Below are 57671 nucleotides of genomic sequence, written 5' to 3'. Positions count from 1 at the left end.
TGAAGCGTCGAGATATTGTGGGTTAAGTAACGCAGTATAACCCGTGATATAACCCTGACGTTCTAAACGACGTACACGTTCTAGACAAGGAGTAGGAGAAAGACCTACTCGCTTGGATAATTCAACGTTCGAAATGCGACCATCTTTCTGCAACTCATTTAAGATATTGCGATCAATACGGTCAAGATCCTTGGACGGCCTTTTATAATTGTCTGCCATTTTTTATTCCACCTTATTACTTCCTTGCAAAAAAATATACTACAACTTCTTTATATTCAGCATCAAACTTTATATATGCACAACTAAACTAGTTATAAATTCGATACAAAGTTACTACATTCATTAAACAACCCAACACATAAGGAGTCAGGATGATAATTGGCATCCCTAAAGAAATCAAAAACCACGAATACCGTGTGGGAATGATTCCGGCTAATGTGAGAGAACTTCTCTCCTACGGCCACCAAGTGATTGTCGAAACCCATGCAGGTACGGGTATCGGTTTCTCAGACGATGATTACATCGCTGCAGGCGCATCCATTCTTCCCTCTGCTGCTGACATATTTGCGCAAGCAGACATGATTGTAAAAGTTAAAGAACCTCAGGTTATAGAACGAGCCATGCTAAAAGAAGGGCAAATTTTATTTACCTATTTACATCTTGCCCCAGATTTTCCACAAACTGAAGCACTTATCAAGAGTAAAGCGGTCTGCATCGCCTATGAGACTGTAACAGATAATATGGGCCGCTTACCACTATTAGCACCTATGTCTGAAGTTGCAGGGAGAATGTCCGTGCAAGCTGGAGCGCTCACGCTTGAAAAATCACACGCTGGAATGGGGTTACTTCTGGGAGGAGTGCCGGGAGTTGCTCCTGCTAAAGTGGTCATTCTTGGAGGGGGCGTGGTCGGAGCCAATGCGGCACGGATGGCTATGGGTTTAAAAGCTGACGTCACCATTTTAGATAAAAACATTGATGTACTACGTCGCTTAGATGAAGAATTTCAAGGACGAGCTAAGCTGATTTACTCCACCTCAGATGCTATTGAACAGCAAGCTCTTGAGGCTGATCTCGTGATTGGTGCGGTCTTAATTCCTGGCGCTGCAGCGCCAAAATTAGTCACTAAAGAGCATATCCAACGAATGAAACCAGGATCCGCTATTGTCGATGTGGCCATTGATCAAGGCGGTTGTATCGAGACGTCTCGTCCAACCACGCATGACAACCCAACCTATGTTGTTAATGATGTTGTGCATTATTGCGTTGCTAATATGCCCGGAGCCGTAGCCCGCACGTCAACCTTTGCTTTAAATAATGCGACACTTCCCTACATTGTTAAATTAGCAAATCAAGGTTATCAACAAGCCTTACTGAATGATCCCGGCTTTTTGAAGGGCCTTAATGTGATTCATGGGCAAGTGACGTGCCGGGAAGTTGCCGATAACTTCAAACTACCCTATGTCTCTCCGCTGGATGCCATTAACCACTTAAATTAAGAAGACACGTTTATAGCCGGGTTATGCCCGGTTATCTTTTTGCGCATGAATAACAATGTTTCTCGGCGTCACTTCACGCGCACAAAACTCGCCCACTTCTACTCGATACCCTTGCTCTTGTAGAAACACCGCTCTATCTAATACTAACCACAGTTCGAGTAAGCGCTGAAACCCCTGCTGAACTAAGCTCAGTCGTTCCATACGCCAAAAGCGCTGTATACCTTTTTGCTGATAGTATTCAAAATCGACCTGGGGTAACGCCATCCCTTTTTGTGTCGCCGCCCACCGACAAAAAGCGTAGAAGCCATCACTCAATTGAGATTTTTTAATACTTGGCGTCGGAAGGTATTCTTGGTAACCCAATTCAGCTCTTAGCAGTTCATCCCACCCAAGTCGATAACTCATCTCCAATTGGCGATGACGCTTAACACGCTCTCCTCCGGTCACGGTTTCCTGTAATGGAATACGCAGCTCATGACGAGTTAGATGTAAAGACGAGCCCTTCCCAACCTCAGAAAGCGGACAATAATATTCACCGTTAATCAGATGGTAGCAACAAGGCGAAAACGTTATTGCCGCTAACTGACCTTGGATGGCATATTGCATCAATCGAACGTGCAAATCACCACAAGCATGTAAGGCAACCGCATGTTGATGAGGTTGAAACACGCTCTGACTGCTCATATCAAATGCATCCCCTTGAACAAAAGTCATTGCCAACCCTAAGCGATTCGCTTCACATTGGCCTTGTTCGCATAATGCCTTTTGATATTCAAAACTGACAACAGGATGTGAGGACAAGGCAGCAAGCCAACGGCCAAGATACCCCTTACCAGAACACCACTCTAACCAAGCCTCACCTTGATGCCAATTCACCAGTAAAGGCCCTAGGTTTTCAATCTGAGCGACTTTACGACCGGGAATGCCCGTATAAAGCTCGTTCCCCACGCTTCTATCCCCCTCTAGCCTCAGATGTGATAGCAAAGAACTTTGAACTCGAACAATGCTCTCTAGACCAGGAATATAAGGTGATAAACAGGAAATGAGGGGTTCAGGTTGTTGCTTTAACTCAGCAACGTCTTCGATAGAAAGTGCATTTAGCCAATGATCTAACTCAGGAGCCATTAAGGCCCAAGGCGTAGCAGCCAGACCACTCTCATGAAAAGGCTCAAAACGCCAGAAAGGCTGAGTTTGACTAAGAAACGTATCAAATTGTTGAAAAATATCGCGCATGTGCCCTCCTCAGCAGAGGGCTTATTCTAGAGTGAGGCCAACAAGGAGAAAAGCATTAGCGTACTGGTAGCTCAATATCCTTAAACATTTCTTCAATTTCTGCATTCGATTTTAAAGAGATGGCACGTTCAACCAATGGCCTTGTTAAATGAGGCGCAAAACGTTCCATAAAGTCATACATATACGAACGTAAGAATGTTCCACGACGAAAGCCAATACTTGTCGTGCTGGCACCAAAGATATGACTAGCATCAATCGCGACTAAGTCGGTATCTTGGTTTTTATCAATCGCCATGCTAGCAATCACCCCAATCCCGATTCCCATTCGTACATAAGTTTTAATAACATCAGCATCTGTTGCAGTAAATACCACTCTTGGGTGCAAACCAACGCGATTAAAGGCAGTATCAAGCTCTGAACGCCCTGTAAAACCAAAGACATAAGTAACTAAAGGGTAAGCAGCAATATCTTCGATGGTTACCGATGCTTTTTGTGCCAATGGGTGATCTTTAGGCACCACAATTGAACGGTTCCAATGATAGCAAGGCAACATAATCGCATCTTGATACAAATGGAGCGCTTCGGTTGCAATCGCAAAGTTTGCAACGCCCTTAGCAATGGCTTCTGACATTTGGCTCGGGGTTCCTTGATGCATGTGTAAAGAAACTTTGGGATAGCGAGCCGTAAACCCTTTAATCACATCAGGTAAGGCATAACGTGCTTGAGTATGAGTCGTTGAAATGTTTAAGGTTCCCATTTCTGGATGAGTATGCTCTGCAGCAACCGATTTTATGCTTTCGGTACGCGCTAAAATTTCTGTCGCAATGCGGACAATCTCTTGCCCTGCGGTGGTCACTTGCGTAAGATGCTTGCCGCTGCGTTCAAAAATCTGTATACCGAGCTCATCTTCCAGCAAACGAACTTGTTTACTGATGCCTGGTTGTGACGTATATAGACTTTCAGCTGTCGCCGACACATTTAAGTTATGGTTGACCACTTCTACAATATACTTAAGCTGCTGCAACTTCATAATTAACCCTATATTCCTGTGCGAAGTGCGACATCGCGATTCCATAGTTTATAATTATTAGTTATAACGCTTCACGAACATAATGCAAAGGGCTTACAAGAAATTGTTCTATAAAAGATTCATCTTTCGAGCATTTTGAGGGAAAATCAGTGTTTCCCCCTAAAAACGATCGTTCTGTTGCATTTTTTTATGCGGAAAACAGAAATAATGGACATTGCCTATTTGTAGGTGGTGTAGAGAAAAGCTAGGATAGTGTATCCTTTGGCATTGGGCCTTTTAAAAAAGATACGGATTTTATGAATATAGGTTTAATTATCGCTCTGGTGGCCATTCTACTGGTTTTAACCTTGGGTTATAACATCATGCTTCAATACAAACTCAAGGTCGAAACGACAAAAAAGCAAGAGTCGGCAAGATATCTGACCATTATTGATGCAACCGAAGACTTAATCGGAAATGCACACCATCTGCCGTTTAGTAAAGATTTATTAGTTTGCTTGAATAATCGTATCCTTGACGCCCTGCAGAACATGTTGGATCTCGATCCAAAAAACAAACAACTGGCTCAACGTGTTGAAAACATGCAGACACAAATCCAGCATCTAAAAGAAAACCACCAAGGTGGAGAAAGTACCACATTTAAAGTTCCCAGCAGCGATAAACAAGCTATCGTAATGCTCAAATTGGTCAAACGTTTACGTGATACTATTCGAAGCGAACACAACAAAGGCCGTTTTGATACCCAAGCTTATGTAACAGAAAATGCTCGATTAGAAACCATACAAATCCGGATTAATATCGAAAATGTGATAAAACGCGCCAATGATGCCATCGTACGAGGCCAACCTGGTACAGCTCTCCAGTTATTACGTAAAGGGATTGATGTACTCAGTACGAAAAATGATAACTACTCGAATCAAGCGAGAGAAAAACTACAAGCCATGTACGATGAAGTCGAAGCTCGTCGTCAATCAAAAAATGCCTCTGAAGTTAAACAGCTTGAAGAAAAAGAGCGCAATAGTGATATGGAAGCACTCTTTGGCGAAAAGAAAAAGTGGTAATCTTTTACTGCGCGATTCATTTTTATCAAGGTCGCATTGGCGACCTTTTTTAATTACTCATGATGATGATAAATACACCTGCCATTCAACAACTACTTAACCCTATTGAGCAGTTTCTCGGCTGCACGACTCCAAATGCTTGGATTGATAAAGCGAAAAAGCCGGAAAGCCTCCCTATTATTCTGCGAGATCACTTACTGTGTGAGTTGAAAGCAGCGCAGAGTGCCATCTTCTTACTAAAGCGCTATGTGGTGACGGAAGAAGGCTCCCACACGCTGAGCCGCCTAGCAGAGCCTTATGAACGGTTTGCTTACAAATGCCTTGGCAACCTTGAAACTCTAAAAGGAAAAAGTCAGCTATCAAAATCAATTCAAGCAAAACCAAACTGCCCTTATGGGCAAGAAATGATTGATAAAATGGTGCTATTGATTAAAGAAGAACTGCATCATTTTTATCAAGTTCTCGAACTTATCGAACAAAAAGGGTTTAAGTATCACCCCATTAATGCCAGCCGTTATGCTAGAGGAATGATTAAACACGTCAAAACGTATGAGCCAGACGCGCTCGTCGATAAGCTGATTATCGGTGCCTTTATTGAAGCCCGCTCATGTGAACGATTTGCAAAACTTGCCCCTTATCTAGAAATCTCCATCAGAAAGTTTTACTTATCACTTTTACGCTCAGAAGCCCGTCACTATCAAGATTATTTAACCTTAGCCGAACAGATAGCAGGAAAAGATATTCAGCAGCGCATCGAGTATTTTCGCCTTGTAGAAGCGAAGCTGATTTCTTCACCCGATAGTGACTTTAAGTTTCATAATGGCATTCCAGCTACTACAGCTCTGTACTAAAGGATTAAAAAAAGAGGTGAATAACTTCACCTCTTTTTTATCCTAAATGGCTTAACGCAATGATGCATTAATATCTGCTAATACTTGAGCAGGGTTAACCGCTTGTGTGATTGGCCGACCAATCACTAAATAATCGGACCCAGACTGAATGGCTTGCTCGGGGGTCATAATTCGACGTTGATCGCCTACCTCAGCCCCAACAGGGCGAATCCCCGGTGTCACCAATTTAAATGCTTGCCCAAGCTCACTTTTCAGCATAGAGGCTTCCTGAGCAGAACAAACCACCCCATCTAAACCAGAATTTTTAGTCAGTGTTGCTAAGCGCATCACTTGTTGCTCTGGTTCTCCCTCAATACCAATCCCTTGTAAATCACATTTTTCCATACTGGTTAACACAGTAACACCAATGAGTAACGGACGATCGTGACCATACGGTTCAAGAATTTCTCGTGAAGCGGTCATCATTCGTTCTCCACCACTGGCATGAACGTTGACCATCCAAACACCAAGCTCTGCAGCCGCACGAACTGCCTTAGAACAAGTATTAGGAATATCGTGGAACTTGAGATCGAGAAAAACTGAAAACCCTCTAGTATGTAGTTCAGTAATGAAATGGGGACCAAACAGTGTAAACATCTCTTTGCCAACTTTTAACCGACAACTTGCCGGATCAATTCTATCGACAAATGCCAGTGCATCAGCTTTATGTTCATAATCCAGTGCAACGATCACTTTTGGGTCGTTCATTTCTACTCCTAAGATATACATTGGGCCTAAAAAAATGCAGCCAATAAAGCTGCAAATCTTAACAAATCATTCGCCATCCAAGCCACGAATAGGCTTAATCGACCCCCACCCTTTACAAGATGGGCAGTGCCAATAAAGAGAATGCGTTGAAAAACCGCAACGACGGCATCGGTAATGCGGTTTTGTTTTTAATTGCTCACCGACCAACCGTTGTAACGTTGATAGGCTAGCTTTTGCTCGACCTTCTTCCGCCTCAGCAATATGGTAATCAATCAGCCGATAAAAACCTTTCATGGTAGGGTTTTTTACCAACTGTCGAGTCAACAACTCTTGCGCACTAGCCGTTCCATCATGCTGTGCCACCAATTGTGCTAGCATCAACTCAGCAGAAACTCCGGCATTGTTATCAATACATTGACGTAAGAACTCGACAAGCTGAGGCTCTTGTCCAAGGTGATGATAACACTCAGCTAAACTTGGTAAGACTTCTCCAATAAAGTCAATATCCTGCTCTAATACCTTCTCAAGATAGATCAACGTTTGCTTATAATCTTGGTTGGCCAAATACAATTTACCTAAAGAAATGCTGGCTCGAACACATTTAGGGTCTTCGTGTAAAGCACGCTTAAATAATTGAATAGCCTTGTGGTCTTTCCCTTCCGCTTTCTCTTGCATTGCCAATTCACACCAAAAATGGGCAATGGTCTGCTTCATCCGTTTACGCCCCAATTTTACCAAGGCTTGTGCACATGCAATGGCCTTATGCCATTCCCGGGTCTGCTGATAAATAGCGGTTAACTGTTGAAGTGCGGATTCACGATGTTCGGGCTCATCGACCAATTGCTCAAAGATTTTTTCTGCGCGATCCAAAAAACCAGAAACCATATAATCTTTTGCTAATTGCTGTAAAGCGAGGTTTTTTTGATCAATCGTTAAGCCAGAGCGAGAAATGAGATTTTGGTGAATACGAATGGCTCGATCCACTTCACCACGAGAGCGAAATAGGTTACCCAATGCGAGATGAGTATCAATCGTTTCATTATCCACCTGTAACAGTTCGATAAAGTGGTCAACCGCTTTATCAGACTGATCAGAGAGCAATAAATTCAACCCCGTCACATATTGTCGAGATATTTGGTGGGAATGCTTCTGCTTGTCTTGCTGGGCACTACGATTCCCCATGTACCACCCATAGGCAGCAGCAATTGGCAAGAGCAAGAAAAGAAGTTCTAACATCTAAATGACAGCCTTACTCAAGGTTCGTTTTAGGTTTCGTCAGCACTTTTGATTCTATCTGCTTTTTTAGCTTTCGATTCAATTTACGAACTTCCAACTGAGACTTCAGGTAAAAACTCCCCAGAATGAGCCAAGCGATCAAAAAACCAGCCACGAAGACAGAACCAAGTAAGGTTGATAGATGAAACTCACCTTGAGCCAATAAGTAGTTAAATGTGACCAACTCTTGATTCTGTGAACCTAGCGCTAAAGCAAACAAGAAAAGAGCGAGTAGCACAAGGATTTTTATAATTTTCATAATTGATTACCCATCCACAAATCTATTTACTGATTATGCAGGAAATTGCTCAGACAAACCATGCTCGATTCTATAATCAAATCCACGAGACGTTAATCTAAATCTACAGCAAATCTAGGACTTTTACTTTTTACTATTACCCTTACTGAAATAGCTCATCATCACGCATAAACACCCTAAAGAAAGGATTGGCTATCCCATACTCATAAAAAAACGGCACACTGTTACAGTATGCCGCTTATGAGGCGATTCTACCATTAAAGATCTTGGTTAACTCTCTCACGTAATTCTTTACCTGGTTTAAAGTGAGGGACATATTTGCCATCCAATTCGACTTTTTCACCAGTTTTAGGATTGCGTCCAACACGGGGATCACGATAGTGCAAAGAGAAACTACCAAATCCTCGAATTTCGATGCGCTCTCCTGCTTCTAATGTTTTCGACATGTGTTCAAGAATATCTTTTACCGCATCTTCAATCTCTTTCGCTGACAGATGGGGTTGCTCGGCACACAGCCTTTCTATTAATTCAGACTTAGTCATAGTTTCCCTCTTTGAGTTTTTACCCTGATTATAGTCAGTAATATCAATTCCAACAAACACTTGCTTAATATTGTATAAAAAGAGTATGGCTAAGTAGCATCAAGGGTTCGATGACAAAGCACCTTAGGAGATACTTAGCTAGGTTTTATACCTCAAAGGAATAAACCGGGTTCTCTGAGGTCCGGCCATACTAGCATAAGTAAATGTAATAAATCATCATGTTATATAATGAGACAATAAAAAAGGGGGCCATTATGGCCCCCTTTAATCAGCAAGTTAAATTACTCGCCTTTAGCAGCTTTGAAAGCATCTGCCATTGCATTACCGAAAGCAGCGTCATCTTGTTTGTTGATTGATGCCATTGCTTCTTGCTCTTCAGCTTCATCTTTTGCTTTGATAGATAGGTTGATTACGCGGTTTTTACGGTCTACACCAGTAAACTTCGCTTCAACTTTATCACCAACGCTTAGAAGTAGAGATGCATCTTCTACGCGGTCACGAGCAATTTCAGAGGCACGAAGGTAACCTTCCACACCGTCTTCTAGCTCAATGGTTGCGCCTTTAGCGTCAACAGCGGTTACAGTACCGTTAACTAGAGTGCCTTTCTTGTTATCAGCAACATAAGCATTGAATGGGTCATTTTCCATTTGCTTAACGCCTAGAGAAATACGCTCACGCTCTGCATCTACAGCTAGAACAACTGCAGAGATCTCGTCACCTTTTTTGTACTCACGTACCGCTTCTTCTCCAGGAACATTCCAAGAGATATCAGAAAGGTGAACTAGACCATCGATACCACCGTCAAGACCGATAAAGATACCGAAGTCAGTAATAGACTTGATCTTACCAGTTACTTTATCGCCTTTAGCTTGTGCTTCAGCGAATGACTGCCATGGGTTAGCTTTACACTGTTTCAGACCTAGAGAGATACGACGACGTTCTTCGTCGATATCAAGAACCATAACCTCAACTTCGTCGCCAACATTAACAACTTTAGATGGGTGGATGTTCTTGTTAGTCCAATCCATTTCTGAAACGTGAACAAGGCCTTCTACGCCTTCTTCGATTTCTACGAAGCAGCCGTAATCAGTTAGGTTTGTTACGCGACCAGTCAGTTTGTGACCTTCTGGATAACGTTTAGCAATCGCTACCCATGGATCTTCGCCTAGCTGTTTCAGACCTAGAGAAACACGAGTACGATCACGGTCAAACTTAAGAACTTTAACTAGGATTTCGTCACCAACGTTAACGATTTCTGATGGGTGTTTAACACGTTTCCACGCCATATCAGTGATATGTAGTAGGCCATCAACACCGCCAAGATCAACGAATGCACCGTAGTCAGTAAGGTTTTTAACGATACCTTTAACTTCAGTACCTTCTTGTAGAGTTTCAAGAAGTTCGTCACGCTCAACGCTGCTTTCTGATTCGATAACAGCACGACGAGAAACAACAACGTTGTTACGTTTCTGATCTAGCTTGATGACTTTGAACTCTAGCTCTTTGTTTTCTAGGTGAGCGGTGTCACGGATAGGACGTACATCAACTAGAGAGCCAGGAAGGAACGCACGGATGCCGTTCAATTCAACAGTGAAGCCACCTTTAACTTTACCATTGATGATACCAACAACCGTTTCAGCTTCTTCGTAAGCTTTCTCAAGAACGATCCACGCTTCGTGACGTTTCGCTTTCTCACGAGAAAGTTGAGTTTCACCGAAACCGTCTTCAACAGCGTCAAGCGCTACATCTACTTCAGAACCTACTTCAACTTCAAGTTCGCCAGCAGCATTCTTGAATTGTTCCGCAGGAATTGCAGACTCAGACTTAAGGCCAGCGTCAACAAGAACATAGCCATTTTCAATCGCAACAACAGTACCTTTAACAATAGTACCTTGTTGGAATTGGGTTTCGTTTAGAAACTCTTCAAAGAGTTGAGCAAAAGATTCAGTCATGTATTTAATCTTCAATAATTAAACGTCCATGGGTATCCTACCGCATGGGGTTATTAAAATCGCCGGTCATCATCCATGCGACCAACGCTCTTAACCAGCGTGGTTTATTCCGCCAGTTTCGATTCTATATATTGTAGCGCTTGTTCCACCACTTCATCGATAGATAAAGTCGTTGAATCAAGCAATAGCGCATCCTCAGCGGGGCGTAATGGCGCCACAGAGCGATTACGATCTCGCGTATCTCGCTCTTGGATTTCGCTTAAAAGGGCGTCAAATTTAACATCAAGCCCCTTCAGTTGCAACTGCTTATAACGACGCTGAGCCCGTTCTTGCGCACTCGCATCTAAGAAAATTTTTACCGCAGCCTTAGGGAAAACAACGGTTCCCATATCTCGTCCATCAGCAACCAAACCATGTCCCTGATCAAACGCTCTTTGTCTGCGTAGCAAGGCTTCTCTAACTCGTGGCAAGGCGGCAACTTTCGAGGCGGCCATGCCCGTTTCTTCTTTTCGCAGCTCTCTTGAAACATCTTCCCCTTCAAGAATCACTTTGACCAGCTCACCTTCAGCAATAAACTGTACATCAAGATGTGTCGCCAATGGGACTAAAGCATCTTCCGATTCAAGATCAACGCCATGGTGAATGGCCGCAAGGGCTAATACTCGATAGATAGCTCCAGAATCTAACAGTTGAAAACCGAGTTTTTTCGCTAACAACATACAAAGTGTGCCTTTACCCGCACCACTTGGTCCATCCACGGTAATGACCGCTGTTTGCAAGGACATGCTTTACTCCATTTATTGTGTATTTGGCGTATTACTTATTTCGCGACTGACGGCGCATTTTATTCGCGCAGAATTATATACCCAAGTACGACTAAGATGCGAGTTTCCCAAGCAATCACAACGAAATGAAACCTTTGCTAAATATCAGTAAAGTTGCAAATACAACATAATCAAGTAAAGGAATGGCAAATTCTCAAAAAGAAACTCTTTACACGATAATTAAAAACTCAGGACTAATCCTGAGTTTTTACACAGGCTCTAACACAGCTTCTCAGTGTTAAAGCAAAATTCGCTTGTCATTTTTGTTTACCGTCGCGTGGCCAATACCTTTTACTTTCATTAAGTCTTCCTTACTTAAAAAGGCTCCATGTTCTTCCCTATATTCAACAATGGCTTGCGCTTTTTGCAATCCGACCCCCTTCAATAAGGTCGCTAGCTCTTCGGCTGAAGCCGTATTGATATTGACCGTAATATCAAACCCTTGACTGGCGTCTGCTGACTCAGCACTGAGCGCATAACTCACCGGCCAGCAAAGCCCCAATAACAGAACGAGTAAGTATTTTTTTAGCATCATGACTCTCCTTGTGATTATGTATGTGACAAGGTTGATATTAAGGGAAATAGGAAGCTAACGAATCCAGTAGAAGCACAAAATAAAATGGGCTGCAAAAGCAGCCCATTTTAACAAACATATCAATTACATGATGTGTATTACTGATTCACAGAGAAATACTCAATCTTCGTATTTTTACGTAGTACACCCAGTACACTATCTAGATCTTGTTGAGTACCGAGGCGTGCTAACTGGGCAGCTATTTGCTCACGATATTGGGCATCGACCTGAGTTTCAACCTTATCTAAGGCAATGACAACCACATTTCCGTTCTGATCTTTCCCTTGTGTGTACACGGGTTTACCCTGCATAGGTTTCGGCATAGAAAAAACGACATTGGCTAATGGAGCGCCTCGGTCAATATTTTCAGCGCCACTAAAAGCCAATCTATGCTCGGCAAGCAAGCTGTCATCCCCAGTTTGTAAACCACTAACCAGTTGAGTCGCTAGTTCTAGCGCTTTTTGCTCACCTTTTAGTTGCACAAGTTTCGCTTCGATCGACGCGCTCACTTCTGCCAGTGGTAAAATAATTTCTGGACGTGACTCTTCAACTCGAACAACGACAATATGCTCTGGTGCAATCTCAATCACTTCAGAATTCAGTCCATCTTCTTTTACTTCTGGCGATTGCAATGCTTGCATTACAGCAGGGTTACGTAACAGTTCTGGAGCATCATTAACTGACACGAAATCAGTCCGCTGAATTTGTGCATTAACTACCTTGGCAGCTTCATCCAAGGAATCTGGAGATTCAAAAGCCACTTTTTCGAGCTCAGTTTGCAGTTGGTAGAACTTATCCACCGCTTGTTGATCTTGCAATTCAGCTTTAATTTGTGCGGCCACTTGCTCAAAAGGTTGAACAACCGGCGCTTTAAGAGCATCAAGCTTGATGATGTGATAACCAAATTCAGATTTCACTAAGCCTGTCATATCTCCAACTTGCTGTAGAGCAAACGCAGCACTTTCAAATGCCGAATCCATGGTACCACGTTCAATCCAACCGAGATCCCCCCCCTCTTCTGAGCTTCCCACATCTTGTGACTTTTGCTTGGCTAAGGTAGAAAAATCTGCTCCTGCATTTAGTTCATCAAGGATGGCTTGAGCTGCGGCAATATCATCACCTTGAACGAGAATATGGCGAACTTTACGCTGTTCATCTGAAGCGTATTTATCTTGATGGGCTTGATAGTATGCTTTCACTTGCTCATCACTCACAGGCAGTGCAGCTTTTAGCTGTTGTGCTGCAAGCTCGATATAAGAGATTTTCATCTGCTCTGGGCGAGTATAGCGCTCATCATTTTGCTGATAATACTGCTCAATTTCCTCGTCTGTTAGCTCAACAGATCGAGCAAAAGAAGCAGTTGGCAAAGTAATAGTACGAATTTCACGTTGTTGAGTGATTAAAGCACTCTGAGCATCAACTTCACCATCTAAAGTAAACTCGCTGCTTTGCAGTGCTGTCATCAATTGATTACGCACTAAATTACGACGTAAGTATTGTGCAAATCCTTCAGGAGTAAATCCGGCACGACGTAATGCCGATTGATAAAGATCTTGATCGAAGCGTCCTTCTGACTGAAACTCCGGCATAGTTAGGATCATTTGGCGAACTTGTTCATCGCTCACTCTTAGTCCTAGGGATTGTGCATGCTGCTCAATCAAAAGATCGTTAATTAAATTATCAAGTACAGATTTTCGGAATAAGGTAACGTAATTAGGATCGGCTAATAAGTTAGAGAAATAATCACCAAGCTGAGCTTGCATGCGACTCCGTTCATTTTGATAAGCTTGCTCAAACTCTCCTCGGCCAATATCAATGCCACCGACTTTCGCCGCCGCATTGTTACTGCCACTAATTAGGTAGTTGCCTACCCCAGCAAAGATAAAAGAAAGGATAATTAATCCTAGGATAATTTTTACCGCGATGCTGTTCACGCCCTCGCGTAATCGATCCATCATAGTTTTACTGCTCTCCGGGTTTGAAGTAACACACTTCAGCCAAAATTGAATAGCGCGATAATATCAGAAAAAGAAATGCGCATCAGTATGATGCGCATAATTTCAAAAGGTTCGAATTAAATTTGCTAAGAAACAGCAAAAAAGTAACTCAATTAGTTACAAGCATCTTTTAATGCTTTACCCGCTTTAAAAGCGGGTACTTTTGCTTCAGCGATTTGAATCTCTTCACCCGTTTTTGGGTTACGGCCAGTACGCGCTGCACGAGTTCGAACTGAAAATGTACCAAAGCCGACTAATGCTACCTGATCGCCAGACTGAAGAGTATCGCTAACCGCTTCAATAAATGCATCAAGAGCACGACCTGCTGATGCTTTTGAGATATCAGCGTCAGCTGCGATTTTTTCTACTAATTGTGTCTTATTCACTGTGATTCCCCTTTGGTCACCAAGTTATTATTTTGTTCGGTGCCGATTTCGTTCCATTAATATTAAAAACAGGCTTAAAGCCTTGTGACAACTGGGCTTAAGCCATAGTCAGTAACGTTAGCTCTCAAAAAAAACGCTGACAAGCCTTTTTCTACCTATCAGCGTAATCTTTTACTTATTTTTGCTGCATATCACTATTTTACCGCTGCGAAACTGACGCCACTTGGGTCTTTTTCTAATGCAACATGCAAGACTTCATCAATCCACTGCACGGGAATGACTTGAAGATCTGCGATAACATTATCTGGAATTTCTTCTAAATCTCGCTCATTATCTTTAGGAATCAGAACGGTTTTGATGCCACCACGATGCGCGGCTAGCAGTTTTTCTTTCAATCCACCAATCGGTAACACTTCACCACGCAGTGTGATTTCTCCAGTCATGGCCACTTCCGCTTTGACCGGATTTCCCGTTAGGCTAGAAACTAACGCTGTACACATAGCGATACCCGCGCTAGGGCCATCCTTCGGTGTCGCACCTTCAGGAACATGGACATGGATATCTTTCTTCTCATAGAAGTCACCATTAATGCCCAGTTTATCAGCACGAGAACGTACAACAGTCATGGCTGCCTGAATGGACTCTTGCATCACATCGCCTAGAGAACCCGTTTGTGTCAGCTTACCTTTGCCTGGCATTGACTGCGTTTCAATAGTAAGGAGATCACCTCCCACTTCAGTCCACGCTAGCCCAGTGACTTGACCGATACGATTACTGTCATCCGCTTTACCGTAATCAAAACGTTGCACGCCTAAAAATTCTTTCAGGTTTTCTTGGTTAACGGTGACGGTTTTCACATCCGTATTAAGCAAAATCTTTTTCACCGCTTTGCGGCAGATTTTTGAAATTTCTCGTTCAAGGCCACGAACCCCAGCTTCCCGAGTATAGTAACGAATGATGCCAATGATGGCTGAATCTTCGATGATGATCTCACTCGGTTTCAAGCCATTTCGTTCAATTTGCTTATTCACCAAGTGACGCTTAGCAATATTGAGTTTTTCATCTTCGGTATAGCCAGATAAACGGATGACTTCCATCCGGTCTAACAGAGGCCCTGGAATATTCATCGAGTTCGATGTAGCAACAAACATTACATCGGATAAATCGTAATCCACTTCCAAATAATGATCATTGAACGAGTTATTTTGCTCTGGATCTAATACTTCTAATAAAGCAGAAGCCGGGTCTCCGCGCATATCTGAAGACATTTTATCGATTTCATCTAATAAAAATAGCGGGTTTTTAACACCAACTTTTGCCATTTTTTGAATCAATTTACCCGGTAATGAGCCAATATAAGTTCGACGATGACCGCGAATTTCTGCTTCATCACGAACCCCACCCAATGCCATGCGAACATATTTACGGCCTGTAGCCGCAGCGATAGAGCGACCTAATGAAGTTTTACCAACCCCTGGAGGCCCAACCAAGCATAGAATAGGCCCTTTCAGTTTGTTGATCCGGCTTTGAACCGCGAGGTATTCCAGAATACGTTCTTTCACCCGCTCTAAACCATAGTGATCCGCATTAAGGATTTCTTCCGCTTTTGATAGATCTTTTTTAACCTTAGAACGTTTCGTCCAAGGAACACTCACCATCCAATCAATATAGCTGCGTACCACCGTCGCTTCCGCAGACATGGGGGACATCATTTTTAATTTTTGCAGTTCTTGCTCTGTTTTCTCACGTGCCTCTTTTGGCATTTTCGAGTCTTCAATTTTCTGCTGCAAAGCTTCAAATTCATCAGGAGCATCATCCATCTCACCGAGTTCTTTCTGAATCGCTTTCATTTGCTCATTCAAATAGTACTCTCGCTGAGATTTTTCCATCTGCTTTTTAACGCGGGTACGGATACGCTTTTCAACTTGCAGCAGATCGATTTCTGACTCCATCTGCCCCATCAAAAATTCTAGACGTTCGGCCACATCTAAAATTTCTAACACCTGTTGCTTATCCACCAATTTTAGTGGCATATGGGCAGCAATCGTATCAGCAAGGCGAGCGGCTTCATCAATGCCATTCAGTGATGTCAGGACTTCTGGGGGAATTTTTTTATTCAGTTTGATAAAACCTTCAAACTGATTGATTGCGCTACGCACAACCACTTCTTGTTCTTTATCATCCAGCTCAGGTGTCAATAAATACTCAGCTTCGGCTGAGAAAAAATCACCCTCATGAAATTGATTGATTTTTGCGCGCTGCTGACCTTCAACTAAGACTTTGACCGTACCATCTGGTAGTTTCAACAATTGAAGGATGGTCGCCACGGTTCCCACTTCAAATAGATCAGAAACTTTCGGCTCATCGGTTTCTGCTTGCTTTTGAGCAACCAGAAGCACTTGCTTGTTGTTGTCCATTGCCGCTTCTAAGCACTGAATGGATTTTTCACGGCCAACAAACAGAGGAATGACCATATGTGGGTACACCACCACATCACGTAGAGGTAGTACTGGGATCTCAATACGCTCGGAACGTTCCAAGTTCATATTATTCTCTCTTCCGCTTTTATGTATATCGCAGTATATGGGGGCTAACAGACTGGATTCAATGACAGAATTAAAAAAAGGAGGCTTGACAGCCTCCTTTTAAAATAGTTGAACAATTTTTATTCAGCGCCTGCGGCTTGATTCTCATTTCCTGCGTAAATGAGCAAAGGTTCTGACTCACCATTTATCACTGACTCATCAATGACAACTTTCTCAACGTCTGTCATCGACGGCAATTCATACATGGTTTCTAACAATACGTTTTCAAGAATAGAACGTAGACCACGTGCACCAGTTTTACGTTTCATCGCTTTAGCCGCGATTGCACGTAGAGCATCTTCACGAAATTCTAGTTCAGTTTCTTCTAGCTCAAAAAGAGCAGCATACTGTTTGGTCAGTGCGTTTTTCGGCTCACATAAAATTTGAATTAAGGCTTCTTCATCCAGTTCAGTCAACGTTGCAGTTACAGGCAAACGACCAATAAATTCTGGAATCAATCCATATTTCACCAAATCTTCTGGCTCAACTTGGGTAAAGAGTTCACTTAAAGATTTACTGCTATCTTTTGAACGAACTTCTGCGCCAAAGCCAATTCCGGTGCCTTTCGCTACACGCTGCTCAATCACTTTATCTAGGCCAGCAAATGCACCGCCACAGATAAAGAGGATTTTCGACGTATCCACTTGCAAAAACTCTTGCTGAGGATGCTTACGCCCACCTTGCGGAGGAACGGAAGCCACCGTCCCTTCCACTAATTTTAGTAACGCCTGCTGAACCCCTTCCCCAGAGACATCCCGAGTGATCGATGGGTTTTCAGCTTTACGTGAAATTTTGTCAATCTCATCGATATAAACAATACCGCGTTCTGCTTTAGCGACATCATAGTCACATTTTTGCAGCAGTTTCTGGATGATATTTTCAACATCCTCGCCCACATAACCGGCTTCAGTTAGTGTAGTGGCATCTGCCATCGTAAACGGAACGTCTAAAAAGCGAGCCAAAGTTTCAGCAAGTAGTGTTTTACCACTTCCTGTTGGGCCAATAAGCAAAATATTACTCTTGCCTAGCTCCACACCATCACTCGTTGTGTCACCGTTACGTAAACGCTTGTAGTGGTTATATACCGCAACCGCAAGCACTTTTTTCGCGTGTTCTTGGCCAATCACATAGTCATCAAGATGTTCTCGAATATCACGTGGCGTAGGTAACGCCGACGACTCTTTCTTCGGTAAAACATCTTTGATCTCTTCACGAATAATATCGTTACAAAGATCGACACATTCATCACAAATGTATACTGAAGGACCGGCGATTAGCTTGCGAACTTCGTGCTGGCTTTTGCCACAGAAAGAGCAGTACAGTAGTTTACTACTACCACCCTCTTTGCTTTTATCTGTCATTCGCTAACCTCTTAGCCTTTACTCTTTATGGTTTCAGTGTATAACAATTTACACTAAATTGCGTTAACCAATTATCACAATGGTTATTCACCACGATGAGTTAACACTGCATCCACCAAGCCGTATTCTACTGCTTGATCTGCTGACATGAAGTTATCACGATCCGTATCGCGCTCAATCACTTCAAGTGGTTGGCCTGTATGTTCAGCCAATAAGGTATTGAGTTTATTCTTAATGCTAAGAATTTCTTGAGCATGAATTTGAATATCAGATGCTTGCCCTTGGAAGCCACCTAATGGTTGGTGAATCATTACGCGAGAATTTGGTAAAACATAACGTTTACCTGGCGCGCCACCAGCGAGCAAAAAAGCCCCCATCGAACAAGCTTGCCCAATACATAAAGTACTCACATTCGGCTTGATAAACTGCATGGTGTCATAAATAGACATACCTGCAGTGACACTGCCACCCGGAGAGTTTATATATAGGAAAATATCTTTATCAGGATTTTCAGATTCTAAGAAAAGCAGTTGAGCCACGACAAGGTTTGCCATGTGATCTTCTACTTGACCGGTCAAAAAAATCACTCTGTCTTTTAATAGACGAGAATAGATGTCATATGAACGCTCACCACGAGATGTTTGTTCTACCACCATGGGTACGAGCGCATCAATTATTGGCGACATTGCATTTTTTTCTTGGTAGCTCATATAGTCTTGTGTCCCTAAAATAAATGGCCCGAATGATGGGCATCACACGGACCATTGTTAGCAGAAGTGTTGATGTTTCGTCAACCTTTCTACGTGACAACTTGCTTAAATCAAGCCGCTTCTGGATTCATTAGCTCATTGAAGCTAACCGTTTTTTCCGTCACTTTTGCTTTAGCAATGATCGCGTCAATCGCTTGCTCTTCAAGAGCCACGTTACGCATATTATTCATCATTTGCTCATTTTGTTGATAGTAAGCAATTACTTCTGATGGATCTTCATAAGCAGTCGCCATTTCATCAATGAGTGCTTTTACTTTATCTTCATCCGCTTTCAGTTCTTGCGTACGTATCACTTCACCCAATAGAAGGCCCACAACGACACGACGTTTGGCTTGCTCTTCAAATAGCTCACGAGGTAGCTGATTTGCAGCATCCATGTTTCCGCCAAAACGTTGAGCTGCTTGTTGACGCAATACATTGATTTCTTGATCAACCAGTGCAGAAGGGACAAGAATTTCATTCTCTTTCACTAAACCTTCAATCGCTTGCTCTTTTACTCGAGTTTTGATTGCTTGTTTAAGTTCACGCTCCATGTTTTTACGAACTTCTGCTTTCAAACCTTCAAGCCCGCCTTCAGCCACACCAAACTTAGCCACAAACTCATCGTTCATTTCTGGTAGTTCACGTGCTTCAACTTTGTTAATTTTGATTGCAAACTTCGCTGCTTTACCTTTTAGGTTTTCTGCGTGGTAATCTTCAGGGAAGTTAACGTCGATTTCAAATTCCATTCCTTTCGTTTTGCCAACGATACCGTCTTCAAAACCAGGAATCATACGACCAGCACCCATTTCTAGTGGGAAATTATCAGCTTTACCGCCTTCAAATTCTTCACCGTCGATAGAACCAACGAAATCGATAGAAACACGCGTACCTTCTGCCGCAGCTTCGTCAACTTCAACCCATGTTGCTTGTTGCTTGCGAAGCGTCTCTAGCATTTCAGCCACATCTGCATCCGTCACTTCTGCGGCTGGTTTTTCTACTGTGATATTTTCTAGACCTTTTAGCTCAACTTCTGGGTAAACTTCAAAAGTTGCGGTAAATACAAGGTCTTTATCCGCTTCATTTTCAACAGGAGCAAAGGTTGGCGCGCCAGCTGGGTTGATTTTCTCTTTCACGATCGCTTCGATAAAGTGACGCTGCATCACTTCACCCAATACATCTTGACGTACTGCTTTGCCGTACATCTTAGCAACCATCTTCATTGGCACTTTGCCTTTACGGAAACCATCGAAACGACGGTTCTTTGCGATGTTGCGTAGTTCCGCTGTCACCGCATCTTCGATGTTTGCAGCTGGAACAGTAATATTGAGACGGCGCTCTAGGCCTTCTAGCGTTTCAACAGTAACTTGCATTGTTTATAAACCTCAAAACTGGCTCAGTATTCCTGAGCATCATGAGCCAATACAGTGATTGGCTGCATCCTTGTGTTGTGCTCGATTGAACACTTAAATGATAAATATTGAGCATCGATATCTCAGCTGAATAAGCCTTAATATCGGACTAATAAGTGATATCTTTGCCGATTTGCGCCGAATAAAGGTATCTCTGATTAGTCTCAGGGCAAAAATTTAGACGTGACATTCTACCGATCTGGGCATTTCCTGTCGAGTTAAACCCAAAATCATAGCCAGTGAATCTGTCAAAACTTGCCTAAGTGCTAAAAAATTCATCAAACACTTAAAACCATGGGAGTTGAAATGGGGACAATAAAGGCTTTTTCAAGAGAATCGAGGCTTTTTTTTATCCAAATTCTTAAAAAGAGATCTTGCTCTTATTTTGTGGAACAGAGGCGCGGCCATTGAAACCTCCGCCCATCTACGAAGAACAGCTAATAGTGAGTGTTTTACCCCACTCTGGTGGTAATCTCGCATACTGTTCATATTCGGGTTGTTCATCAAAAGGGCGCTTCAATACCTGTGTAAGCGTTTCAATTTCACGATAGTTTCCCTGCTTGGCCTGCTCAATTGCATGATGTGCTAGATAATTACGCAAAATATATTTGGGGTTGACTTGCCTCATCGCCAAACAACGCTCATGACAAGTTATCGCCAGCCCTTGATCATTTTTTTCTTCTTGGCAACGAGCAAGATAACGGTCTAACCAAGTTCGTCCAGCTTGCCTATCCACAATTAAATCTAAAACCTCCTGTTCACTGGTCCAATCTAAGTGAGACAGTTGTCGAAAAAAACGCGTGTAGTCGACCCGATTCGAGGCTAATAACTGGAAAAGCTGTTCAAAGCATTCACTGTCTTGCGGGAGCTTCGTCTGCAAACCTAATTTCTGTCGCATCAAGGTACTAAAATAATCACGATATCGAACTTCATACTGATGAAGTGTATCTTCAATATCTTGGCGTTCAATCAACGGCGAGAGTGCATAGCCCAGCGCAGAGAGGTTCCATAATCCTATTCGTGGCTGTTGATCGAAGGCATAACGCCCTTGATAGTCAGAGTGATTGCAGATAAAACCCGGTTCATAGTCATCAAGAAAACCAAAAGGACCGTAGTCAAACGTTTGTCCAAGAATAGACATGTTGTCAGTATTCATTACGCCGTGTGCAAAGCCCACCGCTTGCCATTGAGCGATCATTTTAGCGGTTCTCTCAACAACCAGTTTAAACCATGCCAGATAAGGCTGTTCCTCTTGTTGGCAATCAGAAAAATGCCACTCAATCACCTTATCAGCCAATAAACGAAGTTTATCTATCTGTTGGGTATAAAAAAAGTGTTCAAAGTGACCGAAACGAATATGGCTTTGTGTTACTCGGACAAGTAATGCTCCTTGTTCAGGTTGTTCACGATAAACAGGAGTGTCGCTATTGATCATGGCAAGTGCTCGAGTTGTTGCAATACCAAGGCCAGCCATTGCTTCACTGCATAAATATTCTCGAATGGTGGAGCGTAATACAGCCCTTCCATCCCCCATTCGAGAAAAAGGCGTCAGCCCAGCCCCTTTCAGATGAAGATCGAATACCTCACCTGAAAGGCTTTCAATTTCAGCCAAAAGCACGCCGCGGCCATCACCTAAGTCTGGATTATAAATACCAAACTGATGACCGGCATATTTCATAGCAATTGGCTGAAATAGATCCGGTATTGACTGTCCAGAAAAGTTGGCCAATAACTCATCATGAGGAATGCTGGGGAGACACAATTGTTCGGCAAGCTCACGGTTCCACATGACCCAATGCGGATTTGCAACTGGCTGAGGATTGACACGACGATAAAAAACTTCAGGAAGGGAGCAGTAACGATGACTTAAATTCGTTGTTTGCCAAACAGACATGATCATTTCTCTTAATATCTGGAATTAATGGCAAACTATCAAATACCCGACCAAAACACTAGGTTTTACCTATGCTTTTTTAATGGCGAAACTCCATCACTTAGCTCCGCCACGTAAATAAAAAACGGAAGGGGTAACCCCCTTCCGTTATACTGGCTCACAAAGCCCATAAAATTAGAGCTAACACCTGCGGCGACAATATTCGTAAGCACATCACCAAAGGGTAAACCGTTGCATACGCTAATGCAGAGGCACCACTGGTTTCATGCAACCCATTAGCAAACGCCAAAGCCGGTGGATCCGTCATTGAACCGGCCAGCATCCCACATACGGTTAAGTAATTCAGGTGACCAAATAACCGAGCGAGAACCCCCACCGTAATCAATGGAATCGCGGTAATTAACGCACCATATCCCATCCAACTCACGCCATCACCTTGAATCAAGGTATCCACAAAGTGCCCCCCAGATTTAAGCCCTACAACCGAAAGGAAAAGCACAATACCAATTTCACGTAATGCTAAGTTAGCGCTTGGCGGCATGAACCAATACATCTTACCGATACTGCCAATACGGGCTAAAATCAGAGCAACAATGAGAGGACCACCCGCGAGCCCAAGCTTGATCGCAGCGGGAAAACCAGGCAAGTAAAAAGGTATCGACCCCAATAGTACGCCCAGACCAATACCAACAAAGACGGGCAACATTTGTACATGTTGTAATTTTTGGTGCGCATTCCCAACAATACCACTCACAGCTTCAATGGCTTCTTTGCGGCCCACCAAATTTAAAATATCCCCAAATTGCAAGGTTGATTGGCTAGAAGGGATAAGCTCTACCCCAGCCCTATTGAGCCGAGAGACCACTACGTCATACTTTTCTTTCAGATCCAAATCCCGCAGTTTTTTACCTAGCACAATTTCATTGGTCACGACTAAACGCTGGACGCGTAACTCGGTTCCGCGCGTAGACAGTGAAGCATCAACCTCTTCACCGATCACTAAGCGAGCTTTTTCTAATGCTTTCTTATCCCCCACGAGATGAAGGAAGTCATTTAGCTCAACCCGAGAGTCTGGCTTAGGAACATAAAGTTGCTCCCCTCGCTTTAAACGAGAACAGATGATATTTCCATCACTTAACGCGGGAATATCTTGTAAAAGCAACCCATTTAAATTGGGGTTTTTCACCGCAACATTTATTGTATTGAGGCTCTCTTTTTTATGCCCATTATGGATTTCAAACTCCTCGGCTTCTTGCTGAATATTAACTCGAAATAGCATGCGCAATAGCCACATCGTCAGTAAAATACCGCAAATTCCAAATGGATAAGCAATCGCATACCCCATCCCGGTTAAATCGAGCAGGTTCTCTTGCCCTCCCAGCTCTCCCAGTATTTGCTGCCCTGCACCTAATGAAGGCGTATTGGTTACAGCCCCGGAGAAAACGCCAAGAATGACAGGTAATGGCACATCAAATAAGTAGTAAAGTGCAATGGTAACTAAGCAACCCAATAGAACAATTAAAGCTGCAAAGCCGTTAAGTTTAAGACCGGATGACCTCAGTGAAGAGAAAAAACCTGGCCCCACTTGTATACCAATCGTATAAACAAACAGGATAAGACCAAATTCTTGAATAAAATGCAGGGTATTATAGTCGAGCTCGATTCCCCAAGCCGTCGTAAAGTGGCCAACTAAAATACCACCAAACAACACGCCGCCAATACCTAACCCAACACCATATATTCGCCAATTTCCAAGCCACAACCCCAGCACTGCTACCAGCGAAAGAATGCTGATAGATAGCGCAATGTCACTCATGATTCCTCTCCTAAATAGTAAAAATAAGACTTTGCAGGACAAGCGAGCTGAACAACAAGCAGGGGTAGGCGTAAGAACTGATAAGAGTGGTTAGTCTACAGCTGAAGGGTTCCAATCGAACGAGAATGCTATCTAAGCCGATTTGTCGTTGCCCTAAACTAAACACAGTAATACTGTAATTGTAAGGAAGTGTTAACTCTGGATAATCAGAAGTGTGCGTTTAAGCGAGTCTCAAGCTAAATCAATTCTTCAATCTACGATCTCACTGACACCATCGCGGAGTTTCATTGATATTTTTATCAACTTAAAATCCCCCCTCAAACTCCCAAGAGACCAGAGCGGCCATGACACAGGATAACTATCACTTATTGACCAAAGGAGCTGATGATGGCGTGTCCAAAAAACGTTCTATTTTATTGCGCTGAGTAATCCACTGATAACTTAGTGACAAAATACATACTTGATATAACCAAGAAAAATACATAGCGACATTAAAAAGCCAATCACCTTGTTCTGTTACATCCCACTGTGCCAGAAACGTGAATAATCCGGTAACGCTATACGGCAAAAGGCCAAGTAAAATAAACAACGGAATTTGGTAGGGTTTCGACAAATGCCACGCCACTTTCAGACCACGGGGTTCATGGTCAATCGCGACAGCTGGAATGACTAAACTCCAACGAGCGAATAACCAGCAACAGGGTAACGAAAAAAATAGATAGAGAATAACAATGGGGAATGAGGCAAGCCACGTCTCAAAAAAATAAACAAACACAAACACAGTGATCATAAGCAGGGAAAGCACCCCGGAACCCATCAGTACCCAGTAGCCAATCATTCTTAGCTCTCGTATTCCTGAAAAGGATGAATTCTCCGGTAAATCTAAGAGAATCTGTCTATGCAAGCGAACCGTAACCCAAGCCGTAATAGCCATGAGAAGCGTACTCCATAGAATGGTTTGTGGAACACTATATTCTTCTTTCGGCATAAAATAGTGAGCACTCAACGTCACCAACCAATAAGGCCACGATAATCGGAGAAACTGTCGCCACTGTTGTTTAAAGAGTTGAAGACTTCGGGATAACACATACAACACGGGCAACTGACATAACGGCATGATCATTCACTCTAAGCCTACTGGAAAGAATCATCGCAGTGATACATCGCCACGATGATCGTATTAGCAAACAATATGACCTAAATTGCTTATTTTTTCAGTGCCATTCTCGTGACTAAGCTCGAAATTATTATTCAATTTAATAACTTTTTTATAATAAAGAGCCAAATATATCCTTTACCCTCTTACCTTGCATCACTTCCCACTTACTTATCGTAATACTCAAGCTAACGTCTTCTTTGAACTTGATTCAAAAGGAAATATTGTCCAGTATGGATAAAAACAAGGAAGCATAGTTTATGAGTAATCCAGCACCACGCCTAACTCTGCGTGTCATTGAAAAGAGTGATTATCCTGAATTGGCAGCGTTAATGGACTTAGTGTTTCACGATGTCGGCGGCGCTTGGCCAAGAATGACCATTATGGATTTAATTCATCAGTTTCCAGATGGGCAAATCTGTATTGAGGATGATGGAAAAGTCATTGGAGCTGCACTGACCATCTAGGTCGATTACAACCGCTTTTCCCTTCCCCATGTTTATACTGACATTATCAATGAACAAAATGTTATTCAGCATAAAACCAATGGCGATGCCTTATATGGTTTGGATGTATTTGTTCACCCGGATTACCGAGGCTTACGATTAGGTCGTCGGCTCTATGCCGCTAGAAAAGAGTTATGCCGTAGTGATAACCTAAAAGCCATTTTAGCGGGTGGTCGGATACCCGGTTACGCTCAATATGCGGACGAAATGCCTGTAATGGACTATATCGAAAAGGTTAAACGACGCGAGCTACACGACCCTATTCTCTCTTTTCAACTGGCTAATGATTTTGATGTCAAACGTATCATGCGCCACTACCTGCCTGAAGACGATAACTCTCGAGGTTATGCCACTTTACTAGAGTGGGATAACTTCTTTTATGAAGAAGATATTCAATCTATTCATGATGTCGAAAAAACCTTAGTCCGCATTGGTATCGTTCAGTGGCAAATGCGGGCGGTGCTCAGCGTAGAAGATTTATTGGATCAAGCTGAATTTTTTGTCGATTCACTTTCAAAATATCAAGCAGATTTTGCTCTCTTCCCTGAATTCTTTAATGCACCATTGATGGGATTAAAACGGGAACAAAATAGTGTGGAAGCCATTCGCTTTCTGGCTTCCTTCAGCGAGCAAATAAAAACGCATTTCTCGAAACTGGCCGTCACTTACAACATCAATATTATTGCGGGTAGCATGCCAGTGTTAGAAGATGGCCAATTATATAATGTCGCCTATTTACTCCACCGTGATGGCTCAATTGACGAACAATACAAAATTCATATCACCCCACATGAAAAACGAGATTGGGTTATTGATGGTGGTAATCACGTCCAAGTATTTGAGACGGATGCTGGTCGAGTAGGCATTTTAATTTGTTATGACAGCGAATTTCCAGAACTCGGGCGCATGCTAGCAGAACAAGGCGTACAAATTATCTTTGTTCCTTTCTGGACCGATACGAAAAACGGTTATCAGCGTGTTCGCCTTTGCGCGCAGGCTAGAGCGATTGAAAACGAGTGCTATGTTGCCATTGGAGGCAGTGTCGGTAATTTACCGCGAGTTGATAATGTGGATATCCAATACGCTCAGTCAGCGGTTTTCTCTCCATCGGATGTTTTCTTCCCACACGATGCGACGATTACTGAAGCCAGCCCAAATACAGAGATGATTATCTTTGCTGATGTGGATCTTGATAAGCTAAAACAGTTGAACACTGAAGGGTCAGTCACTAATTTGCGCCATCGTCGGATGGATCTCTATGGTGGGTTCACCCATCCGAAGAAGTAGCATACGGCTTCGTTCCAGTGTAACCCATAAGTTATGCTGGAACATTTATTCATTTGTTAAAAAAATGATAACAAAATCACCCTATTTACTCATCAATATCGATAGAATAATTGTTCTAAAAACGTCAGGAAGATCTTTTTATGGAACCATTACTCAACGATTTCCCCGTCATTACTGAAATTTCCGTCGCTTGGGGAGAAATGGATGCCCTTCAGCATGTTAACAATGTGATCTATTTTCGCTACTTTGAAACCGCTAGAATTGATTACTTCAAACACATCGCCTTAATGGAAGAAACACAAACCAGTGGGATAGGCCCAGTACTGAGTGAAACCCAATGTCGCTATAAAATTCCCATTACCTTTCCTGATACTTTATTGATTGGTTCTAAAGTCGTGGATATTCAGGCTGACCGATTCACCATGGAGTATCAGATCGTAAGTAAAAAAATAGGGAAAGTCTCCACTACAGGTTCAGCAACCATCGTCATGTTCAACTTTGTCAGCGGGCAAAAAGCGGCTTTACCCGCCCCCCTCATTCAAACCATCCAACAAATGGAGAAAAGTGAAACACGGGGATGGTAAGAATGAAAACAAGAGGCATAAGAGCCTCTTGCCTAAGCCTCGCTCAACGCTTATTGTGCAAAGAAATTATCGTTGATGGATCAATTGCATGAATAGCGCATTACTTGGCTTATTTATCCCTACTTTTTTCTTTGTGTCGATTACACCAGGGATGTGTATGACGTTAGCGTTAACGCTTGGAATGAGTATTGGCTACCGACGAACCCTATGGATGATGATTGGTGAATTGATTGGCGTCGCGGTTGTGGCTATCTCAGCCGTGGTCGGAATTGCAGCCATCATGTTGAACTATCCATGGATTTTTACCCTGTTTAAACTAGTTGGTGCAGGTTATTTACTCTATCTGGGCATCCAAATGTGGCGTTCAAAAGGCAAACTCGCCCTGAGTTCAGTTGACCACTCTTCCATAACAAACCATCGTCGTACCCTATTGATGCAAGGTTTCATCACGGCGATCGCTAACCCGAAAGGCTGGGCATTTATGATTGCTCTATTACCCCCTTTTATCGATCAATCTCACCGCTTAGCCCCACAACTCACCCTTCTTGTCTCTATCATCATGGTTTCTGAGTTTGTCTCTATGTCTCTCTATGCAATGGGAGGAAAAGGCCTAAAACAGGCACTAGGGCAAGCAGATAATTTGCGGTTACTGAATCGTATCGCTGGCACAATGATGATAGGTGTTTCTATCTGGCTACTATTCAGCTAACCGATATCTTCACTACCCCCTCTTAACCACACCATTTTTAACAATAGCGCGGTGCGGCTAAGTTCTGCTACTGTTCTCGTTCTCAACCGATTTTCGCATCCATTATCCCTAATATTACGTTTATACTCATACACTTAGTGACAACTCACACATTTATTAACGAACACAACATAAGAATGCTATCAACAATGGCACATTTATAAAATTAGATTACTCTTATATAGATACACCAATATGTTTCATAAGATCACACTTTTATAACATCGCAGTCGGCAACGCTATTTCCTTCAGGATACTTCTATGCGAAAAAATCTACCGGTTACAGACAAAGAAAAAACCTTTGGTAAAGACACAAAACTGATTTCCGTCACGGATACTCACGGAACCATCTTGGAATGTAATGACGCTTTCGTCAAAATCAGTGGTTTTCAAAAAGAGGAACTCATTGGTCAACCTCACAATATTGTTCGTCATCCTGATATGCCTTCCCAAGCATTTAAAGTTATGTGGGAACACCTTAAAACGGGGCAACCTTGGATGGGGTTAGTGAAAAATCGCTGCAAAAATGGCGACTTCTACTGGGTGGATGCTTATGTCACACCGATTACCCAAGACAATAAAGTGATTGGCTATGAATCTGTTCGCTCTTGCCCAGATAAAAAAGCCGTTGCCCGAGCAGAAAAGTTTTATCAAAGAATCCGTTCTGGGAAATTACCAAGAAAACCTTTACCGATTGGGTTAGAAAATCTCTTTTTAATTTTTGTTTTGGTACTCTCTGGTATTGGGTATGCCATGGGATACTCTGAATTGTCTGAAAGCTTATTACTTGCTGGGGTAATTATCTTTGGGGTTTGGGTTTCTTATGTTAGGAAGCAAACACTCCGTTCACTCAGCGATATGCTCAAATCCGCCTTCTACCACCCACTCGCCATGTACACTTATGCCGACGATAGAGGTGAACTGGGAAAAATTAAAGTGTCTCTCTATAGCCAAGCTGCGCATTTAAGCACCATCATTGCCAGAATAGAAAATGCCGCTGTCAATGTGTCGACGGAAGCAAAACGAGGGCAATCATTAACGCAAACGGCTAAAAAAGAAATGGCTCGGCAGCAAAAAGAGACCGAAACGGTTGCAACCGCCATGCATGAAATGAGTACCTCGATCCATGATGTATCAGAACACGTCAATAATGCCGCCGATCAAGCGGAAGTGGCCAATAAACTGACTCAAAACGGTGTCACCACCTCAAACACAACACGTGATGCGATCGAAAAACTGAAACAAACGGTTCAGCAGATCGGGCAATCCGTACAAAGTGTTTCCGATCAAACCAATAAAATTGCTCACGTAGCACAAATTATTGAAAACATTGCTGAACAAACAAACCTACTCGCGTTAAATGCCGCAATCGAAGCGGCAAGAGCAGGGGAACAAGGTCGAGGCTTTGCCGTAGTAGCCGATGAAGTTCGAGTATTAGCGACACGAACTCAACAATCCACACAAGATATCCATACCATCATTTCAGAGCTTACGCAACGAGCCCAACAAGCCGTCAAAGTATCACAGACAGGCGTTTCCGATGCAGAAGAAGGACTTACCTATGTGTTAGAAAGTGGTGAAGTCTTAAAAGGAATTTCTCAAGCCGTTGAACATATTGCCGCTATGTCTTCACAAATTGCTACTGCTGTAGAGCAGCAAGCACATGTCGCGGAAGATGTGAATCAACAAATTGTCAATATTTCTACGCTTGCTACCTCCACGCTGAAAGGATCAAATGAACTCAGTGACTGTATTGATGATGTCCATAAAGTATCGGATGATTTACATGAACTTGTGGTCCGATTTAAACGTTAACATATTCATATAAAATCAACCATTCACCATGCTATTCAATGTATTACATAAGGCTTCCTGGCAAATTGGAAGCCTCTTTCTTTCAGTATAATGATAAAACTGCGCTTACATCTGTTTGTAACAAGTAGGAAAAGAGGCAGTCATTGATATTCATTGTATGTCTATTTTCTATTCAGAAAGAGAAAACCTTTGTTTTCCTCGGTTGTTATTGACAGCCCAAAGCAGGATAATACCCAGATCAGAATTGAAGACGACTCGCATTATGACCGAATATTTTTTGCTATTAATCGGTACGGTATTGGTTAATAACTTTGTACTGGTAAAGTTTCTCGGCTTATGCCCCTTCATGGGGGTATCCAAAAAACTCGAAACCGCGATAGGAATGGGGTTTGCAACCACCTTTGTACTTACACTGGCTTCCGTGTGTGCATACCTGGTCGAAAGTTACATTCTTCGCCCGCTTGGCATTGAATATTTAAGGACCATGAGCTTTATTTTAGTGATTGCTGTCGTTGTGCAATTTACTGAAATGGTCGTACATAAAACCAGCCCAACCTTGTATCGCTTGTTGGGTATTTTCTTACCTTTGATCACAACAAATTGCGCGGTACTCGGTGTCGCCCTACTAAATATTAATGAAAATCATAACTTCATCCAATCTATCATTTACGGCTTCGGGGCTGCTGTCGGATTTTCGTTGGTTCTTATTCTTTTTGCCTCCATGCGTGAACGCATTCAAGTCGCAGATGTTCCCGCCCCATTTAAAGGCGCATCAATTGCTATGATTACAGCAGGGCTAATGTCTCTTGCCTTTATGGGCTTTACCGGATTGGTGAAATAGTAATGAGTACATTATTGATCGCCGTTCTTGCGTTAGCGGCATTAGCCGCGATTTTTGGTGCCATTTTGGGCTTTGCCTCGATTCGCTTTAAAGTCGAAGGTGACCCGATCGTGGATCAAATTGATGCTATTTTGCCACAAACTCAATGTGGTCAATGTGGTTATCCAGGTTGCCGTCCCTATGCCGAAGCTATCGCAAATGGCGATGCGATTAACAAATGCCCGCCCGGTGGACAAGCAACGATTGAAAAACTTGCAGATTTAATGGGTGTTGAAGTTCAAGAATCGGCGCACGATCTCGATAACAAAGTTAAAACTGTCGCCTTTATTCACGAAGATATGTGTATTGGCTGCACAAAATGTATTCAAGCCTGTCCTGTCGACGCCATCGTCGGAGGCACAAAAGCAGTCCATACCGTGATAAAAGACGAGTGTACAGGCTGTGATTTATGCGTTGCCCCTTGCCCAACCGATTGTATCGAGATGATCCCTGTGGAAACGACTCCAGATACTTGGAAGTGGCAAATGAATGCAATTCCTGTTGTTAACATCACTGAATCTGCGTCTGATACGCAAAGAAGCGCACATTAAGGGTGGGTATGTTGTCATTAATTGAACAGATCCAAGCGGGTCAACTTTGGGATTTTCCCGGTGGTATTCACCCACCAGAAAATAAACAACAATCCAATCATGCGGCAATGCTCCCCGCCCTCATTCCTGAAGAACTGATACTGCCCATTAAGCAGCATATTGGTAAGGCGGGAGATCTATTAGTCGATGTTGGTCAATCCGTCTTAAAAGGGCAAGCGCTAACTCAGTACAGCAGTACTTTTATGTTACCGATTCACGCCCCCACGTCTGGCACAATTATCGCTATTGAACCCAGGACGACGGCGCACCCCTCAGGGTTGGCTGAAACGAGCATTATTCTCAAACCGGATGGACAAGATCACTGGATAACACGCCATCCCATAAGTGATTATACTCAGCACACACCTGAGCAACTCATCGAAGTTATCCGCCAAGCAGGGATAGCTGGCATGGGGGGGGCGGGATTTCCGACCGCAAAAAAAATTCAATCCGGCCTATCTCGTACCGAAATATTGATCATTAATGCGGCTGAATGTGAACCCTATATCACTGCTGATGATCGGCTTATGTGTGAACATGCCGAAGAAATCATCCAAGGCATTAGTATTGTCGAGCATATTTTAAAACCGAAGTTGACCATTATCGGTATTGAAGATAATAAACCGGAAGCAATTCAAGCCCTTGAGCAAGCAGCAAAGCTGAAGGATCTGATCATCCGAGTGATCCCCACTAAATACCCTTCAGGTGGTGAAAAACAGTTAATCAAAATTCTTACCAATCTTGAAGTTCCCAATAGTGGCATTCCAGCAGAAATCGGGGTAATGGTACAGAATGTCGGCTCTATGTATGCCATAAAACGCGCAGTCATCAATGATGAGCCCTTAATCCAGCGAGTCGTCACTTTAACGGGCAACACATTTACCCAACCCCGAAATATTTGGGCTTTACTCGGTACACCCGTTCAAACGCTTCTCAATACGTTCGATTATCAAGCAGACAGAAAATTTCCGCGTTTGATCATGGGTGGCCCAATGATGGGCTTTACCCTCCCCCACGCTAACGTACCGATCACCAAAACCACTAACTGTATTTTGGCTCCGACACGAAAAGAGATCGCCCCGCAACAAGCTGAAATGGCCTGTATCCGTTGTGGCCAATGTGCTGATGCTTGTCCTGCATCGCTGTTACCACAACAGTTACTCTGGCACGCGAAAGCACAAGAATATGAAAAATGTGAAGAGCTGAATCTCAAAGACTGCATCGAATGTGGCGCTTGTGCCTATGTCTGCCCAAGCGACATTCCATTGGTTCACTATTATCGCCAAGCCAAGGCCGAAATTCGCACTCGTAAACGAGAAGCTGAGGCTGCCGAACGAGCGAAACAGCGTTTTGAAGAGAAAAAAACGCGGATGGAACGCGACAAAGCTGAGCGAGAAAATCGCTTCAAAAAAGCCGCAGAAGATCGTCGAAAAGAGATGCAAAAAAGTGGTGGTGAAGATGCCATTGCCGCCGCCATTACTCGGGTTAACGCTCAAAAACAGCCTCAAGAAACCAAAGATAATACCACTAAGCCCGCCGTAGCAGCGGCTATTGCCCGAGCCAAAGCTAAGCAAGCCAAGGCATTGCAAACCGGGGCCCAAGAACCAGATAATGCTGAAATGGTTAAACTTCGTGAAGAGCGAAAACAACTGGCTAGACAGCGTAAAGCCGAACAGCAATCAGCAAAAACTCAGGTTGACCAAACGACAGAGACAGAAGTCGATCCCAAAAAAGCAGCCGTTGCTGCTGCCATTGCTCGCGCTAAAGCCCGTAAAGCGGAACAGCTGCCCACTGAAACTCAGGCTGAACCAACGACAGAGACGGAAGTTGATCCCAAAAAAGCAGCCGTCGCCGCTGCCATTGCTCGCGCTAAAGCCCGTAAAGCGGAACAACTGCCCACTGAAACTCAGGCTGAACCAACGACAGAGACGAAAGTCGACCCCAAAAAAGCAGCCGTCGCCGCTGCCATTGCTCGCGCTAAAGCCCGTAAAGCGGAACAGCTGCCCACTGAAACTCAGGCTGAACCAACGACAGAGACGGAAGTCGACCCCAAAAAAGCAGCCGTCGCTGCTGCCATTGCTCGCGCTAAAGCCCGTAAAGCACAACAAACCAATAACCAACAAGATAACGCTGAGGAGAACAAATAGTGGCCTTTTTTATTGCCAGCTCCCCACATGCGCATAATAAACGCAGTACAACCGATCTAATGAAGTGGGTGGCGATTTGCGCTTTACCAGGCCTGTTTACCCAGACCTATTTTTTCGGATGGGGGACCTTTATTCAATTACTATTAGCCGTCGGTCTCGCGGTAACACTAGAAGTTGCCGTGATGTGGCTACGCAAACGCTCTCCATCCTCGGCCATTCGTGATTACAGCGCCTTAGTGACGGCATGGCTACTCGCTATTGCCATTCCTCCACTCTCCCCTTGGTGGTTGATCGCTATCGGTATTTTATTTGCAATTTTAATCGCCAAACAGCTGTATGGGGGGCTTGGGCAGAACCCCTTCAACCCCGCAATGATTGCTTATGTCGTTTTGCTTATCTCTTTCCCTGTGCAAATGACCAGTTGGATTGCACCGAATCAATTAGCTCCCGATCCAGTTTCTTTTGTCGATTCTTGGTCACTGATTATGAGCGGGTTTAATCAAGATGGGCTATCACTGCAACAAATCAGAACAGGTATTGATGGTATGACGATGGCAACCCCATTGGATGCTTTTAAAACCTCTATTCATGCTGGACACACGGTAACTGAATCATTGCAGCAACCACAATTTAGTCGCTTAGCTGGCATTGGCTGGGAATGGGTTAACCTCACCTATCTTATTGGAGGGTTAGCTCTGATTAAATTGCGCGTTATCCACTGGCATATCCCAACCGCTTTCCTTACTGGGCTTATCACATCAAGTGTGCTGGCCATGTTACTATCGCCAGATACCACCGCTTCTCCTATCATGCATTTGCTTTCAGGAGCAACCATGCTGGGGGCATTCTTTATTGCGACCGACCCCGTGACCGCATCCACGACCAACAAAGGGCGTCTGGTGTATGGCTTTTTCATCGGTTGCATGGTGTTTATCATCCGAAGCTGGGGAGGTTTCCCTGATGGGGTCGCTTTTGCCGTTCTACTTGCCAATATGTGTGTACCATTGATTGATTACTACACCAAGCCCCGTACATACGGGCACTAAGGGAAAACTATGTTGACTGCTATACGTAAAAATGGGCTAATTCTTGCTATCTTTGCTTGTGCATCGACGGGAGTGGTAGCCTTAACTCAATACTTAACCGCTGACCAAATACAGGCTCAAGAAACGGCTCAGTTATTATCCGTATTAAATCAAGTGGTTCCTCCTCATTTGCACGATAACGAGTTATCTCAGACCTGTACGCTCGTCAGTGATCCCTTACTTGGTACAAACCAAACCATGCATGTTTATCAAGCCAGTTTGAAGGAAGAACCGACAGCCCTAGCCATTGAAGCCATTGCCCCCGATGGCTATAACGGTGCCATCAAACTTATCATTGGTATTGATAATGAAGGCACTGTCATTGGTACACGTGTTCTATCTCACCAAGAAACCCCCGGATTAGGGGATAAAATTGACCTACGAATCAGTAATTGGATCCTAAACTTTACTGGACGGCAAGTGACCAATGAAAATCAACAGCAGTGGCAAGTACGCAAAGACGGTGGACAGTTTGACCAATTTACCGGTGCAACGATCACTCCACGAGCCGTCGTAAAAGCGGTTAAACAAACAGTGAATTACGTTAACCTGCACCGCCATGAAATCCTGCAACAGCCACTCAACTGTGAAGGTGAAACCAATGAGTGATCATAAAGCGTTGATAAAAAACGGCCTTTGGGATAACAACCCAGCATTAGTTCAACTACTTGGCCTATGCCCATTATTAGCCGTGTCTTCGACCATTACCAACGCTCTAGGCCTTGGACTGGCCACTTTATTTGTCTTAGTCGGCTCAAATGTGACCGTTTCTCTGGTTCGTGACTATGTCCCAAAAGAGGTTCGTATACCTATCTTTGTGATGATAATTGCCGCCTTGGTCACCTGTGTTCAGCTCTTGATGAATGCTTATGCTTATGGTTTATACCTCTCGCTAGGGATCTTCATCCCATTAATCGTCACCAACTGCATCATCATTGGCCGAGCAGAAGCTTTTGCCTCCAAAAATGATGTACTGCCCGCTGCACAAGATGGGTTTTGGATGGGGCTAGGTATGACCTCGGTGCTCGTTGTTCTCGGTTCACTGCGCGAAATCATCGGCAATGGTACGCTTTTTGACGGCGCTGATCTGCTACTTGGAAACTGGGCAACAGTACTACGTATCGAAGTATTCCATTTAGACAACAGTTTTCTACTCGCGCTGCTTCCTCCCGGCGCATTTATTGGGGTCGGGTTTCTTATTGCCACGAAAAACATCATTGATAAGCAACTCACACAGCGTCAACCTAAGCAAGAAAAACCAACCATTGAACGTGCGCGAGTCACCAATGTATAAGTGTCTAAGATAAACAGGAAGCCAGGACCCATGAATAATGCGAAACGAGTGGAAATTCTTCAGCGGCTAAGGGAAAACAACCCCACCCCACAAACGGAATTAAACTGGAACAGCCCTTTTGAATTATTAATTGCCGTCTTACTTTCTGCCCAAGCGACCGATGTTAGTGTCAATAAAGCAACCGATAGACTGTATGCTGTCGCTAATACACCCCAAGCTCTTTGGGATTTAGGTGTAGAAGGAGTAAAGGCATACATTAAAACCATCGGTTTATTTAACTCAAAGGCTGAAAACGTCATCAAAACATGCCGTATTCTGCTAGATAAATATCAAGGCAACGTTCCAGAAGATCGTGAAGCACTCGAATCATTGCCTGGCGTCGGACGCAAAACCGCGAATGTGGTATTAAATACCGCTTTTGGCTGGCCGACGATTGCCGTCGATACGCATATCTTCCGGGTATCAAACCGAACCAAATTTGCAGTAGGGAAAAATGTGGATGAAGTAGAACAAAAACTACTCAAAGTCGTCCCTAAAGAGTTTAAAATCGATGTCCACCACTGGTTAATTCTTCATGGTCGCTACACTTGCATCGCACGAAAACCGCGCTGTGGTAGCTGTATCATCGAAGATTTATGTGAATATAAAGAGAAAGTTTACCCCGAAAGCTAGGAGTCTTTTATGTCAAATAGTCGTATTCTTCATACTATGTTACGTGTAGGAGATCTTGACCGTTCTATCGAATTTTATACCAATGTAATGGGTATGAAGCTACTACGTAAAAATGAAAACACCGAATACAAATATACCCTCGCCTTCTTAGGCTATGGTGATGAATCAGAAGGTGCTGTCATTGAATTGACCTATAACTGGGGAGTTGCAGACTATGACCTAGGTAATGCCTATGGTCATATTGCCATTGGTGTCGATGATATTTATGCCACTTGTGACGCAATAAAAGCCGCTGGTGGAAATGTAACACGCGATGCAGGCCCAGTGAAAGGCGGCAGCACCCATATCGCCTTCATTAAAGATCCCGATGGCTATATGGTTGAGCTTATCCAAAATACACAAGCCAGTGCTGGTTTAGAAGGTTAGTCAAAAACCGCTCGAAAGAGCGGTTTTTTCTTGCTATGTACCATCTTGTACTATGGTAAAAAAACCTTTGATTAAATTTGTGTTCGCCCTAAAGAAATCACCACTCGGCGGTTCTTGTCTCGTCCAACAGGTGATGCATTATCATCAATTGGACGGCGGCGGCCATAACCTTGAACTTGAATTCGATCTTCTGGTAAACCCAGAGAGTGGAAATATTTCTGTAACGACTCCGCCCGCTTATCAGACAAACTCTGGCTCTCATTTTTCCCATCACTACTATCGGTATAAGTAGCCACCAAAACTAAATCAATATCTTGATTATAACGAATGTATTCCGCTACTTGCGCCAAACGTTTTTGTGATGCTTTATTAAGCTCAACACTATCACCGCGATCATAATGCAAAATGGTAAATGCAATATCTTCAAAGCTGTAAGGTAATAAATTAGCAATACAATCGCTAAAAACATTGTACTGCGGCTGGAAAAGTACCGATGACAACATGATCTCAATTCGCTGATTACGGCTTTGCCAGTCTTGATAACTGAATGTAGGATAGCGCCCTTTCTCCAGCTCACTCAATAATGCCCAAGCCGTCTGTCCACCAATGTAGCCATCAAATTGTTTAAAAAATTGAATATTGGTAATGCGCTCTGCACTCTCACTGGGGCGCCATACAGGAGGCATAGACACTAAACTGACGTTTCGCGTTTCCCCCATTGGTCGGCGCATTTTCAATTCAAAATCAAGATTAATTTTTTTGCTGGCATGAGAGGTAAAAACCGCATCACCATAATTAGGAATCGGATGAACCAAACGACATTCTAAGGGGGTATTAGTAACCATTTGCCACGTTGATTGTTGTGGTGAGGCCACATACTGCTTACTCACCGCGGATGCAGTAAACGAAACTATCGTTCCTATCACGCAAAAGCTGGTCATAACCCATTTATTCATAACGTATTCTCTTACCACTTATAGACAACAGGGGCGACGTTTTGCCGCTTATCGAATAAAAATCATCGTCTCTTATTTATCTAATAAACATGATGCAAAAAACTCGCCATGTTTCCCCGTCTCCCAACGCTATTTCCAACAATGAGTCTAACCTTGCTGAATAAAGAACGATACTTAAATTTCTCCAAGCCCAACGATTCATCCCTCTCAATGAAATTTATTGAGGTGAGCGAGCACGATTACGGGGAAATCCCAGAGATTCGGTTTTGCTTAACTACAGAATCTGTAATAATGTCCTCATGTTTAAATAAGTTAGGCTCACATGACTGTTATTAATGAAGCACTCACGCTAAAAAAACGCTTTAGGGGCTATTTCCCGGTTGTTATTGATGTGGAAACCGCAGGTTTTAACCCATTGACGGACGCCTTACTGGAAATTTGCGCGATTACCTTAACGATGGACGAACAAGGTAATTTACATCCAGCATCGACGATTCATTTCCATATCGAACCTTTTGAAGGAGCAAATATAGAAAAAGCGGCATTAGAATTTACAGGAATTTATGATCCGTTTAGCCCATTGCGTGGGGCAGTAAGTGAAGAATACGCCTTAAAAGAGATATACAAACAGGTTCGAAAAGAACAAAAAGCCGCGGATTGTAGCCGAGCAATTATTGTCGCACATAATGCTGCTTTTGATCATGGATTTGTCATGGCAGCCAATGAACGCTGCAAACTTAAACGAGTCCCTTTTCATCCCTTTGCGACATTTGATACTGCAACGCTGAGTGGTTTGGCCTATGGACAGACCGTTTTAGCGAAAGCCTGTCAAGCCGCAGGGATGGAATTTGATAATAAAGAGGCACACTCTGCCCTTTACGATACACAGCAAACCACAGAATTATTCTGTAGGATTGTCAATAAATGGAAAGCTCTCGGGGGCTGGCCGCTCGTTGAATCGGCCAATACTACCGATGAATAACAAATAAATGGAATGAATTGAGAAGTCTATGAATCCTGTCGTTATCTCTGTCTGCGTCATGCTAATTTTAGCCCTGATGCGCATTAATGTCGTCGTTGCGCTCACGTTCAGTGCAATTGTTGGGGGGCTCGTTGCTGGCATGAGCCTGAATGAAACCGTTTCTGCTTTTGAAAGTGGTTTAGGGGGGGGAGCAACCATCGCACTAAGCTATGCTATGCTTGGAACGTTTGCTGTGGCGATTTCACGCTCTGGCATCACCGATATTCTCGCTCAAACCGTCATAAAACGTTTGCACGGAAAACAAAGTTCCGCAGCAACAACTGGGATGAAGTATGCCGTCTTAATCGCCTTACTTCTAATGGCCATGTCCTCTCAAAACGTGATCCCAGTACATATCGCCTTTATTCCCATTCTAATTCCACCACTATTAGGCGTTTTTGCTCGACTAAAGGTGGATCGTCGTATGATTGCCTGCGTACTTACTTTTGGCCTGATCACCCCTTATATGATCTTACCCGTTGGTTTTGGAGGAATTTTTCTCAACAATATTTTGCTGAAAAACCTGCGAGATAACGGCTTAGAAAATGTGACAGCCAGCCAAGTTCCTATGGCGATGTTACTACCTGGATTAGGTATGGTCGTTGGTTTGCTCCTTGCCATCTTCTTTACTTACCGTAAACCGCGAGAATACCAAGAAACAGAACTAACCGTTATCCATCCAGAAAGTAATAAGATCAATCATAAGCATATTGCCACGGCTGCACTTGGGATTGTCGCCGCTTTAGCTGTACAACTGGTAACCGGCTCCATGATCATTGGTGCTTTAGCGGGTTTTATGGTCTTCACTTTTGGTGGCGTGATTGCTTGGAAAGAGACCCATGATGTGTTTACCAAAGGGGTACACATGATGGCAATGATCGGGTTTATCATGATTTCCGCAGCAGGATTTGCCGCCGTGATGAAATCTACGGGGGGAGTAGAATCACTAGTCACGGCTCTTTCTACCAGTATTGGGGATAACAAACCTCTTGCTGCTCTGCTTATGCTTGTTGTGGGCTTATTAGTCACGATGGGGATTGGCTCTTCATTCTCAACCATCCCTATTATCGCAACAATTTATGTTCCCCTTTGCTTGGCTTTTGGCTTTTCTCCAATGGCCACTATTGCTCTAGTGGGTACAGCCGCAGCATTGGGGGATGCCGGTTCCCCAGCATCAGACTCCACTTTAGGCCCCACCTCTGGTTTAAATGCAGATGGGCAGCATGAACACATCTGGGAAACCGTCGTCCCAACCTTTATTCACTACAACTTACCATTGATTGCATTTGGTTGGCTTGCCGCGATGGTGCTGTAAATATAGCAATAAAAAAGAGAGCGCTAATTTTGCGCTCTCTTTTTTCTCTATTATTGATTAAACCCACGAAAGAAACATTAAGCCCCTTCGTTATGAAGCTCAAGGTTAGCGAGATCTTGCTGAATTTCCGCTTGAATTTTTGCATCATCACAGCGCATCGACTCAAGGTACTCTAAGTAAGCCTGATCGATATCCCCAGTAACATATTCTCCATTAAAGACTGACGCTTCAAATTGAGTAATATCAGGATTACCCAAGCCAACGGCTTGTACAAGATCCTCTAATGTTTGGAAAATTAGTGCATCAGCACCAATCTGCTTACAAATAGCTTCATTATCACGTCCATGCGCAATCAGTTCATTCGCACTCGGCATATCAATCCCATAAACGTTAGGGAAACGAATTTCAGGTGCTGCAGAAACCAGATACACTTTTTTCGCACCTGAATCACGGGCCATTTCAATAATCTGTTCAGAGGTAGTACCACGTACAATCGAATCATCAACCAGCAGCACATTTTTGTCTTTAAACTCAGAACGAATCGCATTCAGTTTACGACGAACTGATTTTATCCTCTGTAACTGTCCCGGCATAATGAATGTACGGCCAACATAACGGTTTTTCACGAACCCTTGCCGATAAGGCTTATCGATCGCTTGAGCAATTTGCAAGGCAATGTCACACGAGGTTTCAGGAATAGGAATCACCACATCAATATCCAATTCGCTGAAATTTTCTTTGATTCGTTCGCCCAACTTCTTACCCATTTCAACTCGGGCACTATAAACTGAAATTTTATCAATAAAGGAATCAGGGCGAGCAAAATAAACGTACTCAAAAATGCAAGGATTCAAAACCGGGTGATCAGCACATTGCTGGGTAAATAGCTCACCATCAAATGTGGCATAAATAGCTTCACCGGGTGCGATATCTCGCATAAAACTAAAGCCTACCGCATCTAGCGCCACCGATTCAGAAGCAACCATGTATTCTGTGCGTTCACCCACGTCACGCTTCCCTAAACACAGTGGACGGATACCATGTGGGTCACGAAAAGCAACCATGCCATGACCAATAATCATCGCGGTGACAGCATAAGCGCCACGGATAGTACGGTGGACATTTGCAACGGCACGAAACACATCTTCTGCGGTCACATTTCCTTTGACAGTATCTATCTCATGCGCCAACACATTCAATAAAACCTCAGAATCTGAAGTAGTATTAATATGGCGACGATCTTTTTCAAACAATTTTAGCCGAACATCTGCCGCATTCGTCAGGTTACCATTGTGCGCAAGGGTAATACCAAATGGAGAGTTGACATAGAAAGGTTGAGCTTCAGAGGCACTTGAACTGCCTGCCGTTGGATAACGGACATGACCAATTCCCACCGTGCCTTGAAGACGCTGCATATGCTTAGCTTCAAAGACATCCTTGACTAAACCGTTCGCCTTACGCAGACGAAAACGATTGCTTTCTATGGTACAAATACCAGCGGCATCTTGGCCACGATGCTGCAATACCGTTAACGCGTCATAAATTGACTGGTTTACCAGCGTTGTACCCACGATTCCAACAATACCACACATGTCCTAATCCTCGATTTGCGACAATAACTGGCGCTTAAACCGCGCCAGAAAGAAAACTTGATGTTGCTTGTAGGTGTTCAAAGAACGGAGCAATAATGCGGCTAAACTCCGGCACCAATTGCGAACTCTTCCACCACTCTGCACTTGGGGATGCGGTAAAGGCATCCATAAAAAATAAGGCTGCTGCAACAATCAGAACGCCTCGTAAAGCACCAAAAACGACGCCGAGGATTCTGTCTGTTCCTGATAACCCAGTTTTGTGAACCAACTGTGCAATCACGTAATTAACAATCGCTCCGACAATCAATGTCGCAACAAATAGCACAGCAATTGCCGCACCATTTCGGAACATGTCATCGTTAATATTGCTAAAGTACACCGCTAATTTCGCGTAATACTCGGAGGCGATATAAAACGCCGCAAACCATATCACTAACGACAAGGCTTCTTTAGCAAAGCCACGAACTAGGCTAATCAACGCTGACAAGCCGATGACACTTAAAATGACAATATCTAACCAATTCATGAGTTCTTACATTCTAAGTTGGCGCGCATTTTAACAGAAAAACACGCGACGCAAACGTTTTCTTATGGGTTTATCGGCTTAAATTTGAGCAATTGACCTTTTGCACCGGTAATTTTCTCTAATTCTGCCAACTGTTTTTCTAGCTTACTTTTTGATATATCAGGCCCAATGATCACTCGCGTAAAGCTATTTTCTTGCTTAGTATGAGCTTGATAGCCCCGCTTTTGTAGATCCGCCACAACCGTTTTAGCATTTTCGGCATTTTTCAGAGCCATCAACTGAATGATCCAAGCGCTATCTTGGTAATCATTTTTCTCAATAACAGGCCGAGTGGTGGTGGTAAGTTTCTGCGTTCCCTTCTCTTTTCCTTGCTCAACCGGAGCCGTATCGACAGCGGTCACCGGAGAGTCAGGAAGGGCAATTTGATCTTCGATAGGATCTAGAATTTCAAATTTTTCAACTTCACTGTCTAATTCAGGCTTAAGGGGAATGCTTGCGATCTCCTCCTGATAGTGCATTTTTTTCCCATCCAATAAGTCTGGTAGCACAATGACTCCGATCGCCACTAGAATAATCGTTCCCACTAATCGGCTTTGAAATTTACTCGCCATTTACTCTCCTTTCTTTTGCCAATACTCAAGCACTTCACCAACGGTATGGAACGAACCAACAACAACGATGACATCATCAGCCTGTACTTGTGTCAACGCAGTTTTAAAAGCCGCAACAGGGCTGTCATAGTGCTGTTGTTCACAAGGAAGGTATTGAATAAGCTCTTGAGCGGTTGCGGCGCGAGGGCCTGAAAGCGAAGCTGGATACCAATGCTTCACGATGGGTGTGAGCGCATCCAAGGTCGACTTAATATCTTTATCATGCAACATACCAATCACTAAGTGCACTTTCTTCTGAGGATACTGGCGTTCAAGTTGAGAGACGAGATAAAGAGCCGAATGGGGGTTGTGTGCGACATCTAATACAATGGTTGGTTGAGTGCTTAACAACTGCATCCGACCGGCAAGAGCTGCGGTACGCAAACCCTCAATGACATCAATATCACTCACATTCAAGCCTGAGCAACCTAGAGCCATTAATGCCGTCGCCGCGTTTGGAAGCGGCAAATTGGGTACTGGTAAATCGGTCAACTCAAATGAACCACTTTTCCAGTTCCAGTGATTTTCAGACGATAATTCATAATGATACTGAATTCCCACTTGGTAAAATTTCGCACCAATATCATCGGCATGGGCAGCAACAGTTGCAGGAGGACAAGGTTGTCCACAAATTGCAGGTTTACCTTTTCGAAAAATGCCTGCTTTTTCAAAGCCAATCACATTAATGTCACTACCTAACCAATCAACGTGATCAATCGCGAGGCTGGTGATCACTGCAATGTCATGCTCAACCACATTAGTGGCATCAAGGCGCCCACCGAGTCCAACTTCCAATAAAATCACCTCAACTTTCTCGGTTTGGAAAAGTCGCAACGCCGCAAGCGTTCCAAATTCAAACAAACTCAAAGAAATGTCCCCTCTTTGCGCTTCTACATAGGCAAAAGCTTGGGCGTGTTTCTCATCTGAAAGTTCTTGGCCATTAATACGAACCCGTTCGTTATAACGGATTAAGTGAGGAGAGCTATAAACGCCCACAGAATAACCAGCATGAAGAAGAATACTCTCCATTAATGCGCAAGTAGAGCCCTTACCATTGGTACCTGCAACAGTAATCACCATTGCCGTTTGCTGAGTTAGTTGTGCTTTTTCCGCAACTGCTTGAACGCGTTCAAGCCCAAGATCAATGGCTGAAGCATGAATATGTGATAAATAATCAAGCCACGTCGCAAGTGGAGAGGTGGCTTGAGGAATAGAGTATTGAGTCATCTAACGTAGAACCGTGGTTATGCTTGGTTTTGTTAGCCCCTACTTTACCCTTTTTTATCAGCTTCTGGTACAGAATAAGTTTCTTCCTGTGGCGCACCGTCCACAGAAACAACCAGAGGAGAAGAATGATGGGTCATCTTGGCTAATAATCCAGCAACACGTTGGCGCATTTCTCGGCGATCAACGATCATATCAATCGCACCATGCTCTAAAAGAAACTCACTACGCTGAAAGCCTTCTGGGAGATCTTCACGGACGGTTTGCTCAATCACTCGACGTCCAGCAAAACCGATTAATGCTTTAGGTTCACCAATATTAATGTCACCCAACATCGCTAAACTGGCTGAAACCCCGCCCATCGTTGGATCCGTCATCACAGAAATAAAAGGTAAACCTTTATTAGAAAGACGCTCCAGTGCAGCACTGGTTTTTGCCATTTGCATCAAAGACATTAATGCCTCTTGCATGCGAGCGCCCCCACTGGCAGAAAAGCAAACCAATCCACAGTTGTTTTCAATTGCAGCATCAACAGCACGCACAAAACGGGCACCAACAACGGATCCCATTGAACCGCCCATAAAAGAAAATTCAAATGCACAAGCAACAACTGGAACGCCAATGACCTCACCCGTCATTACGACTAAGGCATCTTTCTCACCACTATTTTTTTGTGCCGCGGCAAGACGCTCTTTATAGCGTTTCGAGTCTTTAAACTTCAGAATATCTTTGGGTTCAAGTTCATCTGCAATTTCATGACGGTGATTCTCATCTAAAAACGTCTCAAGACGTCGACGAGCTTTCATTCGCATATGGTGATTACACTTAGGGCAAACTTCAAGATTGCGCTCTAATTCAGCGTAATAAAGCACCTGTTCACATGATGTACACTTGGTCCATACCCCTTCAGGTATTGACGCTTTACGTGAACTGACGATGTTGCTTTTCTCTAAAATCTTTTCAAGCCAACTCATGCAAGACCTTTTACTTTCCCATCTCCCGCTTTATTGCGAAAGATATAAATTAGACATTAACGCGAGGATTAAAGCATACAAAATGCTAACTGTAGACAAAAAACTGGTTGTACCTATTTTTATGCCTACCACACCTTCATGTTGTTGGAAGTCACAATGACCAATTAGTTCAAATCCTCCGCTAAAAATAGCGGACCAAGTGGAGCGTTAGGCAACTCAAACTGTTCAGGATAATCAACATCCACTAAGTATAGCCCTTCCGCTTTAGCCGTGGCAGAGGCAAGCTTGCGATCTTTGGCCGCTAGCAGCCATTCTATCCACTGCGGCTCCTGCTCACCACGCCCGACGCTGATCAGGCTTCCTGCAATATTACGAACCATATGATGGACAAAAGCATTCGCTTTGATGTCTATTACCACATAGCGCCCATGGCGAGTGACCGTTAAGTGCATAATATTACGCCAAGGACTACGAGACTGGCAATGCACTGCGCGAAATGAAGTGAAATCATTCTCGCCCAATAAATATTGCCCAGCCAAGTGCATCCGATCTACATCAAGTTCCCCATGATAATGACTGACTCCTGAAGACAAAATTCCAGGTCGGTAGGCATGGTTATAAATAATGTAGCGATAACGGCGAGCTGTCGCACTAAAACGAGCATGAAAGTCATCAGAGACTTCTTTTGCCCAGCGAACAGCAATATCTTTCGGTAAATTTGCATTGGCCCCCATGGTCCAAGCAACCATTTTTCGATCAGCGGTGGTATCAAAATGTACCACTTGCCCAGTTCCGTGAACTCCGGCATCAGTACGTCCTGCACATTGGACCTCAACCGGATGGTTTGCAATGGTTGATAGGGCTTTTTCCAGCTTTTCTTGTACGCTGATAACTTCTCGTTGGCGCTGCCAGCCAAAGTAATGAGTACCATCATACTCAATACCCAGAGCAATTCTCATGATCTACTTCTCGTTGAAAATGGGGGTGGCAGTATATACCTAAGTGACTTGGAGATGCTAGGTTCAACCTTGTTGACAGATTTATCATTGAGAACAGCAGGCGATAATATAAATTGCCGCCTGCTGTCTCTCTTTCTTCTAATGACGATTATCCTCGACCATTAATCACATCGATAAGATGCTTGGCTTGACGGCGAATATCATCTCCTCCATCAACAATCGCTTCTTCCAAGAGTTTAATCGCCCCTTTGCGATCATTCATCTCCATATAAATTTTAGCGAGATCTAATTTACCAGCAGCTTCGGCGTTGCTGTCTACATCAAAATCAGTGATATCGCCAATGACATCTGGAAATTCATCCAAGCCAACATCTAACTTAAGCTCTTCGTCATCTGGATTGATAGGGCCTTCTTCTCTCTCCACTTGGGCCATCAATTCATCAATGGTCATAAACTCGCTTTTTTCAGGATCAAAATCTACAATATCTTCTTGATGTCCCCAATTTTCGACTTCCACTTCTGGCTGTTGATTTTGAATATCCGGTTGCCATATTGCTTGATCTTCTTCAGGTACATCGTCAGGAATTGTGGCCTTTTGATCTTCAGTGAGATTAAATCCGTTCCAATCTTCCCCGCCCATTTGCAGCATGGCATCAATATCCATCCCTGCACTATCAATGGTTTTGTTATCCAGCGGTGTATTGAACCGTTCACCGGCCTGTTCTATATGTTCATCTAGCAGCGAATCTAATTGTTGTTCATTAAACTTATCACTGGCCAATTCAGTAAAATCGACCTCCTCGATATCATCTTCAGCCTGAATATCTATTGCAGAATCTAACGGCTCCGGTTTCTCTTCAGTACTTGGCTCTTTAAAGTCAGAAATACTGTCTTGCTCATTGTGTTCATCTTCATCAAGATGGTTCATCAGATCGTCAAAATCTGGCTGTCCTTCTCCATCAAAGATAAAGTCGGATTCTGTTTCTGACTCACTATCAGCTAAAGCCTCTTCTTCGCTGTATTCCGGTAGTTCACTGTCATCGATATTGAGCGGCGCTTCCTCTGCATCAACTTCTGGCTCAACAGGTTGAGATGCTAATTCACTATCAACCTCTGGTGCTGCCTCTTCGCCAGCAAGTTCAGACTCTGCCACGGTATCGGCTAAAGCGTCTTCTTCGCTGTATTCCGGTCGTTCACTTTCATCAATATTAAGCGGCGCTTCCTCTGCATCAACTTCTGGCTCAACAGGTTGAGACGCTAATTCACTATCAACCTCTGGTGCTGCTTCTTCGCCAGCAAATTCAGACTCTGCCACGGTATCGGCTAAAGCGTCTTCTTCGCTGTATTCCGGTCGTTCACTTTCATCAATATTAAGCGGCGCTTCCTCTGCATCAACTTCTGGCTCAACAGGTTGAGACGCTAATTCACTCTCAACCTCTGGTGCTGCCTCTTCACCAGCAGGCTCAGACTCTGCCACGGTATCGGCTAAAGCGTCTTCTTCGCTGTATTCCGGTAGTTCACTGTCATCGATATTGAGCGGCGCTTCCTCTGCATCAACCTCTGGCTCAATGGGCTGAGACGCTAATTCACTCTCAGCCTCTGGTGCTGCCTCTTCGCCACCAGGCTCAGACTCTGCCACGGTATCGGCTAAAGCTTCTTCTTCGCTGTATTCCGGTCGTTCACTGTCGTCAATATTGAGCGGCGCTTCCTCTGCATCAACCACTGGCTCAATGGGCTGAGATGCTAATGCATTCTCAGCCTCTAACTCTTCTATGCTGACAGCTTTAAGATCATCTTCAACGAGCCAATCATCATCTTGAGGTACACCAAATTCATTGGCAATCGGCTCCGGCTCACGAGATAAAGCAGCCTCGCTACCTTCAATTTGTGGATTAAAATCAAACCCATCATCTAACTCAGGTTCTGGAGATGTATCTGTTGGCGGCTCAGGAAAAGCCACATCATCAAGTAGAGGATCTTGTTCTGGAACGCTCTTTAACAAGTCATCGATAAAATGATCACGATTAAAAGCACGACCATTATTGTCTGACTGCTGCTCAATTTCACGAAGCTCATCAAAAAACTCTGTACCATCATCAATTGAGTTTTCTGTAACCGAATCCTCTTCAGAGGCTAACTCTTCACTGACTGACTTAGAATCAACCTCATCAATCCACTCATCCAGTAATGTTGGGCTTTCACGATCAAATTCGCTGTTTTCACCGCTCGCCTCTTCCCCCAGCAACTCATCCAGTAGCTGATCAACCGTACTATCGAGGTCCTCGTTCGATAACATGTCATCATCAGACTCATCATCTAACCATTCATCTAATAAATCGGTACTGTCTGAATCAAATGCCACATCATCAACAGCCTCTTCACTAACCGATTGTTCACGACCGGATTGTTCATGAATAGCGAGGTCTTCTTCGGTCTCTGTAGAAGGGATGTCTGTGGTTTGTAATTCAATCTGGCTGAGTAAATCTTCAATCTCTTGGTCGGAGGCAACTTTAGTGTCGTTTAGCGTAGAAACGTCAGAATCTATAGGTGCTTCATCATCCAGTAAGCTGTCAAAGTCCAACTCTGCATTATGACTCTCATCATCACCAGCGAGCAGATCGTCTAGCAAAGACTGATCGATAGCATCACTTTCTAATTCATCATCTAAATCATCCGTCGCTAGCAGAGAATCCATCTCTTCTTGAGAGAGTGCAGATTCATCAGACAGTTCAAATGAAGAAGCCTCTTCATCATCTTGTTGTGAATCATCGTCCAATGCTCGCGCCATTTCATCCAAGCCTAATGCTTGATCATCGCTTATTGCAGTCTCATTTTTATTATTATCAACTAGATCAGCAAAATTAGGATTTAAGTCACCATCATCATCAATGCTGGCAAAGGGGTCATCCCCCTCTTCACTTTCTAAGTTGAAGTCTAATTCGCTTTCATCAAGATCGGCGAAAATATCCTCTTCTTTCGATTCTTCCTCTTCCGTAAATAGGGTTTCGCTGTCATCAGTCGAGCCAAAGAGATCATCATCTAATAGCAAATCATCGGATAAATCTCCTAATTCGGCCCCTTCCACGGGCATTGGAGCAATCGCTTCATTCGACTCTTTTTGTCGAATTGGCGTTTGTTGCGTATCATTACTGGCTGGATTAGAGCGACGCCCCAGTAACATTGCAATCATGAATGCAATCAATAAACCGGGTATCAATGCAAGTAAAGCAACAAACCATCCATTTGTAAGTAATTGATCGAATGTTGATGGACTAAGCCGCTGCGCTTCTTCATTTTTGATGCGCTCTTCTTGTAAAAAGCGCTCAACTTCCGAACGTATACGAGTTTCATCACCTAGCTCTTCTTTCAAATCCGTCATTTCTGACTGCATTTGCGCAATTAACAGCCTTAATCTGTGATTCTTCTCCTCTAATGCCAACAACTCGTCTTGAGCAACCGTGCGGTTACTGGCTATTTCAACCTCAGGGGAAGTACGAGTATCTGGTGTTGGCGTCTCTTCGGTTTTCATGCTTTCCGGCTGAGGAGAAGGCACTACCACTTCTTTTACGGCTGGACGAGCTTCTGCCACCGTCGGTTTCACGGGTGCTGTTGACGTTTTAGTGACAACGGATGATGAGAGGCGTACTTGATGTGCCGCCATAATTCTCACCGCCTCTTGAGTTGAGGCTCGGCGCACCTGTTCTAACGAAGGAATGCGCAGAGTACTCCCTGGCAACAAACTATGGATGTTTTGTTCTTCGAAAGCTTGAGGGTTTAAACGGTAAATAGCCAGCAGCGTTTGTTGTACTGACACGTTCGTTGATGGTCTTAATTGAGAGGCAATTGACCATAAAGTATCTTGTTCAGAGGTTGGACCGAAAAATTGCGATGGCTCGGCCTGTGGAGGCGTGCTTCGCACAATCTCACGACTAAACTGTGGTGCCGATTGAACCTCACCACCAGGACCGATAAGACGAATCCCTTCTGCACTAACGATAGAAATCTGAGTCACGGCGGCTATTGCCAAAGGCAATAGCAATCGCTTAAAAAATTGACACATAAAAGGCTCAGCTAGGTGCTTTAAAATAAAATGAATACAACAATCTGTTAAATATATCGGATTAACCAAGTAAAACTATAGGCAGTGATACAAAAAATGTGCCTTACCCACAATAATCGCAGGAATTTCACACAAATTATACGCCCAAACTTCTTTTCACTCTCAATAAGAACCACTTTAACGCTTTTACTGAATCCGTTCTCATCGAAAAATAGGGACGCTTGGCCTCTCCCTCAAAGATAAAACAAAAGCCAACCCGTCTAGGCTGGCTTTTTATTGAGCAATAAATAGCAATAAATCAATTACTCACTATCAATTTTTGCCCAAGTATCACGCAGGCCAACAGTGCGGTTAAAAACCAAAGCTTGTGGTTTGGATTCTTTTATATCAGCACAGAAATAACCCATACGTTCAAATTGATAACCAAACTCTGGCTCTGCATCCGCTAAGCTCGGCTCAATAAACCCTTGTAGTTTCACCAGTGAATCAGGGTTAATCGTTTCGGCAAAGTTATCGGCCGCAGCAGGGTTGGGAACGGTAAAAAGACGATCGTACAAGCGAAACTCAGCTGGTAGCGCTTGATCTGCTGAAACCCAATGAATAACCCCTTTTACTTTACGACCATCAGCAGGATTTTTACCTAATGTTTCAGGATCATAGCTACAGTAAATCGTGGTAATGTTGCCCTGATTATCTTTTTCTATTCGCTCAGCTTTAATGACATAAGCTCCGCGTAAGCGTACTTCTTTACCCAAAACAAGGCGTTTATATTTCTTATTCGCTTCTTCACGGAAGTCTTCACGCTCAATCCACACTTCACGAGTAAAGGGGACATCACGCTCTCCCATTTCAGGTTTATTCGGATGGTTAGCAACCTTCAGCACTTCTACGCTATCAGCAGCAAAATTTTCAATGACCACTTTAACTGGATCAAGTACCGCCATTGCACGAGGTGCATGTTCATTAAGATCATCACGAATACATGATTCAAGCGCGCTAAATTCAATCATGTTATCTTGCTTGGTGACACCAATGCGTTTGCAAAACTCACGAATAGAGGCAGGCGTAAAACCGCGACGGCGTAAGCCTGAAATCGTCGGCATACGTGGGTCATCCCAACCTTCCACTAATTTTTCTGACACCAGTTGATTGAGCTTACGCTTAGACATCACCGTATATTCTAGATTTAGACGACTAAATTCATACTGGCGAGGGTGGCAATCAATCGAAATATTATCAAGTACCCAATCATACAAACGACGGTTATCTTGGAACTCTAAAGTACACAATGAGTGAGTAATGCCTTCTAACGCATCTGAAATACAGTGCGTAAAGTCATACATCGGATAAATACACCATTTGTTCCCTGTCTGGTGATGCCCAGCAAAACGGACACGATATAACACCGGATCACGCATCACCATAAAAGAAGAGGACATATCGATTTTTGCTCGTAAGCAAACTTTGCCTTCTTCAAACTCACCCGCACGCATTTTTTCAAACAAGGCTAAGTTTTCTTCAATTGGGCGATCACGGAAAGGGCTATTTTTTCCTGGTGCTGTCAATGTTCCACGGTATTCACGGATCTGATCTGGGGTGAGCTCTTCTACATAAGCCAGCCCTTTATTGATAAGTTCGATAGCATATTGGTACAGCTGATCAAAATAATCAGAGGAATAACAAACGTCACCAGACCACTCAAAGCCAAGCCAATTGACATCTTTCTTAATTGACTCAACGTATTCGAGATCTTCTTTCTCAGGGTTGGTGTCATCAAAACGTAAGTTACACTGACCCTGATAATCTTGAGCAATACCAAAATTCAAACAGATCGACTTCGCGTGCCCTATATGTAAGTAACCATTCGGTTCAGGCGGGAAACGAGTATGCACGCTAGTGTGTTTACCATCCGCTAAATCTTTATCAATGATTTGGCGAATGAAGTTCGATGGACGAGCCTCAGCTTCACTCATCTATAGCACCTCAAAATTTATTAGTATTGTCAAAAAAGTATTCTGCATAAATCTGGTATGAAAGCCCAGTCGCGCAGACAGATTACCGCTAATGATCCACAATTCTGGTTCAATTCACAATAGAAACTACGGTTTTACTCAGAATATTTGCTAAATCAGCGAGTTGAATAGGACTAAGTTGTCCTTCGCCCGTTCGGTTGAGCAAAATAGTAACGAAAGTTGCTTTCTTTAGTAACGTAAAAGCCTTCGCACAAGACGAAGGCTTTTATTATCAATAGAGGAAATCTCTATTATCTTTCAATTATTTATTATCACCAGGTTGAATGTTTTTCATTTGACCAGCAATAATTTCAGCCAATGGCCCCAGGATAACCTGTAAGTTATTTGAACCCAGTTTAACCACTCCCATTGCACCGAGATCTTTCAGTGCTTTTTCATCAATGATAGACATATCATTCACAGTTAAGCGTAAGCGAGTAATACAGGCATCAATATTAGACAAGTTGTCATGGCCACCTAATACTTCTAAGTACTGTTTTGCTAGCTCAGATGACTCTTGTGAACCTTTTGTTACAGACGCTGACTCATCATCATCTTCACGACCAGGTGTTTTTAGACCGAACTTAACAATCACAGTACGGAAAACAACGTAGTAGATAACAAAGAAGACTAAACCTTGAGCAATCAACATGTACCATTGTACGGCAAGCGGGTTACGAGAAGACAAGAACATGTCGACTAAACCGGCTGAGAAACCAAAACCTGCAATCCACTGCATTGATGCAGCAATAAAGACAGAAACCCCAGTTAACACAGCATGTAAAACATACAAGAACGGAGCAAGGAACATGAAAGAGAACTCAAGCGGTTCAGTCACACCAGTAAAGAATGACGCAAAACCAGCGGCAATCATGATACTCGCCACTTTCTCTTTATTCTTCGCTGTTGATGTGTGGTAAATAGCCAGAGCTGCACCTGGTAAACCAAACATCATGATTGGGAAGAAGCCTGCTTGATACATGCCAGTGATGCCTGGAGTAGCAACACCTTCAGCAATCGATTTAGCACCACCAAGGAAGTTAGGGATATCGTTAATACCTGCAACATCAAACCAGAATACAGAGTTTAAAGCATGGTGAAGGCCAACAGGGATAAGAAGACGGTTAAAGAAGGCATAAATACCAGCCCCCGTTGCACCCATACCTTGGATGGACTCACCAAACGTCACTAGGCCACCATAAATCGCTGGCCATACATACATTAAAACGAAAGCGATAATAATGCCTGCGAACGACGTCAAGATTGGAACTAAACGTTTACCAGAGAAAAACGCCAAAGCTTTATGCAATTCAACCGTTGAATAGCGGTTATAAATTTCAGCAGAAATAATACCAACCAAAATCCCCACAAATTGGTTATTAATTTTACCAAATGCAGCAGGAACAGCAGAAGGATCAATACCTTGAATTTGTGCCACCGCGCCCGGAGAAAGCAATGTTGTCACAACCAAGAAACCCACAAAGCCCGCAAGTGCCGCCGAACCGTCTTTATCTTTTGACATACCAAATGCAACACCGACAGCAAACAACACGGACATATTGTCGATGATAGCTGCTCCGGCTTTGATCAGAAATGCCGCCAATGCGGAGTTTGCACCCCAGCCATTTGGGTCAATCCAATAGCCAATACCCATCAAAATGGCTGCCGCTGGTAACGTAGCGACAGGCACCATTAGGGCCTTACCTACTTTTTGAAAATATCCAAGAATATTCACCTTAAGTTCCCCCTATAGGATTTTTGTATATATCGAACCACTTATTTTAGTCGCCCAATTTAGTCACTGTCAGTTTATGCCATTAATTTTGCTCCGCAAATTAAAACCTCATCAATTGTGATCATAATCACCAGAAAAAGGCAAAAAAGGAGGATTTTGCTAGCGAGATCATAAAACTTATTTTACTATAGAAAAAAAACAACATTTTGACGATACTATAACCGCAGTTATTGCGTGAAAAGGAAGAATGGTAGACTATAGTTTCCTTAGCTTTACACTCAGTCGCCATACAAAATTCCTTATGTAGCAACGTTATTTCATACATCTCTTGTGAGAGTGTGACTACTGTAAAGATATTTCGCGACTTACTTGAAGTCAGCAAACCAAGTTGCTGATGCACTGAAAAGCTGAATTCGTGTCGCCTAACTGATTGACACTATTTCGACAGATAAGGATTAGCTGATTATGTACGCACTAACCAACGGCAAAATATACACTGGCAGCGATGTGCTTTCTCACCATGCCGTAATCATTGACGGTGACCGGATTCAAACAGTTTGCCCGATTGACCAGTTACCTCAAGGGATTCAAACCATCGATCTAGAAGGTGCGAACCTCAGCCCCGGCTTTATTGATTTACAACTAAATGGTTGTGGTGGTGTCATGTTTAACGACGAAATTACCGCCGATACTATTCATACAATGCATCAAGCTAATTTAAAATCAGGATGCACGAGCTTTCTCCCCACACTGATTACCTCTTCTGATGAAAATATGCGCCAAGCAATTAGCGCTCAGCGTGAATATCAGAATAAATATCAACATCAATCACTCGGGCTTCATCTAGAAGGGCCTTATTTAAATGTGATGAAAAAAGGCATCCATTGCGTTGATTACATCCGTCAATCTGACGATGCGATGATCGATTTCATCTGCCAAAATAATGATGTTGTGACTAAAGTTACCCTAGCACCAGAAAATAATGACCCTCGACATATTGAAAAACTCGCAGCCGCAGGCATCGTTGTTTCTATCGGGCACACTAATGCCACCTATGTAGAAGCTCGCAAAGGATTTGAAGCAGGTATTACTTTTGCTACTCACCTATTCAATGCAATGACCCCGATGGCTGGCCGCGAACCAGGAGTCGTCGGTGCCATTTATGATACCCCCGAAGTCTATTCCGGCGTTATTGCTGATGGCTTCCATGTGGATTATGCGAATATCCGTATTGCTCATAAAATTAAGGGGAATAAACTCGTATTAGTGACCGATGCCACAGCTCCTGCAGGCGCAGAGATGGATTACTTTATTTTTGTCGGTAAGAAAGTATATTACCGAGATGGCAAGTGTGTTGATGAAAATGGCACACTTGGCGGCTCAGCCTTAACGATGATTGAAGCAGTTCAGAATACGGTTGAGCATGTCGGTATCGCTTTAGATGAAGCTCTACGTATGGCAACTTTGTATCCAGCAAATGCTATTGGAGTGGAAAAGACATTAGGTCGAGTGAAGAAAGGCTATGTAGCCAACCTCACTATCTTTGATCAAGATTTTAATGTGAAGGCGACGGTGGTTAACGGACAATACGAGCAAAAATAAGAATGAATGGCGGACAAATAGGTAACGTAGATCTAGTTAAACAGCTAAATAGTGCAGCAGTTTATCGTTTAATCGACCAACAAGGTCCGATTTCACGAATCCAAGTTGCCGATGTCAGTCAACTTGCTCCGGCAAGCGTGACAAAGATAACCCGCCAACTCCTCGAACGAGGCTTGATTAAAGAGGTGGCCCAACAAGCGTCAACCGGAGGACGCAGAGCCATCTCTTTAACAACGGAAGTTGAACCCTTTCATTCCATCGCAGTTAGGCTGGGACGAGACTACATTCAACTCAGCCTATATAACCTTGGAGGAGAAGAACTCGCTTCTTCCGCCTATGAATTTCATTACTCTCATCAACCACAGTTGATTGAAGGGTTAATTAATCACCTCAAAACATTCCTGTCACAGCAGAAAGATCATATTAATCAATTAATTGCTATTGGTATTTCACTCCCAGGGTTAGTCAACCCAGAACTGGGAGTGGTTGAATATATGCCTAATATTGATATTGATGCCTTGGCGCTCGGTGACATTATTCGTGATCATTTCCATGTGGAATGTTTTGTGGGCAATGATGTTCGTGGTATGGCCTTGGCCGAACACTACTTTGGTGCAAGTCAAGACTGTCAAGATTCCATATTAGTGAGCGTGCACCGCGGAACAGGCGCTGGAATTATTGTCAATGGACAAGTCTTCTTAGGCTCTAACCGAAACGTTGGAGAAATTGGTCATATTCAGATTGATCCGCTCGGTGAGCAGTGTCAATGTGGTAATTTTGGCTGTTTAGAAACGGTCGCCACAAACCCAGCCATTATTGAACGAGTGAAAAAACGCTTAGCTCAAGGTTATAACTCTAGATTATCCAGCCTCGATAAAATTACCATTGATGATATTTGCCAGCATGCCCTACAAGGTGATGAACTAGCAAAACAAGCCTTGGTACAAGTAGGAAACCAGTTAGGTAAAGCTATTGCTATCACCATTAACTTATTTAACCCACAAAAAGTGGTGGTGGCCGGAAAAATTACTGCCGCACAAGAAATCATCTTTCCGGCTATCTTGCGCAATGTAGAAAACCAATCACTGAAAAAATTTCATCAACATTTGCCCATTGTTGCGTCACAAATGGATAAACGTCCAACCATCGGTGCTTTTGCGACGATTAAACGTGCCATGCTCAACGGAGTCTTGTTACAAAAATTGCTTGAAGACTGATAGGCAAATTGTTCTATAATGCCGAGGCTGTATTGGTTTAAGACCATACAGCCTTTTTGTTACTTAACTTATAAGAAATCTCATGGATTTAGTTTTTATTAGTGCAGCTTTCATCGTTGGCTATATTGCACAAAAGTGTCACCTTCCTCCTCTTGTTGGCTTTCTTATTGCAGGCTTTGGCCTGAATTTATACGGTGTTGAATCAAATCAAACATTAGCGACACTGGCAGACCTCGGTGTCACCCTGATGCTATTCACCATTGGGTTGAAACTAGAGGTGAAATCACTGCTCGAAAAAGAAATTTGGGCTGGAGCGACGCTCCACAACCTTCTCTCGACAGGGGTATTTACACTCGCATTAATGGGGTTTAAATACCTTGGCTTAACGAGCCTCAGTAGTATCCCTTTCACCAGTTTACTGCTCATTGGATTTGCTCTCTCTTTCTCCAGTACAGTCTTTGCGGTTAAATCACTGCAAGAGAAAGGAGAAATGAACTCAACCTATGGCACACTCGCTATTGGTATTCTGGTTATGCAGGATATTTTTGCGGTCATCTTTTTAACTGCATCAACCGGTAAATTACCTGAATGGTA

General features: G+C 43.4%; 47 protein-coding genes and 4 pseudogenes (2 of these 51 cut by a window edge). 20 read left to right on the top strand and 31 right to left on the bottom strand.

Annotated features, from left to right (window positions below; all coding sequences use genetic code 11):
• Positions 1-219, bottom strand: the 5' end (the start) of a protein-coding gene (gene lrp / locus EXA13_RS00495; RefSeq protein WP_004726475.1) for a leucine-responsive transcriptional regulator Lrp. Its footprint begins 276 nt before the window's first position; only the first 219 of its 495 coding nucleotides appear in the window; its start codon is at positions 217-219; its stop codon lies beyond the left edge, outside the window.
• 152 nt (positions 220-371) lie between these two features.
• On the opposite strand from lrp, the gene ald reads away from it, so the two are divergent.
• Complete coding sequence (gene ald, locus EXA13_RS00490; protein WP_238131376.1) at positions 372-1496, top strand: alanine dehydrogenase; 1125 nt, start codon at positions 372-374, stop codon at positions 1494-1496.
• Positions 1497-1517: 21 nt separating this feature from the next.
• On the opposite strand, the gene EXA13_RS00485 is transcribed toward ald, so the two are convergent.
• Positions 1518-2729 carry a methyltransferase gene (locus EXA13_RS00485; protein WP_238131375.1) on the bottom strand — a complete coding sequence of 404 codons (1212 nt, stop codon included), beginning with the start codon at positions 2727-2729 and terminating at the stop codon, positions 1518-1520.
• Positions 2730-2784: 55 nt separating this feature from the next.
• Entirely contained in the window at positions 2785-3759 is a 975-nt protein-coding gene (gene cysB, locus EXA13_RS00480) for an HTH-type transcriptional regulator CysB (RefSeq protein WP_238131374.1), read from the bottom strand.
• 296 nt (positions 3760-4055) lie between these two features.
• Between cysB and EXA13_RS00475 the strand changes: the two genes are divergently transcribed.
• Both EXA13_RS00475 and miaE read left to right on the top strand, forming a co-directional pair.
• A complete protein-coding gene (locus EXA13_RS00475; RefSeq protein ID WP_238131373.1) occupies positions 4056-4820 on the top strand; it encodes a DNA repair protein in 765 nt (254 codons plus the stop codon).
• 65 nt (positions 4821-4885) lie between these two features.
• Positions 4886-5671, top strand: a complete 786-nt coding sequence (miaE, locus tag EXA13_RS00470; protein ID WP_238131798.1) for a tRNA isopentenyl-2-thiomethyl-A-37 hydroxylase MiaE — start codon at positions 4886-4888, stop codon at positions 5669-5671.
• A 51-nt stretch (positions 5672-5722) separates the two neighbouring features.
• Here the strand turns inward: miaE and pyrF are convergent, their stop codons facing one another.
• The 17 genes and pseudogenes from pyrF to EXA13_RS00390 form a co-directional block, all read right to left on the bottom strand.
• Entirely contained in the window at positions 5723-6418 is a 696-nt protein-coding gene (pyrF, locus tag EXA13_RS00465) for an orotidine-5'-phosphate decarboxylase (protein WP_238131372.1), read from the bottom strand.
• A gap of 66 nt (positions 6419-6484) precedes the next feature.
• The gene (lapB, locus tag EXA13_RS00460; RefSeq protein ID WP_238131371.1) at positions 6485-7654 is read right to left on the bottom strand and encodes a lipopolysaccharide assembly protein LapB; all 1170 of its coding nucleotides are present in this window, start codon (positions 7652-7654) and stop codon (positions 6485-6487) included.
• Between the two features lie 13 nt (positions 7655-7667).
• A complete protein-coding gene (locus EXA13_RS00455; protein ID WP_238131370.1) occupies positions 7668-7952 on the bottom strand; it encodes a LapA family protein in 285 nt (94 codons plus the stop codon).
• Between the two features lie 257 nt (positions 7953-8209).
• On the bottom strand, positions 8210-8494 hold the full coding sequence (gene ihfB / locus EXA13_RS00450; RefSeq protein WP_078926236.1) for an integration host factor subunit beta: 285 nt from the start codon (positions 8492-8494) through the stop codon (positions 8210-8212).
• Between the two features lie 281 nt (positions 8495-8775).
• The gene (gene rpsA / locus EXA13_RS00445) at positions 8776-10446 is read right to left on the bottom strand and encodes a 30S ribosomal protein S1 (protein ID WP_238131369.1); all 1671 of its coding nucleotides are present in this window, start codon (positions 10444-10446) and stop codon (positions 8776-8778) included.
• Positions 10447-10550: 104 nt separating this feature from the next.
• The gene (cmk, locus tag EXA13_RS00440) at positions 10551-11231 is read right to left on the bottom strand and encodes a (d)CMP kinase (RefSeq protein WP_238131368.1); all 681 of its coding nucleotides are present in this window, start codon (positions 11229-11231) and stop codon (positions 10551-10553) included.
• Positions 11232-11508: 277 nt separating this feature from the next.
• On the bottom strand, positions 11509-11805 hold the full coding sequence (locus tag EXA13_RS00435) for a ComEA family DNA-binding protein (RefSeq protein ID WP_238131367.1): 297 nt from the start codon (positions 11803-11805) through the stop codon (positions 11509-11511).
• A gap of 137 nt (positions 11806-11942) precedes the next feature.
• Positions 11943-13802, bottom strand: a complete 1860-nt coding sequence (gene ppiD, locus EXA13_RS00430; protein WP_238131366.1) for a peptidylprolyl isomerase — start codon at positions 13800-13802, stop codon at positions 11943-11945.
• 152 nt (positions 13803-13954) lie between these two features.
• Positions 13955-14227, bottom strand: a complete 273-nt coding sequence (locus EXA13_RS00425; RefSeq protein ID WP_099612133.1) for an HU family DNA-binding protein — start codon at positions 14225-14227, stop codon at positions 13955-13957.
• Positions 14228-14421: 194 nt separating this feature from the next.
• On the bottom strand, positions 14422-16773 hold the full coding sequence (gene lon / locus EXA13_RS00420; protein ID WP_238131365.1) for an endopeptidase La: 2352 nt from the start codon (positions 16771-16773) through the stop codon (positions 14422-14424).
• Positions 16774-16892: 119 nt separating this feature from the next.
• Positions 16893-18173 (bottom strand): ATP-dependent protease ATP-binding subunit ClpX, encoded by a 1281-nt coding sequence (gene clpX, locus EXA13_RS00415; protein ID WP_238131364.1) that lies wholly within the window; start codon positions 18171-18173, stop codon positions 16893-16895.
• A gap of 83 nt (positions 18174-18256) precedes the next feature.
• Positions 18257-18883 carry an ATP-dependent Clp endopeptidase proteolytic subunit ClpP gene (gene clpP, locus EXA13_RS00410; protein WP_238131363.1) on the bottom strand — a complete coding sequence of 209 codons (627 nt, stop codon included), beginning with the start codon at positions 18881-18883 and terminating at the stop codon, positions 18257-18259.
• Positions 18884-18993: 110 nt separating this feature from the next.
• Positions 18994-20295, bottom strand: a complete 1302-nt coding sequence (gene tig, locus EXA13_RS00405; protein WP_238131362.1) for a trigger factor — start codon at positions 20293-20295, stop codon at positions 18994-18996.
• 317 nt (positions 20296-20612) lie between these two features.
• Positions 20613-20714, bottom strand: a pseudogene (locus EXA13_RS16940) (TolB protein); the annotation flags it as partial.
• A 44-nt stretch (positions 20715-20758) separates the two neighbouring features.
• On the bottom strand, positions 20759-22228 hold the full coding sequence (locus EXA13_RS00400; RefSeq protein ID WP_238131361.1) for a protein adenylyltransferase SelO: 1470 nt from the start codon (positions 22226-22228) through the stop codon (positions 20759-20761).
• Positions 22229-22385: 157 nt separating this feature from the next.
• A complete protein-coding gene (locus EXA13_RS00395; protein ID WP_238131360.1) occupies positions 22386-24044 on the bottom strand; it encodes a putative transporter in 1659 nt (552 codons plus the stop codon).
• 361 nt (positions 24045-24405) lie between these two features.
• Positions 24406-25167: a hypothetical protein gene (locus EXA13_RS00390; protein ID WP_238131359.1), complete on the bottom strand. Its 762-nt coding sequence runs from the start codon at positions 25165-25167 to the stop codon at positions 24406-24408.
• Between the two features lie 293 nt (positions 25168-25460).
• Between EXA13_RS00390 and EXA13_RS00385 the strand changes: the two are divergent.
• The 12 genes and pseudogenes from EXA13_RS00385 (at position 25461) to gloA (ending at position 37234) form a co-directional block, all read left to right on the top strand.
• Positions 25461-26993 (top strand): annotated as a pseudogene (locus EXA13_RS00385) (GNAT family N-acetyltransferase).
• 140 nt (positions 26994-27133) lie between these two features.
• Entirely contained in the window at positions 27134-27577 is a 444-nt protein-coding gene (locus EXA13_RS00380; protein WP_238131358.1) for an acyl-CoA thioesterase, read from the top strand.
• Positions 27578-27665: 88 nt separating this feature from the next.
• Entirely contained in the window at positions 27666-28286 is a 621-nt protein-coding gene (locus tag EXA13_RS00375) for a LysE family translocator (protein WP_238131357.1), read from the top strand.
• Positions 28287-28586: 300 nt separating this feature from the next.
• A complete protein-coding gene (locus EXA13_RS00370) occupies positions 28587-30140 on the top strand; it encodes a methyl-accepting chemotaxis protein (RefSeq protein ID WP_238131356.1) in 1554 nt (517 codons plus the stop codon).
• A 262-nt stretch (positions 30141-30402) separates the two neighbouring features.
• Positions 30403-30981, top strand: a complete 579-nt coding sequence (rsxA, locus tag EXA13_RS00365) for an electron transport complex subunit RsxA (RefSeq protein WP_238131355.1) — start codon at positions 30403-30405, stop codon at positions 30979-30981.
• Positions 30982-30983: 2 nt separating this feature from the next.
• Entirely contained in the window at positions 30984-31571 is a 588-nt protein-coding gene (rsxB, locus tag EXA13_RS00360) for an electron transport complex subunit RsxB (RefSeq protein WP_238131354.1), read from the top strand.
• Positions 31572-31579: 8 nt separating this feature from the next.
• On the top strand, positions 31580-33757 hold the full coding sequence (gene rsxC / locus EXA13_RS00355; RefSeq protein ID WP_238131353.1) for an electron transport complex subunit RsxC: 2178 nt from the start codon (positions 31580-31582) through the stop codon (positions 33755-33757).
• A complete protein-coding gene (gene rsxD / locus EXA13_RS00350) occupies positions 33757-34803 on the top strand; it encodes an electron transport complex subunit RsxD (protein WP_238131352.1) in 1047 nt (348 codons plus the stop codon). Before rsxC ends, rsxD begins: the two co-directional genes overlap by 1 nt.
• Positions 34804-34812: 9 nt before the next feature.
• Positions 34813-35451 carry an electron transport complex subunit RsxG gene (gene rsxG / locus EXA13_RS00345; protein ID WP_238131351.1) on the top strand — a complete coding sequence of 213 codons (639 nt, stop codon included), beginning with the start codon at positions 34813-34815 and terminating at the stop codon, positions 35449-35451.
• Complete coding sequence (locus EXA13_RS00340) at positions 35444-36136, top strand: electron transport complex subunit E (RefSeq protein ID WP_238131350.1); 693 nt, start codon at positions 35444-35446, stop codon at positions 36134-36136. The genes rsxG and EXA13_RS00340 overlap by 8 nt, the downstream gene beginning before the upstream one ends.
• A 30-nt stretch (positions 36137-36166) precedes the next feature.
• Positions 36167-36808 carry an endonuclease III gene (gene nth / locus EXA13_RS00335; RefSeq protein ID WP_238131349.1) on the top strand — a complete coding sequence of 214 codons (642 nt, stop codon included), beginning with the start codon at positions 36167-36169 and terminating at the stop codon, positions 36806-36808.
• Positions 36809-36817: 9 nt separating this feature from the next.
• Positions 36818-37234, top strand: a complete 417-nt coding sequence (gene gloA, locus EXA13_RS00330) for a lactoylglutathione lyase (RefSeq protein ID WP_238131348.1) — start codon at positions 36818-36820, stop codon at positions 37232-37234.
• A 71-nt stretch (positions 37235-37305) separates the two neighbouring features.
• On the opposite strand, the gene motY is transcribed toward gloA, so the two are convergent.
• On the bottom strand, positions 37306-38190 hold the full coding sequence (gene motY, locus EXA13_RS00325) for a flagellar protein MotY (RefSeq protein WP_238131347.1): 885 nt from the start codon (positions 38188-38190) through the stop codon (positions 37306-37308).
• A gap of 322 nt (positions 38191-38512) precedes the next feature.
• On the opposite strand from motY, the gene rnt reads away from it, so the two are divergent.
• Both rnt and EXA13_RS00315 read left to right on the top strand, forming a co-directional pair.
• A complete protein-coding gene (gene rnt / locus EXA13_RS00320) occupies positions 38513-39172 on the top strand; it encodes a ribonuclease T (protein WP_238131346.1) in 660 nt (219 codons plus the stop codon).
• 28 nt (positions 39173-39200) lie between these two features.
• Positions 39201-40526: a Na+/H+ antiporter family protein gene (locus EXA13_RS00315; RefSeq protein WP_238131345.1), complete on the top strand. Its 1326-nt coding sequence runs from the start codon at positions 39201-39203 to the stop codon at positions 40524-40526.
• Positions 40527-40603: 77 nt separating this feature from the next.
• Here the strand turns inward: EXA13_RS00315 and purF are convergent, their stop codons facing one another.
• The 10 genes and pseudogenes from purF to nagE all read right to left on the bottom strand — a co-directional run bounded on the left by purF (position 40604) and on the right by nagE (position 54258).
• Positions 40604-42118, bottom strand: coding sequence for an amidophosphoribosyltransferase (gene purF / locus EXA13_RS00310; protein ID WP_238131344.1), 1515 nt, complete (start codon positions 42116-42118; stop codon positions 40604-40606).
• Between the two features lie 34 nt (positions 42119-42152).
• Complete coding sequence (locus tag EXA13_RS00305; RefSeq protein ID WP_078926207.1) at positions 42153-42644, bottom strand: CvpA family protein; 492 nt, start codon at positions 42642-42644, stop codon at positions 42153-42155.
• Between the two features lie 62 nt (positions 42645-42706).
• Positions 42707-42970 (bottom strand): annotated as a pseudogene (locus EXA13_RS16935) (SPOR domain-containing protein); the annotation flags it as partial.
• Between the two features lie 63 nt (positions 42971-43033).
• Positions 43034-43255, bottom strand: a pseudogene (locus EXA13_RS16930) (cell division protein DedD); the annotation flags it as partial.
• Positions 43256-44521 (bottom strand): bifunctional tetrahydrofolate synthase/dihydrofolate synthase, encoded by a 1266-nt coding sequence (folC, locus tag EXA13_RS00295; protein ID WP_238131342.1) that lies wholly within the window; start codon positions 44519-44521, stop codon positions 43256-43258.
• Between the two features lie 44 nt (positions 44522-44565).
• Complete coding sequence (gene accD / locus EXA13_RS00290; RefSeq protein WP_238131341.1) at positions 44566-45492, bottom strand: acetyl-CoA carboxylase, carboxyltransferase subunit beta; 927 nt, start codon at positions 45490-45492, stop codon at positions 44566-44568.
• A 164-nt stretch (positions 45493-45656) separates the two neighbouring features.
• Positions 45657-46451: a tRNA pseudouridine(38-40) synthase TruA gene (gene truA / locus EXA13_RS00285; protein ID WP_238131340.1), complete on the bottom strand. Its 795-nt coding sequence runs from the start codon at positions 46449-46451 to the stop codon at positions 45657-45659.
• Between the two features lie 148 nt (positions 46452-46599).
• The gene (locus EXA13_RS00280) at positions 46600-50511 is read right to left on the bottom strand and encodes a FimV/HubP family polar landmark protein (protein ID WP_238131339.1); all 3912 of its coding nucleotides are present in this window, start codon (positions 50509-50511) and stop codon (positions 46600-46602) included.
• A 302-nt stretch (positions 50512-50813) separates the two neighbouring features.
• Positions 50814-52484, bottom strand: a complete 1671-nt coding sequence (glnS, locus tag EXA13_RS00275) for a glutamine--tRNA ligase (RefSeq protein ID WP_238131338.1) — start codon at positions 52482-52484, stop codon at positions 50814-50816.
• 301 nt (positions 52485-52785) lie between these two features.
• A complete protein-coding gene (nagE, locus tag EXA13_RS00270; protein ID WP_238131337.1) occupies positions 52786-54258 on the bottom strand; it encodes an N-acetylglucosamine-specific PTS transporter subunit IIBC in 1473 nt (490 codons plus the stop codon).
• A gap of 465 nt (positions 54259-54723) precedes the next feature.
• On the opposite strand from nagE, the gene nagA reads away from it, so the two are divergent.
• The 3 genes from nagA to EXA13_RS00255 form a co-directional block, all read left to right on the top strand.
• Positions 54724-55860, top strand: a complete 1137-nt coding sequence (gene nagA, locus EXA13_RS00265) for an N-acetylglucosamine-6-phosphate deacetylase (protein WP_238131336.1) — start codon at positions 54724-54726, stop codon at positions 55858-55860.
• Between the two features lie 2 nt (positions 55861-55862).
• Positions 55863-57077, top strand: a complete 1215-nt coding sequence (gene nagC / locus EXA13_RS00260; protein ID WP_238131335.1) for a DNA-binding transcriptional regulator NagC — start codon at positions 55863-55865, stop codon at positions 57075-57077.
• 82 nt (positions 57078-57159) lie between these two features.
• On the top strand, positions 57160-57671 hold the 5' end (the start) of the coding sequence (locus EXA13_RS00255; protein WP_238131334.1) for a cation:proton antiporter family protein. It continues 1069 nt past the right edge of the window; 512 of the gene's 1581 nt are visible here — the first part of the coding sequence; it begins with the start codon at positions 57160-57162; its stop codon lies beyond the right edge, outside the window.

The sequence above is a fragment of the Vibrio cincinnatiensis genome, assembly GCF_022113815.1.
In the GTDB taxonomy this organism is placed as follows: Bacteria; Pseudomonadota; Gammaproteobacteria; order Enterobacterales; family Vibrionaceae; genus Vibrio; species Vibrio cincinnatiensis_A.
Note: the sequence above shows the minus strand (reverse complement) of the source record. Positions and strands in the feature narration are given on the sequence as shown.

Excerpts from the sequence above, each read along its gene's own strand:
- folC (WP_238131342.1), bottom strand. The coding sequence starts at position 44,521 with ATGACTCAATACTCTATTCCTCAAGCCACCTCTCCACTTGCGACGTGG.
- rsxC (WP_238131353.1), top strand. The coding sequence starts at position 31,580 with ATGTTGTCATTAATTGAACAGATCCAAGCGGGTCAACTTTGGGATTTT.
- rnt (WP_238131346.1), top strand. The coding sequence starts at position 38,513 with ATGACTGTTATTAATGAAGCACTCACGCTAAAAAAACGCTTTAGGGGC.
- lon (WP_238131365.1), bottom strand. The coding sequence starts at position 16,773 with ATGAACTTGGAACGTTCCGAGCGTATTGAGATCCCAGTACTACCTCTA.
- gloA (WP_238131348.1), top strand. The coding sequence starts at position 36,818 with ATGTCAAATAGTCGTATTCTTCATACTATGTTACGTGTAGGAGATCTT.
- EXA13_RS00280 (WP_238131339.1), bottom strand. The coding sequence starts at position 50,511 with ATGTGTCAATTTTTTAAGCGATTGCTATTGCCTTTGGCAATAGCCGCC.
- tig (WP_238131362.1), bottom strand. The coding sequence starts at position 20,295 with ATGCAAGTTACTGTTGAAACGCTAGAAGGCCTAGAGCGCCGTCTCAAT.
- motY (WP_238131347.1), bottom strand. The coding sequence starts at position 38,190 with ATGAATAAATGGGTTATGACCAGCTTTTGCGTGATAGGAACGATAGTT.
- EXA13_RS00390 (WP_238131359.1), bottom strand. The coding sequence starts at position 25,167 with ATGATCATGCCGTTATGTCAGTTGCCCGTGTTGTATGTGTTATCCCGA.
- EXA13_RS00340 (WP_238131350.1), top strand. The coding sequence starts at position 35,444 with ATGAGTGATCATAAAGCGTTGATAAAAAACGGCCTTTGGGATAACAAC.
- rsxG (WP_238131351.1), top strand. The coding sequence starts at position 34,813 with ATGTTGACTGCTATACGTAAAAATGGGCTAATTCTTGCTATCTTTGCT.
- truA (WP_238131340.1), bottom strand. The coding sequence starts at position 46,451 with ATGAGAATTGCTCTGGGTATTGAGTATGATGGTACTCATTACTTTGGC.
- glnS (WP_238131338.1), bottom strand. The coding sequence starts at position 52,484 with ATGAGTGAAGCTGAGGCTCGTCCATCGAACTTCATTCGCCAAATCATT.
- EXA13_RS00455 (WP_238131370.1), bottom strand. The coding sequence starts at position 7,952 with ATGAAAATTATAAAAATCCTTGTGCTACTCGCTCTTTTCTTGTTTGCT.
- rsxA (WP_238131355.1), top strand. The coding sequence starts at position 30,403 with ATGACCGAATATTTTTTGCTATTAATCGGTACGGTATTGGTTAATAAC.
- EXA13_RS00485 (WP_238131375.1), bottom strand. The coding sequence starts at position 2,729 with ATGCGCGATATTTTTCAACAATTTGATACGTTTCTTAGTCAAACTCAG.
- nagC (WP_238131335.1), top strand. The coding sequence starts at position 55,863 with ATGAATGGCGGACAAATAGGTAACGTAGATCTAGTTAAACAGCTAAAT.
- cysB (WP_238131374.1), bottom strand. The coding sequence starts at position 3,759 with ATGAAGTTGCAGCAGCTTAAGTATATTGTAGAAGTGGTCAACCATAAC.
- purF (WP_238131344.1), bottom strand. The coding sequence starts at position 42,118 with ATGTGTGGTATTGTTGGAATCGTGGGTACAACGCTGGTAAACCAGTCA.
- EXA13_RS00395 (WP_238131360.1), bottom strand. The coding sequence starts at position 24,044 with ATGAGTGACATTGCGCTATCTATCAGCATTCTTTCGCTGGTAGCAGTG.
- ppiD (WP_238131366.1), bottom strand. The coding sequence starts at position 13,802 with ATGATGGATCGATTACGCGAGGGCGTGAACAGCATCGCGGTAAAAATT.
- lapB (WP_238131371.1), bottom strand. The coding sequence starts at position 7,654 with ATGTTAGAACTTCTTTTCTTGCTCTTGCCAATTGCTGCTGCCTATGGG.
- clpX (WP_238131364.1), bottom strand. The coding sequence starts at position 18,173 with ATGACAGATAAAAGCAAAGAGGGTGGTAGTAGTAAACTACTGTACTGC.
- rsxB (WP_238131354.1), top strand. The coding sequence starts at position 30,984 with ATGAGTACATTATTGATCGCCGTTCTTGCGTTAGCGGCATTAGCCGCG.
- nagA (WP_238131336.1), top strand. The coding sequence starts at position 54,724 with ATGTACGCACTAACCAACGGCAAAATATACACTGGCAGCGATGTGCTT.
- accD (WP_238131341.1), bottom strand. The coding sequence starts at position 45,492 with ATGAGTTGGCTTGAAAAGATTTTAGAGAAAAGCAACATCGTCAGTTCA.
- pyrF (WP_238131372.1), bottom strand. The coding sequence starts at position 6,418 with ATGAACGACCCAAAAGTGATCGTTGCACTGGATTATGAACATAAAGCT.
- EXA13_RS00475 (WP_238131373.1), top strand. The coding sequence starts at position 4,056 with ATGAATATAGGTTTAATTATCGCTCTGGTGGCCATTCTACTGGTTTTA.
- nth (WP_238131349.1), top strand. The coding sequence starts at position 36,167 with ATGAATAATGCGAAACGAGTGGAAATTCTTCAGCGGCTAAGGGAAAAC.
- miaE (WP_238131798.1), top strand. The coding sequence starts at position 4,886 with ATGATAAATACACCTGCCATTCAACAACTACTTAACCCTATTGAGCAG.
- EXA13_RS00375 (WP_238131357.1), top strand. The coding sequence starts at position 27,666 with ATGAATAGCGCATTACTTGGCTTATTTATCCCTACTTTTTTCTTTGTG.
- ihfB (WP_078926236.1), bottom strand. The coding sequence starts at position 8,494 with ATGACTAAGTCTGAATTAATAGAAAGGCTGTGTGCCGAGCAACCCCAT.
- EXA13_RS00400 (WP_238131361.1), bottom strand. The coding sequence starts at position 22,228 with ATGTCTGTTTGGCAAACAACGAATTTAAGTCATCGTTACTGCTCCCTT.
- ald (WP_238131376.1), top strand. The coding sequence starts at position 372 with ATGATAATTGGCATCCCTAAAGAAATCAAAAACCACGAATACCGTGTG.
- EXA13_RS00435 (WP_238131367.1), bottom strand. The coding sequence starts at position 11,805 with ATGATGCTAAAAAAATACTTACTCGTTCTGTTATTGGGGCTTTGCTGG.
- EXA13_RS00305 (WP_078926207.1), bottom strand. The coding sequence starts at position 42,644 with ATGAATTGGTTAGATATTGTCATTTTAAGTGTCATCGGCTTGTCAGCG.
- rpsA (WP_238131369.1), bottom strand. The coding sequence starts at position 10,446 with ATGACTGAATCTTTTGCTCAACTCTTTGAAGAGTTTCTAAACGAAACC.
- clpP (WP_238131363.1), bottom strand. The coding sequence starts at position 18,883 with ATGAGCTACCAAGAAAAAAATGCAATGTCGCCAATAATTGATGCGCTC.
- cmk (WP_238131368.1), bottom strand. The coding sequence starts at position 11,231 with ATGTCCTTGCAAACAGCGGTCATTACCGTGGATGGACCAAGTGGTGCG.
- EXA13_RS00315 (WP_238131345.1), top strand. The coding sequence starts at position 39,201 with ATGAATCCTGTCGTTATCTCTGTCTGCGTCATGCTAATTTTAGCCCTG.
- EXA13_RS00370 (WP_238131356.1), top strand. The coding sequence starts at position 28,587 with ATGCGAAAAAATCTACCGGTTACAGACAAAGAAAAAACCTTTGGTAAA.
- EXA13_RS00380 (WP_238131358.1), top strand. The coding sequence starts at position 27,134 with ATGGAACCATTACTCAACGATTTCCCCGTCATTACTGAAATTTCCGTC.